Consider the following 57,671-nt stretch of genomic DNA (forward strand, 5'->3'; position numbering starts at 1 on the left):
TGTATCCCCAGCCAGACTTGACCTATTAGCTCAGTCGGCAGAGCACCTGACTTTTAATCAGGGTGTCCCGCGTTCGAGTCGCGGATGGGTCACCATGTTAGTAAAATTTTGTAATAACCAAAAAATCATTAAACTACCTTATACGATATGCGGGTGTGGCGGAATTGGCAGACGCGCTAGACTTAGGATCTAGTGTCTTGTACGTGGGGGTTCAAGTCCCTCCACCCGCACCATTTGCAAAGCCATATGTTAGGATTTAAACCTGCATATGGTTTTTCTATTGCTGTTATGATATAATACTTTAAGCTCTTATAATGAGTAAAATATTTTTCTGACATATAAATAAAGATGGCAACTCAAAATTATCAGACGCATGATTCAATAAATTGGTTGTGAAAAATGGAATCATTTCTTCAAAAAAGGGATGCTTCCATTTTTTAATAAAAGGGGGGATAATATTTGCCAACTTATTTGCTTATTGTAACAGCTATCATTATTGTGTGTATAATATTCAACAAAATTTCCAGCAAATTAGGTATTCCGGTGTTGCTTGCCTTTATTTTGCTTGGTATGTTCTTCGGCTCCGATGGTATTTTTAAAATTCAATTCGATAATTTTGTTTTTGCAGAGCAAATATGCTCCATTGCCCTTATTTTCATTATATTTTATGGTGGCTTTGGAACGAAATGGAGCGAGGCGAAACCTGTTGCTGCCATGTCAATTTTACTTTCAACCCTCGGAGTTATACTGACTGCTGGAATTACTGGTTTGTTTTGCTATTTCATTTTAAAAATTGAGTTTTTGGAAAGCATGCTAATTGGCTCTGTAATCAGCTCGACAGATGCGGCTTCTGTGTTTTCTATACTCCGGTCTAAGAGGCTGAATCTCAAATATAACACTGCTTCTTTACTTGAGTTAGAAAGTGGAAGTAATGACCCTTGTTCATATATGCTTACTGCCATTATGCTTTCCTTGATGGGACACTCTGCACATGGTGGTAGTTTTGCATATATGATATTTGCCCAGCTAATTTATGGCATTGTGTTTGGTGTTATTGTGGCAATTGTGGCCCTTTGGGTATTAAAACAGTTCCCCTTTGAAAGCAAAGGCTTTGACACGATATTTGTATTTGCTATAGCGCTTCTTGGTTATGCTGCTCCTGCTGCTTTAGGTGGCAACGGATATTTAAGCGTTTATATAGTGGGAATTATTCTTGGAAATCGACCTATCAAGAACAAGCAATCACTGGTGCATTTTTTTGATGGTGTAACTGGGCTCACCCAGATGTTAATTTTTTTCCTGCTTGGGCTTTTGGCCTTTCCCTCACAGATGCCTCAAGTGGTAAAGCTATCGATCCCGATATTTTTGTTTTTAACATTCATTGCACGGCCTATGTCTGTATTTTTGATTTTTTCACCTTTTAAATGTAAATTCAATCAGCAGATGCTTGTATCGTTTTCGGGGCTCCGTGGAGCAGCTTCAATAGTGTTTGCAGTAATGGTCACTGTTAGTCCTGCATATACCAATCATGATGTATTTCATATTGTATTTTGTATCGTGCTTTTTTCTATACTATTTCAAGGCTCACTGCTACCACTTGCTGCGAAAAAGCTTGATATGATTGATGAAAATGCAAACGTATTAAAAACCTTTAACGACTATACAGAAGAGGTGCCTGTACAATTTATTCAGTTTACAATGAAGGATAATCATCCATGGAAGGGAAAGAAAATTCGGGACATCTTACTTCCACCTGAGACTTTGCTTGTTTTTCTTCAGCGCGGTAGAGAAAGGATTACACCGAATGGTGATACACTTCTATATTCTGGAGACATTCTTGTGCTTAGTGCAAAAGCTCCCAATATTATGGATAGTCTTAGCCTTACGGAGCTATGTTTGTATAGTGGTAATAAATGGATTGGGAAAAGTGTATCTTCTATTCATCTGGATACCGATAAGTTAATAATCATGATTCAAAGAAATGGAATGATTGTTATTCCAAGCGGCGAAACCATACTGAAAGAAAACGATCTATTGGTTATCAATCAATCTGAACAGTAGCTGTATGAACTTGATAAACTAGTTCTATGAGTAATTTTACATAGTTGTGTCTTGCATATAAATTAATGAAATTATACAGAAAAGGACCTAAGATAGATTTTTGATCTTAGGCCTTTTGTTTGTTTGGTATTATTTTTCTAAAAATTTGATTTCGAATTACCTTTAAATATTTTGTATACCCCAATAGTTAATATTGGTAATAAGAAGATCAGTATCATACCGTAGGCCATAGCAGTATAGCCTTTTGCAATAAGATCAATAATACCTACCTTAGCAAGAACTGTGGCAAGGACAAGTACGATCACTGTAATTGTGGCATTTTGTTTTGGAGTAAGAGGAAATTTATTTTTTTCTTCTAAAACGGCGTCTACTCTTCCTAATAAACCGTGTATAATACCTGTTGATGTTTCGATTAGTGTCCAACCAACCACTATACCAAAAAGTCCTACAACCCATGGGGCAGCAATATTTTGCATCATAGCCAGCCATGGTACACTGGCTCCTAGGATCTTTTCAGATGGATAAAAGCCCATAACTGCAAAATATGTTAGGAACCAGGGAATAGTCATCATAATACCTGCAATAATACCTGCTAAAATTGTTTCATGACGCTTAGTTTGCCGTTTTAAAGTAAATAATGCTGCAGGATAAACTGCCAAGTTATATCCAACATATACCATACCTGTCCAAAGAATTGTTGGTATACTTGCTTTTTCAACAAAGCTTGTATTTCCATTTGCAAAGACTTCTTTTGCGTGTCCCCATGTTGCATTAATGACAATAGCACTAAAGATAATATAACCTATATATAGAGCAATGGTTCCATAGGTTTCAAAGCGTTCAATCAGTCTGGAACCATAAAACTGTAGAATACCTACTATAACGATTACACCTAAAACCCCTCCCCAATATGGAATGCCGATGGTATTTTCTACAATTTCACCTGTTGCGGAGGCCATAACGGCAATGATTAAAATAGCCAATAGAATATAAATTATGTCGTAAAAAATCCAACCCTTACCAATTAATTTTTCTACTAATGATTTATAATTATAAGTTCTAAATAGTCGGGCAAATTCAAAAGTAAGAATGCTAACAATGGTAAATCCTATAAAAATTCCTACACCACCTAACCAACCAAGTGCACCAAATTTACCACCAAATTCAACTATTTCTCTACCAGTGGCATAGCCGCCACCGATTAAAACAGATTGCAATATTATACCGGGAAGCATATATCGCCCAAAAGCGCCATCAAAAAAGCTTTTCTTTTCCTTCGACATGATAATCCTCCTTTATTTTATTTGAATTAGCTTTTTGTATCAATAATTTTTATTACCACCCTTTAACAATTTCAAGAATTTCATCTGGTATTTTATCATTTGTATATTCTTTTATAGATTCCTCGATTATATCTATTGCTGTTTTTAATTCATCTTTCGTAATAACAAGAGGAGGCTGAAATCTAAGGACTCCATCAGCTAAGAAAATTAAAATTACGCCTTTTTCAAAACATCTATAACAGATTTTAGAAGCGGCCTTACGATTGCCAAGCTTTGTTTTCCTATCCTTAACTAGGTCTATACCTATTGATAATCCCAGCCCTCTTACATCGCCAATAACTTCATATTTGTTTTTCATATCTTCAAATCTCTTTTTTGCATAGTTTCCTAAATCCCTAGATTTTTTTAATAAGCATTCATCTCTTATTATATTGATTGTCTCTATAGCTGCACTACACGAAAGAGAATTTCCACTCATGGTAAAAAGATGGGCTGGAGCTTCAAGGGAATCCATAATTTCTTTTCTTGCCACTACAGCACTTAGAGGAACACCGGAAGCTATTGATTTCCCCATAACTATCATGTCGGGAACAATATCAAAATGCTCAATGCAGAACCATTTTCCTGTCCTTCCAAATCCCTGCTGAACTTCTTCACTGACAAAAAGAATGTTATTTCTTTTACAAATATCATATATAGCTTTCATATATTTAATGGGAGGGACAATTAATCCGGCATCTCCAGCTATAGGTTCCATTACTACAGCTGCTATTTCTTCAGGAGGAAGGTATGTCGAGAGAGCATTTATAAAATCATTTAAGCATTCAATATTACATGTATCTTTGCTGCAGTTATAAGGACATCTATAGCAGTTGGGATATTTTATATGTTCGACTTCAGATAAAGTTGGGCCGATTTTTCTTCTCATATTTAGACTAAGGGTTGTAAGGGAAAGTGCTCCATATGTTGAGCCATGATATGCTCCTAAAAATGAAATGATCTTTTTTTTACCAGTAAAACCTCTAGCGAATTTAATCATTCCATCATTTGCATCTGAACCTGAAAGACCGAATACTACTTTTTTATCAAAATCACCTGGTGTTATTTTAATAATTTCTTCAGCTAATTTAACTAAAGGCTCAGAGTATGTGTATGCAGCAGTATAGCTTATGAAATTTTCCATTTGATCCTTTATGGCTTTAATTATTCTTGGATTACTATGACCTGTATTTAGTGAAGAAGCTGCTGAAAGAAGGTCAATAAACTTATTTCCATCATAGTCCTCGATTATTGCACCATATCCTCTTTTTATTACCAAAGGATAATAGGGAATTCTGGCAAATTTAGAGTAAACTTTGTTGTCCCTACTGATTATTTCTTTACTTTTCGTAAATTGCAAAGCCATAATACACCACCCTTTCAAAGAAATAAAATATAAAGCTTAAATTGAATTTTCTATTTTTATGAAAGCTTCCAGCAGAGGATTAATTTTGGCAGGAATTCTTAATCTTACAAAGCTTTTGTCAAGACCGATGAATTTTCTACCAGATATTGAAAGAATATTATGCTTTAGTAGTTCTTCTTCAAGGTCTATTTCTGGATTTGGATGTTTTATTGTCATAATTGGAACATTTAGATCTGTGTGGAGAACAATCATCTTGTTTAAGGATTCTATTAACTCACTTTTTAATTCCCTTATTTTTTTCTTACAATCTTCTATAAAAGATGTATTTTTTAGAGCCTTAGAAGCTAGATATCTTGCAATTGAATTCATTGAATAGGGATTGGATATTTTTCTATAATAATTTGATAATTTAATTGAAGTAATGAGATATCCACCTCTTAAACCTGCTAAACCCAAGCCTTTAGAAAGGGTCCTTAAAACAAATACATTATTGTATTTTTCTATTAAGGATACTGCTGAATTTCTTTTATTCATAAAATCACCATAGGCTTCATCAACAATTACGCATATTCCGAGGCTTTTAGCTTTTTTTACTATTTTTTCAATATATGAAATGGGAATAACTTGGCCTGTTGGATTATTGGGATTATCTAAATAAATGAGTTTGTAATCCTTTTTTAATTTTATAAGAAAAGGTTCTAGCATAAACTTATAGTTATTTTTTGATAACATTAATTGGTAATCATATATTCCGTCATAGCTTTTTACATCATCAATGTAATCAGGGAATTGTGGAGAGTAGCCTAAAACCTTTGAATTACTACTTAAGAATAATTTATTTATTTTATAAATAATATCTATCGAGCCATCTCCAAGTAAAATATTATCTTCCTTTAATTCAAACAAATCAATCCAGAAATTAATTATGTCTTTTTTAAAATAAGTAATGGATTCGGGATAATTATTAATCATTTCATCAGGAATATTTGCAAAGTTATTTCTTAATTCTTTAAAGAACCCAAATGGATTTATTCCTATACTACAGTCAATAATTTTTGATTGATATTTTGTTTCTTTTTCTTCTGCGTAACTATTTGTATTAAGATTAATAATATTAGCTTTTAAGCCATATTTCATATACTCACTCCCTTCTTAAAAGATTTGGTTTAAAATGTATAGAGCAATATATATGCCAAATAAAAAACTATTAAATATGTGTAATGATGAAAGGCTTGAAAAAGCTGTATTTTAATTTGTTTTTTAAAAAATAAAGCTTCAGTAAAAAAATAGAGGTTTACATATTTTAAAGAAATTTATAAAAATATGCTCCATAATGTATCAATAGATTTATGTTGAATATTATTTAATGATAGAATAGAGAATAAAAAGAAGGAGGTATGCTACAAAAAGTAACATGGTAGAATAAGTAACATTATTTTAAAAGTTAGGATGATGAATGTTAATGATTAAATTACTGAAAAATTTCTTAAATGAAAATACTAAATTAACAAAAAAGCATCATGAAGTGAATAAATCATTCAAAGAGATAATAAGTTTTTTTAATATAATTACATCAACCATATTGGAAGAAGATATGATGATTCTATTTATGGATAGTGAGATGATAATTAGAAGTGTTTTTTTATATGAAGGTAAAGGACTTAAGGTATTAGAAAATAAAACATTGAATATAGATGATAAATTAATAGAAGAGAAGGTATTTATAAAAACTTATAAAGGCAATAGCATTTATTGTTATATATCAAAGGAATTTACTGAGAAATATAATAATTGTAAATACAGATTTGCTATTATTTCTTTAAAGTCTGACAATAGAAAATATAAGAAGTTTATCGAAAAAATAAACTATTCTATTTTAAATTTATTAACCTATGATAATGAGAAATATTCTTCCTATGAAAATCTCTTGATGTATCTGGATGCTATTGATGATGGGATTTCTGCATGTGACAGTAATGGAATTTTAAGATATATTAATGAATCAGCTTGTAAAATTATAGGTGCAAAAAAGGAAGAAATGATTAATAAAAAACTGGATTTATTAACAAATAATGCAATATTAAGCCAAGTAATAAAAACTGGAAAGACCTATATGGACTTTGAATATTTTCTAGAATATAATAAAAAGACATTTCATCTTATGAATTCTGCATATCCGGTTTATGCTAAAAATAAAAATATTATTGGTGGTATTGATATATTTAGGAGAATAAAGAGGTCTATGAAGGTGGCTAGCGATTTGGCTGGATATGAAGCTGTTTATAGATTTGAAAATTTTATTGGCAAAAGTAAAGTATTTAATGATAGTAAGGAATTGGCTAAAAAATTTGCTAGGAATGATAAAAATATATTGATATTAGGGGAAAGCGGAACAGGAAAGGAGTTATTTGCTCAGGCTATACATAATTATAGTCATAGGAGTAATGGGCCATTTGTGGCTATTAATTGTGCAAGTTTTCCAAAGGATTTATTTGATAGTGAATTGTTTGGATATGATGAAGGGGCATTTACAGGAGCTAGAAAGGGAGGAAAATTGGGGAAATTTGAATTAGCAAGTGGAGGAACATTATTTTTAGATGAAATAGGTGAAATGCCTATCCATTTACAGGCAAAATTGTTAAGGGTCTTAGAAACCAAATCCATTAGCAGGATAGGAAGTAATAAAAAGATAGATGTTAATATAAGGATAATTGCAGCAACAAATAGAAATCTAGAAAAAATGGTGAATAATAATAATTTCAGAGGGGATTTATATTATAGATTAAAGGTTTTATACCTTATTCTACCTCCACTAGTTAAGAGGGGAAAGGACATTATTGAACTGACAAATTATTTTATTGATAAATATTCAAAGGATAGTGATAGGAAGGTAAAGGGAATGGATAAAGAAGCTGAGAAGCTTTTATTATCTTATGATTGGCCTGGAAATATTCGAGAACTAGAAAATATTATTGCATTGTCTTTGTTTATTTGTGATGGAGAATATATAAATAAAGAGCATTTAGTGAAGGCAGGACTAAAAGACAAGAATAAGTATTCTACTGAAACAATAAACCCTTCAAAGAAATTATCTGATATAAATAGAGAACTTATTATAAAGACTTTAGAAAAAACAAAGGGTAATAAAAAAAGAGCAGCAGAAATTCTAGGTGTTTCAAGGAATACCATATATAGAACTTTAAAGAAGAATAATAGTTAATTTTTTAATATATTTATTGTAGACACATATTGATACAATTCGAATTGTTTGAGAATTCAAGTTAATAAAATGGCATAAGAAATCAAAATCTGATTTTGCTATATCTAAAATTGCTATATAGATATCCTAATAATACTTAAACTAGTTTTAAATTAAATAAGTCCAATAAAATTACTTTAAAGAGGAAAACGTTATGTTTCAAAATAAGAGGTTTACTGTAATATTTGCTGCAATTATGGTTTTTGCGCTAGTTTTAGTTGTATGTGGTACAAAGCTCGCAGAGAATGATGGTAATGGGTGAGTATGATATGTTCATTCTCGGATGGGTTACTGTAACAGTAGACCTTGACTACTGACTTTATGCATTATATCATAGTTCACAGCATGGTTGAGCAGGTAATAGAACTTTCTATACTAATGAAGAAGTAAATAAATTATTAGAAGAAGGAAGAACAGCAATAGATCCTGAAAAGAGAAAAGAAGCCTATAAAAGGGATCAAGAGATTATAATGAATGATGCACCAGATGCTATATTATACTACAAAACTTAAAATGTGGGAGCTAAAAAAACTGTTAAAGGATTTGAACTTTATCCATCAGGACAACACAGTGTTTATGGTGTAAGCTTTGAATAGTATTGAAGTAGAATAATTTTAAAGATTATAATATATATTGTCTATGGATAAATGAAATTGCAAGAAAGAATTAAATAATGGAAGGGTTTGTCTCACATTTTATTGTGGACAGACCCTTTTTGTGTTATTGAGAATAACTTTTAAGATATTATTAAAAGTGGTTTTTATATAATATTAAATTACTTTTCATTAAAAATTTTATCATATTGCTGCATGATTTTAACCCCAGAGCTTGATCCAATTCTTGAAGCTCCTGCCTCAAGAAATTTTTGAACATTTTCCAATGTTCTTATACCGCCAGCTGCCTTTATTTTAATTTCAGATGATGAATGTTTTTTCATTAGTAAAACGTCTTCAAGAACAGCTCCACCTGTACCAAAACCTGTAGATGTTTTTATAAAATCAGGTCTTACTTCATTAGCAATTTTACAAAGCTTTATTTTTTCTTTATTTGTTAAATAGCAGTTTTCAAAAATAACCTTACTAGTTACTCCAGCTTTTTTGCATATATTCACTATTCCTTCCATTTCTTTTTTTATATAATCATAGTTACCATTTTTAAGTTCAGCTATATTAATAACATAATCTAATTCGCCTGCACCCTTGGTTATTGCATCTTTGGTTTCAAACAATTTAGTTTCTAATGTGCATTGTCCTAATGGAAAGCTTACTGCAGCATCTATTAAAATATCAGTGTCTTTTAAATATGTCTTACATTTTTCTATATTAGCATTATTAATAGCTACGGTTTTAAAATTATATTTTTTAGCTTCATCACACAATTTTTTTATATCATCATCAGAAGCATAAGGCTTAAGCTGTGTGTGGTCAAATAATTTAGAAAATTCTTTTTTATCCATTTTTATACCTTCCTACCTAGTTAAATTTTTTATTAAGCATTTTAGTTAAAAATTTCATACTATTTATTGTATCTTCTTTACTTACCTCAGGCTCCAAGCTTAAATACTTTGAGTACCTGAGTTTTTTTAATTCATCTAGTAATAATTCAAAATTAATAGATCCCTGTCCAAATACTGTATGCTCAAACTCTCTTAAATTTTTTGAAAGAGTAGTTTGATGTTTATCTTTACTGATCTTTAAATAATCTTTTAGATGTATATGTTCAATATTATGGTATATTATCCTCAGTTCATCAATGAGAGAAATATTTTTATGCTCTTGAGGTATAATATTTATAGGTGCTCTAAAGCTATTTCCTGGATCCCAAAGTAATTTTAAATTTGGACTATTTATATTATCAAAAACCTTTTTAGTCATAATCCCCTTTGGTAAATAGGAGTGGGGGCAATTTTCTAGAACCAATATAACATCATGATTTTTAGCTATTTCAACTGCTTTATTCAATTTTAATGTAATGTTTTCAATGTCCTCAGTATTGCCAATTAGACTCTTATCATTAGGAGCTCTAAATGGGAAAATTCTTATGCAGCTTGCATTTAATGCTTTTGAAATTTCTGCTGATCTTTTCAATTTTTCTAAGTGAGATTTATAATCACCTGTACTAACAAGGAATTTTGGATTAAAGTTTTCGATACTATATGTTTCATATAATGGACATATAAAGAACAAGGTTGTGCTTAAACAAGATAGATTCATATTATATTTATCTAAAAGCTCCTTTGCTCTACCAACTTCTTCATTAGTTAATTCCTCGATAGTTTTACCCCAAAGAGAATGAATTTCTACAGCATTATATGATAAGTATTTTGCTTTTTTTAAGGCTTCTTCTAAATCCATACTGATTTGATCTGTTATGACGGATTTAATCAAAGCTATCTCCTCCCTTCATCTCAATATAATATTCATATCTATTTGCTATATAATATCCAATAGTAAATTCAACTATTGAACCATTAATATCAAATGACTGACGCTTAACTACTAGTAAAGGATCTCCTATGTTAATATCCAAATAATCACTTAAAGCTTCTACTGCAGCTGTTGCACCTATACGTTGAATTATCCTATTAATTTTAATTCCTTTCTTACATTCTAAATATTTATATAATGAATCATAATAAATTCTGTTGTCTAGATCCAAATCCATATCTCTTTTTATATAGGTGTTAAATAGTACAATAGGCTCATTATTTGCACAGCGTACTCTTCTTATCCTGTAAACCTCATCCCCATCATTTAAACCGAGCATTTTTGAGACTTCATTAAAGGCTTTAGTTATACTTATTTCTGCTAATTTAGTTGAGGGCTTGATACCTCTTTCCTTCATTTCATTAGTAAAGCTCTTAATTCTAATCAGAGGCTCTTCTATTTTAGGTGGTTGTACAATAGTTCCTTTGCCTCTTTTTCTTTTTAAGTATCCTTCTTGAACAAGGCTATTTATGGATTGTCTAACAGTAATTCTGCTTATATTATATTTTTTCTGATATTCAAGCTCCGTAGGAATTATATCTCCTGTTTTATACATTCCGCTATGTATTTCGTTTTTAATAATATCCTTTAATTGTAGATATAGTGGGTGTGCATTTTTTTCTCTTTTCAACTCCATAAATATCCCTCCATAATATATTATCTAACATATGCTTTAATTGTTGCTATTTCCTTTCCTTTTGATTTACCGTAAGGTTTTATTATGTATTCATTTACACTAGCTGGAATAATAAAAGTTTCAGCGTAATGCACAACAAAGGGTTCAAATGATCCTGTAGGACTTTCTACTACGGCTTCATCTCCTTCAACTAAATTTAACACATTTACACTCCCCTTTGTATTGTGTAAAACAGGTTTTGAAAACCAATGACGTCTGGTTTCTAAAAATTCTCTTTCATGTAACCCTGTTCTTTCTTCTCTCCAACCATCGCCTTCTGATATTAATTCTATTTTATTAATAAGATTATTCTCAACCCACTCTGTTGTTCTATCCCATTGAATAACTTTACTGCCGTGATCGATATGTATCGGTCTAGGTTTTCCATCAATATCCACTCTGTCCCAATCCCATAATTTAAATGTAAAAATATATGGTGTAGCACTTATTTCAAGCACCATGCTGTTCTTTCCTGAACAGTGTATAGTCCCAGCTGGAATTAAAAAATGATCATGTTTTTTTGCATTGAATTTATTAATATATTTTTCATCTGGGAATGATATTTCTCCTTTTTCAGCTTTTTTTAAGTCTTTTATCATATCATTTCTATTTATTTTTTCCTTTACTCCTAAGTAAACACACCCATCCTTTCCTGCATCAAGCAAATAGTAGCTTTCATCTTGAGTATAATGCATTCCAAAAGTTTCTTGAATATATTCTGTAATAGGATGAACCTGTAAAGATAAGTTTTGACCTCCCATAGTATCTAAAAGATCAAACCGAATAGGAAATTCTGTTCCAAAACGAGCATGTACTCTTTCACCTAAAAGATTTCTAGGTTGATAAAATACAAGGTTAATGGAAGGTATTTCTATTCTTATATTTCCATATCTTAAATATAAGCTGTTCTCTTCAGGTATTCCATCAAAGCTCCAAGCAAAGTTGTTTTCATTTTTATCTAAATCACAAACTTCTTTCATCCATCGACCTCCCCATATACCAGGATCAAAGTATGGAACAACTCTAAAGGGTCTTAATGCAGTTTGCTTTAATCCTTCCCTAAAGGCATGTCCTGTTACTATTTTAGGTTTGTTTTTGATATTAGTATCTAATAAATAATCCATTTTATCATATAGAGCTTTTTTATGACGGTCTGCTAATCTCCATTCAACAAAAAATCCTCTTTTATATTTTCTTTTATTATCTTCATCATAGTTAGTTTGTTTCCAATTGGGCATACCTTTTCTATAACGTTTTTGTATTTCCCAACGAGCTAAATCTGCGTAAATGAAAATGTCTCCGAGGCTAATTAGTGCAGCACCCACTCCATAAATTAAAACAACACCCTCTTTTATTTCTTCAACTTTTTTTCTTGCTTCTTCTAATTTATCTTTTATAAAATAATCTTGAAGCTTTTTAGTTGTAAGGACACCAAAAACTCTGTCATCAGTTAAATTGTCTTTTATCATATCTGTCAAAGTATTGCCATCATAGGCACAATCATCACTTCGTATAGTCATAACTGGATTTAAGGGACTAAAACCTTTTAAAATCTCATTTTCGTTTATGCCTGGATAAAAGTCAATAACTATAACTGATTTTATTTTATCTTTTATTTCTTTTTGTATTTCTTTAATTATACTTTCATATCCCATCCAAGCACATTTTTCATAACCCTTTACATTTACTTCTGGATATTTATTATAATTTCCCATACAACATATTCATTCCTTTCTATTTATGATTTATTTATAAAATATTATTTTATACATTCATATGATATATCATTTTATAAAACTATATTAAATTATAGAGAATTTTTTGTGAAGGAATATATATTTACTGTTTTTTTAACGAATATACTCTTATAGTACAATATGTTATATCATTTGTAAATAGTTTTTTGGAAATGTTATATGCATGTAATATTAATAAATTCATAAATTTATAAATTGCATATTACAAATTTATTGTTGACAACGTTTTCTGTTTAGGTTTATAATTATGTTGTAATAAGATTTTGGCATTAAATTCAATTGTTTTAAGTTTTAAGCAAATTATTATCAATAAAATTATATGTATTTACATTTTTACATTAGCTAACATTGCTGTATAACAATATTTTGAAAGGGAGGTATTATGAAGTGATTGGATTAGTCATTGCAACTCACGGAGAACTATCAAATGGACTAATGGATGCTGTAGGTGTAATAATGGGTTCATCAGAGGCTGTATCTACTGTATCATTGAAAAATGAAATAGGTATTGAAGTATTCAAAGCAGATTTAGAGAAAGCTGTAGAAAAAGTTGGTTCAAAAGATGGTGTTCTTATACTCACAGATTTACAAGGAGGCACACCATATAATTCCAGCATTTTCATATCAAATTCTGAAATATTTAATTTTAATATTAAAGTTGTAAGTGGAGTTAATCTTCCAATGCTTTTAGAGACATTAGCTCTGAGAGAAAACTGTAATCTTCAAGAACTTGCAAGTATTTCTATGGAGTCAGGAATAAAAGGTATAAATATAGCAGTAGTTAGTAATGATTATGATGAAGATGATGATTTGTAAGCATAAGTTTAATATTTAAGGGGGAATATTTATGACAATTTCACTAGTAAGAATTGATGACAGAGTTATTCATGGGCAGGTACTAACTCAATGGACTCGTATATATCCTTGTAATGGTATTATTGTTGTTAATGATAAATTAGCTGTTAATAAAGCTTTAGGCCAAGTTTATAAAAGTGCTGCTCCTGAAGGCATCAAGGTTTTTATATTTACTGTAGAAAAGACTTTAGCAAAGCTTGAAGAAGCAAAAAGAAGTGCCAAAAATTATTTTCTTATTTCTAAATCACCTATAGAACTAAGTCAGCTTACAGAAAATAATGCTGATTTTGGTAAGTATATTGTATATGGACCTTCAAGCTATAGAAAAAAAACAATAACTATTGGTCCAAATCAATCTTTATTAAAAGAAGAAATGGATGCCTGTGAAGCTTTACATAACTGTGGCATCGATATAGATTTTAAACTTACTCCAGACAAAAAGGGTTTTAAATGGAGTGATGTGAGGAAAAAATATTATTAAAAAGGAGGAAATATCATGTTGATGAAAGCAATTTTGCTGGGGATTTTTTGCTACTTGGCTAGTCTTGGCGTTCCATGGTTTTTGGGAACTACTGGTGGATTCTACTATTTAAGTAGACCATTAGTATCTGGGATGTTTGTTGGATTAATTTTAGGGGATGTCCATACTGGCATAATTATAGGTGCAGCTGTACAGGCTTTATATTTATCTTTAATAGTACCAGGAGGCGTTGCTTCGGCAGATATTACTTTTGTTGCCTACCCTGCTATTGCCCTAGGAATGTTGTCAGGAGCAGATCCAGAAGTTGCAGTTGCCTTAGCAGCAACCATAGGATTACTTGGAGTTATTTTATTTAATTCAATAGAAACAATCAATACTTTTTGGAATCATGTTGCAGATAAATATGCTGAAAAGAATGATTTGAAGGGGTTCTGGAGAGCAAATGCAATATATCCTCAGATTACTACATTTATTTTGAGATTTGTTCCAACCTTTTTAGCAGTATATTTTGGAGCACAATATGCAGAGAACTTCTTAAATTCAATTCCCGAGGTATTAATGCATATTATGACTGTATTAGGTGGTGTGCTACCTGCTGTAGGAATTGGATTGCTTTTAAGTCAAATCATGAAGGATAAAACGTTAGTTGTTTACTTCCTTGTAGGCTTTATTTGTATTGTATCATTAAATTTAAATATGATTTCTTTAACTATAGTAGGAGCTGCAATAGCTGTAATGCACTATAAATACTCAGGTAATAAATTGGTTTCTACTTCAGCATCAGATATAGCTTTAGAAGAAGATGAAGAGGAGGTGCTATAGTGGCTGAAAAAAATGCTGATTTCACTAAAAAACTGACAAAACAAGATTTACGTAAAAGCTGGTTTTCATGGATTATGTTCAATTTAGCTGCAATAAGCTTTGAAAGACTTGAAGGTACATCCTTTGGCCAATCAATGCTTCCAATAATCAAAAAATTATATAAGACAGATGAAGAACGTGGTGAAGCATTAAGAAGACATATAGTTTTTTATAATACTGAACCTCAATTAGGTTCAGTTGTTAATGGTATTGTTGCAGGTCTTGAAGAAGCCAAGGCTAATCAACAGCCAGTTGAAGATGAATTAATTGATGGTGTAAAAGTTGGCTTGATGGGTCCAATTGCAGGAGTAGGAGATGTTATTATACAGGGTATAACAGTTCCTTTGCTTTTAAGTATTGGTATGGGGCTTGCTGCTAACGGAAGTGTTGCAGGGCCACTATTTTATACTTTGACTTGGCTTCCATTATGTTTATGTATATCTTATTTCTTATATATGAAGGGTTACACATTAGGAGTAGATGCCGTAAATATTATAATAGGTGAAAAGGCTAAAAGAATTACAGAAGCCTTTACTATATTAGGTATTACAGTTATGGGGGGGATTGCTGCAAGCTTTGTAAATCTTAATATAGCTGCAGTTTTTGATAATGGTCAAACTGTTATAAAATTTCAAGAAATGATAGATGGAGTTTTTCCAAAATTACTTCCATTAATTATAGTATTACTTTCTTGGAGAGCACTTCAAAAGAAAAAAATGACACCATTAAAATTAATGGGAATATATTTAATTGTTTGTATCATTGGTGTACTAATTGGTTTATTTTAATTAATAGATAAACAAAAACTTTAAATCCTCCAATGTTTTTGTATACGTTGGAGGTGTTTACTTTAGAAATAATATACTAAGGGGGGATTATTAATGTATCCATTAAAATTTAAACCAATATATACAGAAAAAATCTGGGCAGGAAATAAATTGAGAAAAGTTAAACCTTCTTTGGCTGAGGATCAAATAGGAATTAGTTGGGAATTAAGTGCTCATCCCAATGCTGATAATGTAATTTCTAATGGAGTTTATAAAGGTATAAAATTTAGTGATATCATACAAAAAGAAGGTCGTAAGCTTATTGGCACAAAGTTAGAATGCAATCAAATACTAAGAATAGCGTATTTAGATGCTTCACAAGACCTTTCTATTCAGGTGCATCCTTATGAAAAATATGCTAGGGAATATGAAAAAGACGGAGAAAAAAATGAAAGCTGGTATATTTTAGAGGCCGAAGAAGGTGCTTATGTAGTAGCAGGAACTACAACTACAGACAAAGAATTATTAAAACAGGCGGTTAAGAATGGAACTCTTGAGAATTATATAATTAAAGTGCCAGTAAAGAAAGGAGATTTTGTTATAATAAAAGCAGGACTTCTACATGCATTAGGAAAGGGAATACTAGCTATAGAAGTGGGACAAAATGGTGATACAACCTATAGATTATATGATTATAATAGAGGAAGAAAATTAGACATAGAAAAATCCTTTGATGTGTTAAACACTAATTTAAGGTGTAAGAAACCTGTTTATCTTTCTGCTAACTTTAGTGATTATACAAAGCATTATTGCTTCTTTGACAAAGAATATGCATTAGAACTAATAGATATTAATAAAGAATATAAAAATATTAGTGATCCAGAACGATATTTTGTTTACACCTGTGTGGAAGGAAATTGCAAAATTGAATATGATTTAGGGATTGAAGAAGTGTTTCTAGGTGAAACTGTATTTATACCTGCTTGTTTAGGTTCATATATTTTCAAAGGGAATTGTAGACTTATCAGAAGCTATATTCCTGACGTAGATAAATTAGAATCTGAAATACTATCATATGTAAAATATAAGTAATTGTGATATAATACTATTAGATTATATCCTGGAATTAAATAAACCTATATATTATTAGATTATATTACTCTTGATTAAGGAGAATGCTATGACTTTTCAAAACCAAACATTAGATAAAAATAACCCTGTTCCATTATATTATCAATTACAAAACATAATAATAAATGCAATTAAATCAAATGAGCTTAAAGAAGGCGATTGCCTTCCTACAGAAATTGAATTAAGCAGTATTTTTAGTATAAGTCGTCCTACTGTTCGTCAGGCATTAAATAATCTGGTAAATAAAGGCTATTTATTGAGGATTAAGGGAAAAGGTACATTTGTTACAAAACCTAAAATTACACAAGAATATACACGTATGATTGGAAGCTACAATCAGGAAATGATAAAAAAAGGGTTAATACCAAAAACAAAAGTTTTAGAAAAGAAAATAACTAAAGCAGATGATTTTATAGCTTCAAAACTTCAAATACAGCTTCAAGAAGAAGTAGTAAAAATTATTAGGCTTCGTTTTGCTTCTCATATGAATAAAGATGAAAGTGTTTTTGATAATAATAAGCCTGTCCTTATTACTACACTTTATACGCCCTATAAATTATTACCTCAATTAGCAAATTATGATTTTGAAGTTTTCTCATTTTATGAAGTTCTTGAAAAAAATAATCTTCCAGTAAGAAAAGTTATAAGGGAAATTGAAGCTAAAAATGCCGATAAAGAAATTTCTGATATATTAGAAATTGAACAAGGTTCAGCAGTTCAATTAATTACATCTACTGGTTTTCTTGAAAGTGGTATTCCTATTGAATACTCAAGAAGCTTTTATCCAGGAGAAAGGAATAAATTTATTATTGAAATTTCAAGATAAATAGCTATGTTCTAAAATTTCATAGCTATTTTTTTATATTTTAGATGTATAGGTAACAATTATCTAAATGTATATAGTGAATTCTATAAATATATGGAAGAAAAAGAGGATAAAGTAATTTAACAAAAGCGTTATATAACGTATTTGTCCATAACATCCATTGATTAATTTAAATAAATATGTTAATATATTTTATGTTAAACTAAATATTTTGCACCCATAGCTCAATGGATAGAGTGCCAGACTTCGAATCTGGGCGTTGGGGGTTCGAATCCCTCTGGGTGTGCCAACTCTATGAAAAGATTAAGACATAATAGATTGTCTTAATCTTTTTTGTATCTAATTATTTGAGGAAATTTCATAATTCTAACTTGGTAGAATTGTATAATATATGTAGAATGTTTTCGGAGATTCTAAATCTATATATATTAGATAGCTTTTTTCTGAAGGTAATTATGCAATTTGCTCATTTGAATAAAATTCAGTTAAATTTATTTGTAGTGCTTTAGCTATATAACGAAGCTCATACCATGTATTTCAAAAGCCTAAAATATCTCCAAGAGCTACTGAGAATAAGATTATTAAGGAACATATATACTTTTAAAGATGGTTGAGCTACTTAAATTCAATAATTGACCTGCATAGTAAAAAGGAAGAAGTATTCTTTTGAAATTAAAAAAACTCTATATTAAATAATAAATATATATTGACATTTTTAAATTACAAGTGTAAACTTAAATTAAAATTACAATTGTAAATTTAAAATTCTAAAAACTACATATGTAGAGTAAATGTTTGCATAAGATGTATTTTAATATTTCTTATGCAATTATAGGAGAAATGTATAAAAAGTAATTGCAAAATATCAGAATTTGAGTGAGAGGTTATGTGAGACTTATTGGCAACAGCTCAGCAACATCTGAAGATATAATTAATAGACTAAGGGTTAAGGTTAATTGGGGTGAGGCTACAATTAAGACTTTTTTTAATAGGTTCGCTAAATAAAGAAATAATAGGTTTTAAAAAGAAAGGGAGATTTTATCATTGCTATCCTTTAGTATGTAAAGATAAGTGTATTAAGAAAGAAATAAGTCTTTTTTAGAAGGAGTATTTGATAGAGTAACAGACATGATATTATCAGATTTTTTAAAGGATGCACGCTTACTCAAAATGAAATTAGAAAATTGAAAAAATTCTTAAAAATAAAGAAAAGGAATATAAAGATTAAATTTAGAGGGGGATAGTGATGATAACAGGGATATTTATTGAGGTATTAAAGTTAACCATTGGAGCTAGTATCGTAGCGCTATTTGTATACCTGATAAAAGTTATTATGGGTAAAAAGATAAGTGCTAGAATTCATCATGCCATATGGCTTTTGGTATTAATTCGATTATTAGTACCTTTTTTACCAGAAAGTAATGTAAGTATGCTAAATATAGTGAAGCCTACTGTAGTTTATAATATTCCAGATATCATTGTAGAGCAGACTAATACTAGTAATGTAATAGATGATAAACGAAGAAACAAAGATAATAGTGAAATTATAGTGAATGAAACTAATACTAATTATGCTTTAGAAGTATCAAAAAAAGATAAAGTAAGTAAATTACCTATATTAGATATAATTTCTTTGGTTTGGCTAACAGGTGCTATAGGAATTGGGTTAACTATATTTTTATTTACCTATGCTGCAAGGCGAAAGGTATTAAGGTCACATAAGGTAGATGACAAGAAAATACAATCATTATTAGATACATGTAAATCGGCTATTGGCATAAAAAAGGATATAAAAATTTATAGTGGAGATTATTTTAAAAGTCCTTGTGTTATAGGATTAGTTAATCCTTCTATATATTGTCCGAGTGATATACTAAATATGTATGAACAAAAGGATATATATCATATTTTATTACATGAGTTGGCACATATTAAAAGAAAAGATTTACTAATTAATTTAATAAGTGTAATTGCTATATCTATTCATTGGTTTAATCCTGTGGTATGGATGGTAACTAAAGCAATGAAGATAGATAGAGAATTGGCTTGTGATGCATATGTACTTGAGGCTATAGGTGATGAATATTCAGTACCATATGGAATGACTATTATAAATTTTCTACAAAAATTATCGTCAGAGAGAAAAGAACCTTATCTTCTTTACTTTTATGAACCTAACTGTCAATTAGAAAGGAGAATAATGATGTTGAAGAATTTCAAAAAAGGCTCATACAGACTATCTGTGTTGACACTTACAGTAGCATTAGTTTTATCTGCTATAACTTTAACAAATGCTAATACTATTAGTGAGAATGTAGTAAATAAGATGACAAACAATACAAATATTGAAAAATTATTGTCATTTGAAGAAAATAAAATACTGTTTGACCGCAATGTAAGAGAATATAATGATATTAATAAAATAGTAGGTAAATCAAAGTTTAAACCTAAAGTGTTAAATTACATTCCAGAAGATTTTTATTTTGATAAAGTAGTCCTTGTTGGCTTTAAAAAAGGAGATCCTTCAATTCGAATATATTATAGAAATAAGCATAAGCCTAGTCAAGAATTATTTGAATTTTCAGCATATTCAGCCAATAAACCCTTAAATGAATTTAAAACAGGACTTCAAAAGTCTCAACCAGATGCTGTAAAGGTTACTAAGAAATTAGTAGACTTTAATGATACAGAGATAGTGATTGCAGAATCAGATGATAATAGTGGTATAATACATACACATTATGTTTGGCAGCATGAAGGTGTTGAATATTATATATTAACAGATAGGAAATTTGACGAACAAGTAATTAAGAATATGATGAACTCTTTAGTATATCCCGAAGAAGCTAAAAGCATTGAATATTCTAATGCATATAGAGATTATAATCATATATATGAAACTGTAGAACTTAAAGAAGCAATTAAGGAATTTAGTGCTGTACCTAATGTTGTATTAGAGTTACCAGGGAATTTAAAACTTACCTCTCTTGCAACAACTAGAGAAAATACTATTATGTATGAACCAGTTTATTATATAATTAACGGAGTAGAAACACCAGCACTTACAAATTCACCAAGAAATATTCTACAAGCCAAGTATCCAACAGGAGCTACTGATGACTATAGAACTAGAGTTGTATATGAACAGATTTATGGAACAGATGATTATAAAGATATGAAAGAAACAATGAAGTTTCCAATTCTCTCAGGTCATGAAAAGGTTTATATACCTATGACTGAAATTAATATTAATGGCATTTCTGTATTAAAAACTGATAAATATAATTTATATGGGGATGTAGAAGCTATTGAAAAAGAAGTAGCATATGTATGGAAAAAAGATGGGTTATTGTGTATATTAGCAGTAGGTGATATTGTACCTAACCAAGAAGAGATAATTAAAACTCTTATGAAGTCACAATAAGCACTATTATATGTTTATTAATATATACAAGTATACTGTAATAATATCTTAACCTCTGAATATAAGATTGGATAATTTAAAATATATATTTGCTACTAAAGCATTAGAAAATGCATTTAGAGTTTAATGTGAACAAATAAAATGACTACTTCTGTATTGTAGTCGTTTTATTTTTATTTTAAGGTAAAATTTACAGCTTAAAAGTAATAGAGAATTATTTATGTAAATATATAATTGGTGAATAATTTAAGTGTTCAATTATATGACAGATAATTGACAGATTAACGATTAAATTTATATAATAAAGAATAATGAAAAATAAGAAAACAACTCTGAAATACGTTGAAAAATAAAGCTTTCTAAAAGCATATAAAATTATATAGAAAACAAGTACACTATCTTCGAATCTGGGCGTTGGGGGTTCGAATCCCTCTGGGTGTGCCAACTGTTTAAAAAGATTAAGACATTATAGAATGTTCTAATCTTTTTTTAAATAATTGAGAAACTTGCATAATTAAAATTACTAATTTTAAAATACAATATGTAGATAGTTCAACTGACTCTCTCTATTACATTTTATATTTTAAAATTCTTTACATGTATTATGCAATTTCCTCAATTGTAAAATATCATATAGTTTATAGAAAAAGTATATAATCTATTATTGTTTTCTATAAATTTATATAGATATCCATAAAAGGAGAATAAAAATGTTAGAACTAAAGGGAAAATATAATTCGGCAAAGGTATTTACTAATAAGATAGATGAAAGTGCTAGGATTCAAATAATTGAATTATGTAATCAAGAGTTTATAAAGGAAAGTAAAATAAGAATAATGCCTGATGTCCATGCTGGAGTAGGATGTACAATAGGTACAACAATGACAATAAAGGATAAAATTGTTCCCAATCTAGTGGGTGTTGATATTGGGTGTGGAATGCTAACTGTTGAACTTGAAAATATTAATTTGGACTTTAAAAAAATTGATGAATATATAAGAAAAAATATTCCCAGTGGATTCAATATAAATCAAAACCCAAAAACAGATTACAAAGAAGAAATTGAAGAGTTAATTTGCTTTAGAGACATACCTAAATCATCAAGGGAATTTAATAGGGCACTAGGTTCTCTAGGATCTGGAAACCATTTTATAGAAATAAATAAAGATAACCTGGGAAAGAAATATTTAGTTATACATAGTGGGAGCAGAAATCTGGGAAAACAGGTGGCCAAATATTATCAAAACAGAGCATATGACTATCATAGAGGCTTAAACGATGACTTTGAAAAAGAAAAGAATAATTTGATAGTTTCATATAAAAAGCAGGGTAGAAGAAAGGAAATTAAAGATGCATTAAAGAAGCTTAAGAAAGTCCATAAGAAAGAATGTAATATACCAAAGGATTTATGTTATTTAGAAGGTAGACTTATGGAGGATTATTTACATGATATGAATATTGTTCAAAACTATTCATATATGAATAGAAGGGTTATGGCGATGAGAATTGTAGAGGAATGTTTGGAAATGGATTATAATAGTCTAAATAAGTTCCAAACTATCCATAACTATATAGATATAAAGGATAAGATACTTAGAAAGGGTGCTATATCAGCTAAAAAAGGAGAAAAAGTACTAATACCTATAAATATGAAGGATGGGTCAATAATAGCAATTGGCAAAGGTAACGCCGATTGGAATTATTCAGCACCTCATGGAGCTGGTAGACTTATGAGTAGAGGCGAAGCAAGGAAAAAATTAAATCTGGACGAATATAAAAAATCAATGGAAGGTATATATACAACTTCAGTCAATAAGTCTACTGTGGATGAAGCGCCTATGGCATATAAACCCTTGGAAGAAATTATAGAAAATGTCAAAGAAGCAGTTGATATTGTAGATATTATTAGACCTTTATATAATTTTAAAGCATAGCCTATTTACTCAGGAATGATTACTATAAATCTATACTTGACTAGATTAATATATTTGGTTTAATATTTTGATATAATAAAATTACATTCACGAAAGGAAGAGATTAATGGATACATTAAATCAATTTGTAAAATACGTAAAATTAGATGATGAAAAAAGAATCATAGTTTCTGTGCAAAATCAATTTGAATCCTATATGCAGGATAAAAATACAAGAACTATGTTGAAAAAAAGCGCTGAAAATATATTAAAAGATGATTTCAAATTAATGGAAGTTGGAAAAAATACATGCAGGATTACGGTGAAAAAAGGTACTGAAGAAAAAAATTTAGAATTAATAAAGACTGAGCTTGTAAAGGGGCTTGAAATGGCTATAGCATTTTTGAGCCAAATGGGAGATATGAATAATAGATAATAAATTTATTTTATAGCTAAGGACAGTTGTTTAAGAATAATAGAAAAAGTACGATAAAAACTTATGAAGTTAAAAGCTCCTAAGTTTTTATTTCTTTATAGAATTTTTTTATAGATAAGATTATATCAGTACAACTAAAAAAATATCGAAAAATTTAAAACCAGATGAACCACTTTTTTCTTAGTCTGAATTATTTATATAAAATTCATCTTAAGTTTTAGTGTTATTTATCTATAGAAAAGAGAAATCAGAATTTGAAATTTCTATAGATTTATTATACGATATTTAAAAATATATTAATTTGAGGAGAGGGGTTATGAAAAAGGTTGATCAGGTTTATGAGGCTTTAGTCAAGCTTGAAGAAAGACAGCAAAATGGGATCTCGGCTATTGAAATAAGTAAAGTCCTAGACACTGATAGAGCCAATATTAGCAGATATTTAAATAAGCTTTATAAAAATAAAAGAGTAGAAAAATTAGAAGGAAGACCTGTGCTTTACAAATCTATCAAGGAAAAGTCAATTAACGATAAATCCTTGGATACAGGTAATAGTTTAAATAAAATCATTGGAGGACAGTTAAGTCTTCAAGTTCCTATCCAACAAGCTAGAGCTTCTATTTTATATCCTCCCAATGGATTGCATACACTGATTTTAGGAGAAACTGGTGTAGGTAAGTCGATGTTTGCAGAACTAATGCATCAATTTGCAAAGGAATCAAAAGTGATTAATAAAGAGGCTCCATTTATTCCATTTAATTGTGCTGATTATGCTGAAAATCCACAACTAATTATGGCACAAATTTTTGGAGTGAAAAAAGGTGCTTATACTGGCGCAGATAGAGATAAGGAAGGATTACTAAAAAAGGCTGACTCAGGGATATTATTTCTTGATGAAGTTCACCGGTTGTCACCACAAGGTCAAGAAATGCTGTTTACATATATCGATAAAGGATATTTCAGACCTCTGGGAGAAACCGAAAATGTTATTAGTGTAAATGTACGTATCATTGCTGCAACAACTGAAGATCCACAATCTTATCTACTTAAAACATTTACTAGAAGAATACCTATGACTATTCTATTACCTCCACTAAGGGACAAAGGGTTGATGGAAAGATACAGCCTAATAGAATCCTTTATAAAAAAAGAATCAAAACGAATTGGTAAAAGTATTTATATAAATAAAAATTCTCTTATTTCATTACTTTTATATGATTGTCCAAATAATATCGGGCAGCTTAAAAGTGATATTCAATTAGCTTGTGCTAAAGCATTTGTTAACTATAAGTCAAAAGAAGAAGATTACATACTAATAAAACAATCAGATCTTCCACAGCATGTTAAAAAAGGACTAATGAAGATACAAAAGTACAGAGAAGAAATAGATCGCATATTTAAAAGTAAAGGAGATATTTTGAGATTTTATCATAAGGATGAAAAACCCTATGATATAAAAGATCAATATAGGGATAATGAAGGCTTCTATGATGTAATCGAAAGAAAACTTGAATCTTTAAAGAATACAGGTATAAAGGATGAAGAAATTGATCACATAATAAATATAACTATAGAAAGTCATTTCAAAAAATATATTGGTGACCTTCCAAAGGGAATTAGAAAGAAAGAGATATCAAAACTAGTTAACATAGAAATTTTAGAAGTTGTAGAAGAAATATTAAATTTAGCTGGGGAGAAGCTGGGTAGAGAGTATGATGAAAAAATTAGTTTTGGATTAGCCCTTCATCTTCATGGATGTATTGAAAGAATTCAGAAGGGAAATAAGATATATAATCCAAAATTGAATACCATTAGAGTAGAGTATTCTGATGAATTTGTAGTTGCAATGGAAATAGCTAAAATCATTGATTATAGATTTGATATTGAAACTCCACTTGATGAAATTGGCTATTTAACCATGTTTCTAGCATCAAATCCTTTAGAAATTGATAGCGAAGAAAAAGCTAATGTTGGAATTTTGGTAATTATGCATGGGAATTCTACAGCAAGTAGTATGGTTGAAGTTTCAAATACTTTAGTTGGAGTAGACCATGCGGTAGCTTTGGATATGCCCCTTAATATGAAACCACAAGATATGTATAAAATTGCAAAGCAGCATGTAATACAAATAGATAAGGGTAAAGGAGTCCTTTTAATGGTTGATATGGGATCCCTTACAAACTTTGGAGACATGATTTATGAGGAAACTGGAATAATTGTAAAAACTATTGATATGGTTAGCACTCCCATTGTTATTGATACTTCAAGGAAAGCTGTATTAGGACGAGAGCTTCATGAAATTTATGAAACTTGTAAAGAATTAAATTCCTATAATAAGCCTATTACAAGAAGAGAGAATGTAAATAAAAGAAATATTATTATTACGGCTTGTTTTACAGGAGAAGGGGCTTCAGAAAGATTAAAGAGAATTATAGAGGAGAAACTATATGAAAAATATAATGTAGATATAATACCATTAAATATTTTAGATCGTAGAGAGTTTTTGTGCAGAATAGACCAATACAAAGAAGAACATAAGGTTTTGGCCGTTGTAAGTACCATTGATATTCATTTAAATGATATTAAATTTATTCCGGCAACAGAGGTTCTGAGCGGAGAAGGAATACAAAGAATAAAAGATATAGTAAAAGAAGAAGAAGCATATGTTAATATTTGCAATTCTCTAAAGGAACATATGACTTGTGTGGATAGCAAAATAGTTATTAATGATGTTAGATTTGTAATTGAAAAAATACAGGAAAGATTAGATATTTTAATAGTAGAAGAAGTTAAAATAGGGATTATTTTGCATCTGAGTTTTTTAGTTGACAAACTATGCAGTGGAGGTACAGAAACAACTTTTGATGACTTAAAGGAATACAAAAATCAATATAGTAGAGAGCTTATTCTTATCAAGAATTGTTTAAAAACCTTAGAGGAAAATTATAATATTGAAATCGGTGAAAATGAATTAGCCTACATATGCAAAATGTTTTTATTGAATAAAGAGAATATATAATTATATACTGTGTAAAAAAATACACAATATATAAAGTGTGTAAAATAGTGTGTGATATAATCACACACTATTTTTTCTATAAAATAAAATAAAAAAAGATGTTTTCTATTTGTGTTTTTTAGAAAAAGCTTGTTAAATGCAGCTTTATAGCTAAGAAAAAATAAATATAGAAAAATTTATTTAAATATATAATTTTGGCAGTATTATTGCTTATATAAGATAGTGTAGTTAATATGAAGGGAGTGTACATATTAAAAATGAAGAAGCTAACTGTAGTTGTTAATAGCAAATCAGGGTTACATGCAAGACCGGCAGGAATGTTTGTTAAGACAGCTAATAAGTTTAAATCAAATATAATAGTAAAAAAAGAAGATAAAGCAATAAATGGTAAAAGTATTATATGTGTATTAGGTATAGCTGCATCAAATGGAGAAGAATTAGAAATAATTGCAGATGGCCATGATGAAATAGAAGCCATAGATGAAATAAAAGTGCTGTTTAATGAAAAACTTATTCATGAATGATTGAAGATTTATGTGAAAGGGGGTTGACATGAAATACTATATAGGAATTGATGGAGGTGGAACCAAAACCTTAGCTTATTTAGGTAATGAGAAAAAGGAAGTGCTTTCATCGATCAAGGTAGGGTCAACAAATTACCATAGTGTTGGAACTATAAGTACAAAAAAAGAATTTAAAGAAATATTTGATTTTTTTAAAGTTAATATAGGGATAACACTAGATAAGATAAAAGGAGTTTGTATTGGAGGTGCAGGAATAGACTCTCCAAAAGATGAAAAAGTTATAGAGAAAATCTTTAGAGATATTGGATATGAAAACGATCTACTAATTTATAATGATTCTGTTACAGCACTTGTTGGAGCAAATGGTGAAAAAAAAGGTGCTATGGTTATTAGCGGTACAGGCTCTATCGTTTTAGGTATTGATAAATCTGGAAAAAGTCATCGAGTTGGTGGCTGGGGTCATATAATTGATGATGCAGGAAGCGGCTATGCAATTGCAAGAGATGGATTGAAAAAGATAGTGGAGAGTTATGATGGAAGAGAAGATAATACTGAAATATGGGAAGTTATAAGTAAAAAGCTGAATATATCCCATGTTGGTGAACTTATTTCATTTATATATAATACCGATATAAAAAAGCATGATATTGCAAATCTTGCACCCTGCATTATTGACTTATATAAGATTGATGCAGTTGCAAAAAAAGTAATTGATAATGCAGTAAGAGATTTATGTAAGATGATAGATGCTTTGGCTAATAAAATGAATGAAGAAGATTTTTCATTGGGTTTAAGTGGTAGTATACTTCTAAAATCAGATGTAATTAGGAAGCTTTTTAGTAAGGAGATAGAGAAAAAATATCCAGATATACATATACATTTACCGAAGGAAAACGCTGCCACTGGAGCATTAATATTGGCGGTAGAATCATAAAACAGATTCTAAAGGAGGATTTTTTATGAAAAAAATTATGCTTGTTTGCTGTGCAGGTATGTCAACTAGTCTATTGGTTACCAAAATGAAAAAAGCTGCACAAGAACAAAATATTGAAGCTGAGATTTTTGCTGTAGCAGAAGCTGATGCTAAAAAACATGAGGATGTAGATATTGTTCTTCTAGGGCCTCAAGTTAGGTACTTGCTTAGTAAGATGAAAGCATATATGGAACCTAAAGGAATACCTGTTGTTGTTATTGATACTATTAAATATGGAACAATGAATGGCAAGGCAGTTCTTGAAGATGCATTGAAATTAATGGATTAATCCATTAATTAAACAATTAATTTTTAGCTATTAATCCCTGCAGGGTTAATATATAGCATTAATATTTTTATATAAGGGGGATTTTTGATGAAAAGTTTTATTAGTTTTCTTGAGAAGTATTTTGTTCCTTTTGCTGCTAAAATAGGAGCACAGAGACATTTAGTAGCAATTCGTGACGGATTTGTAGCTATTATGCCGCTTATTATTGTTGGATCACTAGGAACACTTGTAAATAATTTAGGAATTCCAGCTTATCAGAGTTTTATGAAAAATATTTTTGGTCCAAGGTGGACATTATTTGGAGGAAATATTTGGTGGGGAACATTTGCTATTATGTCAGTATTTGTAGCTTTTACTGTAGCCTATAATTTAGCAAAATCCTATGACGCAAATCCAATAGCTGCTGGTACAATTTCTCTTTGTAATTACTTTATGTTTATTCCACAGAGTATAAATGTAGCTATAGGAGAAAAGGTTGGAGATATAGCAGTTCCTGCAGAGTTTGTTGGAAAAGAAATAGAAGCTTGGGGAAATATTAATTGGGGATTTTTAAATGCAACATCGTTATTTGCAGCTCTATTAATAGCAATAGTTTCTACTGAGATATTTGTAAGGTTATCGAGGTCTAAGAAGCTTACAATAAATATGGGTGAAAATGTACCTCCGGCAGTAGCGAAGTCCTTTGCTTCATTATTACCAGTAATAATTGTTGTAACTATTGGATCATTTGCATCAGTATTTATTACACTTGCTGGTTCTAACTTATTTACATTTATTAATGGACTTATTCAGAAACCGCTTCTTAATCTTGGAAGTTCGTTGCTAGGGGCAATATTGATTCCGTTCTTTAATCAGTTATTATGGTTCTTCGGATTGCATGGTGGAAACATTCTAGAACCAGTTCAACAAATGTTAAATACCCCTGCAATAACTGCAAATGTTGAAGCACTTGCAGCTGGTAAAGCAGCACCGTATGTTTACTGTAAACCTTTCTATGATGCATTTGTAGCTATGGGAGGATCAGGAACAACAATTTCCTTGGTCGCGGCAATATTTGTTGCAAGTAAAAGAAAGCATTACAGAACTTTGGCTGGGTTATCAGCTGGACCGGGATTATTCAATATCAATGAGTCTATGATATTTGGTATGCCAATAGTTCTAAACCCTATATTCTTTATTCCATTTTTACTTGTTCCAGTCGTAGTATCTGTAGTAGCTTATATAGCCATAGCTATTGGTTTAGTTCCAGCTGTTACAGTTGCTATACCATGGACAACACCTCCAATTTTAGGTGGATATCTTGCAACAAGTGGTAGTTTTGCTGGGGCAATACTTTCTACAGTGAATTTGGCATTGGCTTTCTTAATATATGTTCCATTTATTATATTAGCCGAAAAATTTGAAGACAAAGTGGAAGAAGCAAAATAATTCTTTAACTGAATAGGGGGAATTCCCCTATTCAGTATATTATATGGATATATCAATAAAGCAAACAATAAAGACAACGGAGGGTTAATTATGGACAATTTAAAAGTTGCTGTAATTGGTGGAGGAAGCAGTTATACCCCAGAATTGATAGAAGGACTTATTAAAAGATCCAAAGAATTACCTGTAAGAGAAATATATTTAGTAGATACACAAGAAGGTAAAGCCAAGCTAGATATTATATATGGATTAACTAAAAGAATGATTAATAAGGCAAAGTTAAATGTGAAGGTTTATAAAACTTTAAATAGAAAAGAAGCAATTAAAGATGCAGACTTTGTAATTACTCAGTTAAGGGTAGGAGGATTAAAGGCAAGAGCTAGTGATGAAAGAATTCCATTAATGCATAATACCATTGGGCAAGAAACTACAGGAGCTGGAGGCTTTGCCAAGGCACTTCGTACAATACCAGTTATTTTAGATATATGCAGAGATATTGAAAAGTTATCTCCTAAGGCTTGGCTTATAAATTTTACAAATCCAGCTGGAATCATTACTGAAATGGTATTGAAGCATACCAATGTAAAGACTATAGGGCTGTGCAATGTACCTATTAATATGGTAAAAAACATCGCAAAGATACTTGATGTAGATTGTAACAGAGTAAAAATTGACTTTGCAGGTCTTAATCATATGGTTTATGGAAAGAAGATATATTTAGATGGAGAAGATGCAACTACTTTTGTTTTGGAAAAAATGGGCGATGGTAGTGAGATAAATATGAAAAATATACCAGATCTTAAGTGGGATACAGATTTTATCAATGCTTTAAAAATGCTTCCATGCCCTTACCATAGATATTTTTATATGTCTGACGAAATTTTAAATGAAGAAATTCAAGGACTTAAAGAAAATAAAGGAACTAGAGCTCAGCAGGTTATGGAAATTGAAAAAAATCTTTTTGAAAGATTTAAGGATTTGAATTTAAATGAAAAACCAAAAGAACTCGAAAAAAGAGGAGGAGCATACTATTCTGATGCAGCAATTTCTCTAATTAGTGCTATTTATAACGATAAGGAAGAAATTCATACAGTTAATGTGATGAATAATGGAGCAATTTCATCAATGCCTGATAATGTAGTTGTAGAGGTTAATGCAGTAGTTAGTAAATTAGGGGCTAAACCTATTGCAATAGGAGAGTTACCAGTAAAAATTAATGGGTTGGTTCAACAGGTTAAATCATATGAAATTTTAACAATAGAAGCTGGTTTAACAGGAGATTATTATACTGCACTAATGGCATTAAGTACAAATCCTTTAGTACCTTCAGTTACCACAGCTAAAAAAATATTAGATGATATACTTTTGGAAAATCAGGATTATTTACCTCAATTTAATATAGAAAAATAAGGAGCGATAGGTTATGGATGTTGAAATGACTATATTTACAATAATAACTCATAGTGGAGATGCTAGAAGTTCAAGTATGGAAGCAATTACACATGCAAAAGAAGGAGAATTTGAACAGGCGCAGAGGTGTATTGAAGAAGCAGAAAACAAGCTTTCAATGGCACATAAGGAGCAAACAAAGCTTATCCAAGCTGAAGCTCAAGGAGAAAAGCACGATATATCACTATTGCTAATTCATGCACAAGATCATTTAATGAATGCAATGACTATTAAGGATATGGCTAATGAATTTGTTGAGCTATATATAAGCATTAATGCTTAGTGAAAATTGTTGTTTTGGAGGAGAAAATATGAGAGGATTAGGAGTATCCATTTACCCAGAAAATGCAAGCATAGAAGAAAATAGGAAATATTTATCCTTGGCAGCCCAATATGGATTTACAAGAGTTTTTACCTGTCTTATATCAGCCAAGGGAGATATGGATAGAATTATTAAGGAATTCAAAGATGTAGTTACACATGCCAGAAGCTTAGGTATGAAGGTTATAGCTGATGTAAGTCCAGCTGTATTTAAGAATTTTAATATTGAATTTGATGATTTGGGATTTTTTGCCAAGTTGAATCTAACAGGAATAAGGCTAGATCTTGGTTTTTCTGGAAGCGAAGAGAGCTTTATGACTTTCAACCCATATAACTTAAAAATTGAAATAAATATGAGCAATGGAACTAAATATCTTGAGAATATCCTAACATATATTCCAAATAGGGAAAATATAATTGGTTGTCACAATTTTTATCCCCATAGATACACAGGGCTTTCAAGAGAGCATTTTATAAAATGCTCTAAGCAGTTTAAAGAACATAATATAAGAACTGCTGCTTTTGTTTCTTCAAAAAATGCAAGCTTTGGGCCTTGGCCAGTAAATGAGGGCTTATGCACCCTTGAAGAACATAGAAATAAGTCTATTGAAGTTCAAACAAAGGATTTGTTCAATACAGGTCTAATAGATGATGTTATAATTGCTAACTGTTTTGCGTCGGAGCAGGAGCTTAAGATACTTGGTGAACTTAATAGAAATGTCCTTGAATTGGGAGTTGAATTAGTAGAAGATATTCCAGAGGTAGAAAAGAAAATTATTTTGGATGAATTTCATTTCAATAGAGGTGATGTCTCAGATTATATGATTCGTTCTACGCAAAGTAGGGTGAAATATAAAGGGAACCACTTTAAACTATTCAATTCAAAACCAATTAAAAAAGGTGATATCTTAATTGAAAGCTCTCTTTATGATAGATATGCTGGAGAGCTACAAATTGCACTTAAGGATATGGATAATAGTGAAAAAACTAATGTTGTTGGAAAAATTTCAGATGAAGAACTGTTTTTGATTGATAATATTAAGCCATGGCAAAAGTTTAGATTTAAACTAAAAAGATAAAAAATGGGAGAAGAAAGGTAATTTATAGTTGATGAAGAGGCTGAGAGGCTTTAAAAAAATAATTAATAATAGCAAAAACATGAGATAAATTATATTAAAATTGTATAATTTATCTTTTTTGCTAAATAAATAACAAGTTTAGACATTAGCTCTTTTTAAATACAAAGTTAATGATAGAATATATATAAGCGATTTACGGATTAGTTTCAGTTAAAGAGATTCAATTTAAATTACTGAATTAGATACACCTAATTTAAGGGAGTGGGAATAATGCTTTTACATTCAGAAAAAATCTTGGCACAGGATGTTATGTCTAAGGAGTTTATTACATTTAATGACAATGTCAAAGCTATACAAGCTATTGAAATTATGGTGCAGAAAGATACGGAAGAAATTTTTATTTTGGACAATAAAAACCAATTAATAGGATTTGTTACACTGACTAATATATTTAAAGTATTAAAAGATAATTTGTATCAAGATGTATCTTTAAAAAAAGTTATAATAGATGTCGGAATAAGTATTGATAAAAAAACATCTTTGTTAACTTGTAAAAATATAATGTCAAAAAATAAAATTAATACATTACCTGTATTAAAAGATGGACAATTGATAGGTGTAATAAAGAAAGAGAAGATACTAAATTATTTATATAGAAATTTAGAAAAATCACAGGTAAGATTAAATCATATTATTAATAGCATCCATGAGGCTCTATGTGTTATAGATAAAAAAGGAAAGGTTGTCATTTGGAATGAAAAAAGTGAAATATTATATGATGTTTCTTCAAAGGAAATTTTAGGAAATTATATTCAAGATTTTTTCCCAAATGCCATGATTGCAAAGGTGCTTAAAAGTAGGCAAACTGTTAAGAATGTTTATCATATGCCAAAGAAGGATTATCATATTATGATTAATGTTGAACCTATATGGTTGGACGGAGAGTTTGTCGGAGCAGTAAGTACCGATCGGGATATATCGGAAGTGAAAAAAATGTCCAATGAACTTCAAAAAGCAAATGAAACTTTGCAGTATTTAGAAGGTGAAATGAGGAGGGTTATTGGAGAACATTTAGGTAGTATTATTGGAAGAAGTGAAAAAATAAGGAAAAGAATTGAAATAGCATCCCATGTTGCAAGAACAGAAGCAACAATACTTATTACAGGGGAAAGTGGCACAGGAAAAGAAGTTTTTGCAAGATATATACATGATCGCAGTGGTAAAAAGGGTCTATTTGTTCCTATTAATTGTAGTGCAATTCCAAATGAGTTATTTGAAAGTGAATTTTTTGGATACGAAAAAGGAGCATTTACAGGAGCTAGTGATAAGGGGAAAATAGGATTGTTTGAATTAGCTGAAGATGGAACAATTTTTTTGGATGAAATTGGGGATTTGCCTTTACCTATGCAGGCAAAGCTTTTAAGGGTACTACAGGAAAAACAAATAAAGCGTGTGGGTGGACAAAAATATATTCCTATTAATGCAAGAGTTCTTTCTGCAACTAATTTAGATTTAAAAGAAATGGCTGAAAAGGGAGAGTTTAGAGAGGATTTGTATTATCGAATTAATGTAGTAGAAATAGATTTACCTCCTTTGAGAGAAAGAGAAGGAGATATTCCACTATTAATCCATGCTTTTTTAAGGGAATTATGCGAGAAAAATAAAAAAGATATACTTGGCATAGAGTCAGATGTTTTAAAAGTATTAAATAATTATTATTGGAAGGGAAATATAAGAGAACTTAAAAATACTATTGAAAATTTAGTTGTATTGTGTAGAAATGAAACTATAACTATGGATTTAATTCCTGAATACATAATAAAAGAAAGTAAGAAAAAAAAGTATAAGATAGAAAAAAGCTTTGATTTAAATAAATCTGTAGAAAAATTTGAAATAGATATGATAATGGAAGCTTTAAAATTATCCAATGGAAATAAGGTAAAGGCTGCAAAATTATTAAGTATACCCAGAACTACATTGTATTATAAACTGGAGAATTATAATTTAGAATGTCGGTAATCCGACATATGTCGGATTACCGACATTCTAAATTTATAGAAAATATTGTCTATAAAATCACAAAAGATAGAGCTTTTACATAGGAAATTATCTAAAAACAAAATGAAAAATGTCGGAAAACAGACAAAATCTATATTCATAAAAGAAATCTATAATCTTTTCATGGAGTATAGATTTTTTTTATATGCTGTAAAGAGCTTATCTTAGAAGAGAAATAAGATATTAATATAAATTATGGCATAGTTATTGCTTAATATAATTATGTGAAAAAAAACACAAAGCAAAGGGGGGAGAAAATGAATATAACTATAAACTTAAATCAGCATATAGGTAAGCCTTCAAAGCCTATAGTAAGAATTGGTGAAGAAGTAAAAAAGGGACAGCTAATAGCAGCTCCAGAGGGATTAGGTGCAAATATTCATTCCAGTGTATTTGGGAAAATAATAGAAATAAGTGAATCAAAGATAATTCTAGAAGCTAATGATGATCAAACTGGAGAATATGTAAAAATAAAAAATACCAAGGATTATCTTGAAACAATAAAGGAAGCCGGAATAGTTGGAGCTGGTGGGGCAGGTTTTCCATCCCATATAAAATTCAAAGCCGATTTAAATGGAGGCTATGTAATTGCCAATGCAGCAGAATGTGAACCTACATTAAAGCATAATACTTTCTTACTTGAAGAAAATCCCCATATTGTTATTAGAGGACTTAAATTAGTTATGGAAATCACAAATGCTTCCAAGGGATATATTGCTATTAAACCGATTCATAAAAAAGCTTTAATTTCAATTGCAAAAGCCTGTAAGGATGAAGAAAATATTAAGGTTAAACTTTTGCCTAATATGTATCCGGCAGGAGATGAAAGGGTTATTGTTAGGGAGCTATTGGGAGTTGTTTTAGAGCCTGGAGAGTTACCTATTGAGGCAAATGCCATTATATCAAATGTTGAGACCTTAAAAAATGTAGCCTTGGCAATTGATGAAAGAAGACCTGTTATTACAAAGGATATTACTGTAGGAGGAAGATTAAAAAATGCTTCTAATGGAAAAGTATTTTTAAATGTACCAATAGGTATGCCAGTTAGCCACTATGTTAAGAAGTGTGGAGGATATATTAAGCCCTATGGTGAGATTGTAATAGGAGGACCCTTTACAGGAAAGCATGGAGAAAAATGGACTCCCATCACAAAAACAACAGGAGGAATATTGGTAAGTATGCCTTTTCCAAAGGAGAAAAGAAAGGTTGGAGTTATTGCCTGTGAATGTGGCGCCCAGGAAAATAGATTAGAGGAAATAGCCAATTATATGGGCTGTGAAATTGTGGCATCTACAAAATGCAAGAGAATGGTTGAAGTAAATGGAAGATACAGATGTGATAAGCCTGGTACTTGCCCGGGACAAGCAGAAAAGGTTATTTATTTGAAAAAACAAGGAGCCCAGGTATTAATTACAGGAACATGTGAAGATTGAACTAATACAGTTATGAATGTAGCTCCTAGGTTAGGAGTTCCGGTATATCATAGCACAGACCATGTTCTAAGGGCCTTTGGACATAAACTTTATAGAAGTATAAAAAATAATTGAAAAGGGAGGAGATAATATGTCTATTACATTAGAAACTGCCCAGGAACATGCAAATGATAAAGCTGTTACATGTTGTAGGTTCGAAGCAGGTACTGTTATTGAGCCCTCTAATTTGGAAGATCCTAATATTATTCCAGACTTAGAGGCTTCAGGTTTATTGGAAATTTCAGAGGAATGTTTAACGATTGGTGAAGTGTTAGGAGCTAAATTAAAGGAAACAGTTGATGCATTGACTCCACTGACATCTAATTTATTGGATGGAGTAAAAGTGATAGAAAAATCACAGAATATTGAGGATTCCAATCAAGAAGATGAAATAGAAAAAGAAAATATAAAACCAGCAGCTTCTACATTGCCAGTTGAAAATTATACTTCAAGCAGTGTTAAAATTCACATTGGAGAGGGAAAGGATATTAATTTAGAAATTCCCTTGACTATTGCTGGAGGTTTGTCAGAAAGTCAAATAAATAGAAAACAAGTGAATGAATCTCCAGATGATACAAATAAAAATCCTATTTCAGAAGAAAGAGAAGAGAAATATAAAGAAAAAGTAGTAAGAAGTTTAAAGAGAAAACATTTCAAGATAGATACTGTTGAATTAGGAGAAGAAACAAAAATAGAAGGAACAAAGCTGTTTATCAGAAAGGATATTTTAAAGGATGCAATTAGTTCTCAGGATTTAGTAGTAGATATGAAGCTGGATATTATTACACCAGAAAGATATAAGGAATACAGTGAAACTATTATGGATATACAACCAATTGCTGTTAAAGAAGAAGGAGAGCTTGGTGAGGGAATTACTAGAGTTATAGATGGGGCTATTGTTATGGTCACTGGCATAGATGAAAACGGTGTTCAAATTGGAGAATTTGGGTCTTCAGAGGGAATTTTAGATAGAAATATAATGTGGGGAAGACCGGGATCACCAGAGAAAGGTGAAATATTTATAAAAACAGAAGTTAAGATAAAGGCTGGCACAAATATGGAAAGACCAGGACCTATGGCAGCCCATGAAGCTACTGATATTATTACACAGGAAATAAGGGAAGCCCTTAAAAAAGTAGATGATAGTTTAGTTATAAAGGAAGAAGAATTTAATCAAATACGAAGGCCAGGTAAAAAGAAGGTAGTATTAGTCAAGGAGATTATGGGGCAAGGAGCAATGCATGATAATTTTATATTGCCAGTTGAGCCTGCAGGAACCCTAGGAGCAAAACCAAATGTTGATTTAGGTAATGTACCAGTGGTTGTATCCCCACTTCAAGTATTAGATGGATGTATACATGCATTAACTTGTATAGGGCCAGCTTCTAAAGAAACTACTAGGCACTATTGGAGGGAGCCCTTAGTAAAGGAATTAATGAATGATGATGAAATAGATCTAGCTGGTGTAATTTTTATTGGTTCTCCACAAGTAAACTCTGAAAAATTCTATGTATCAAAAATTTTAGGAATGACGGTAGAAGCAATGGATGTTGATGGAGCTATAGTAACTACAGAAGGTTTTGGAAACAACCATGTTGATTTTGCAAGTCATATTGAACAAATAGGTATGAGGGGTATACCGGTGGTAGGCGTTACTTTCTCAGCAGTTCAAGGACAATTGGTTGTGGGAAATCCCTATATGAATACATTAGTTGATTGTAATAAATCTGATCAGGGGATTGAAAATGAAATTCTTGAAAACAATTGTCTAGCTCCAGAGGATGCGATTAGGGCTTTATATATGCTAAAGGCAAGAATGGCAGGAGAAGAAATAAAGGAAGCTGAAAGAAAATGGAATCCAAATGTTAAATTAAACAATATTGAAGTTATAGAAAAAGCAATAGGAAGAAAAATAGAGCTTGAATCAAATGAACAATCATTGGAAAAAAGTAAAAAGAGAAGAGAAATTTATGAAGCAGAATAAAGTAAAAGGGTGATAATAATGGATAGGTTAAAATACATATCATCTGAAAGATTTTTTGAAGGAATTGTTGTAGGCGTAGATGATTGTTCTGTAACCATAGACCTTAAGGGAAGAATGGGTAGGCTTAAGGTCCCTAGAAGATTAGTTATAACAGAGTATGAAATGCTGATAGGTCAGGAAGTTGGATTTATGATGACTTATCCGGAAATATTAGGGCCCGATGTAAATGAAGAATATGCAAAGCTTGCTATAAGGGAGCAAGAGATAAAAAATAGAAATAGTAAATAAGGAGGCGGGAAATCATGAGTTTAACTGTAATAAAAGGATTACAATCAGAAATATTTGTTCCTAATACGCCACCGGTAGTATGGACTCCCGTAACAAAACCATTAAATGAAATGGTTGTGGCATTAGTTACTGCAGCTGGTGTACATTTAAAATCCGATAAAAGATTTAACTTAGCTGGTGATACAAGTTTTAGAATTATCCCAGGAGATACAAAAAGTGATGAGTTGATGGTGTCCCATGGAGGATATGACAATGCAGATGTAAATAAGGATATTAATTGTATGTTTCCAATTGACAGGATGAGAGAATTGGCAGAAGAAAAAGTTATCAAGGCCCTAGCTCCTGTAAACTTTGGATTTATGGGTGGCGGTGGAGATGTTAAAGTCTTTACTGAAGAAACTGGACCTGAGATAGCTAAAAAATTGGTTGAGGAAGGTGTAGATGCAGCATTGCTTACAGCCGGCTGAGGTACATGCCACCGCTCTGCCGTGATTGTGCAGAGAGCAATCGAGGAAGCTGGAATACCTACTATCATTATAGCAGCTTTACCTCCTGTAGTAAGACAAAATGGAGCTCCAAGGGTATCAGCACCATTGGTTCCAATGGGTGCAAATGCTGGAGAGCCCAATAATCCAGAGATGCAAAGACTAATTACAAAGGAAAGCTTAGAAGCGCTGGTTTCAATTGAAACACCAGGAAGAATCAACAGCCTTCCCTATGAATATACAGCAGAAGTATAGAAATTACCCGCCTTTTAAAAGGCGGGTAGAAAATAAATATATTCTATGGGAGGGTTAATAAATGGAAGATATTATTTTGAGAAGACTTGTCATAAAATCCTTTCACATAAAAGAAGTTGTGTTCGGTAGAAGAAATGCTATTAAGGATAATGTACTTATTATCAATGAAAAAGAAATTTCAGAAATAAGAAAAGAGCAATCTTTAATAGAAGATATTAAAATAGATATTTTAAGGCCAGGTAAATATCATAAATATACTAATACAATTATGGATGTTATTCCTATTTCAACAAAGGTTTTAGGAGAAATTGGAGAAGGTATCACCCATACTCTTACAGGGGTTTACATAATTTTAACAGGTAAGGATGAAGATGGTAAACAAATGGGAGAATTTGGTTCTTCTGAAGGCTTCCTTGATGAGCAAATGATGTTTAATAGGGCAGGGACCCCTTCAGATAAGGATTATATTATTCATTTTGATCTTAGATTAAAGGGAGGATTACCCTTTAGCAGAGAGCTTATATTTGCAGCCCATAGGGCCTGTGATAGATTTATTCAAGGTATAAGGAATGAGATGAAAAAATTAGATGGAAGAAAGTCCAGTGAATCCCATGAATATTATGACAAAATTAATTATAATAAGAAAAATGTTTTGATTATTAAACAAATCGCAGGGCAAGGAGCAAATTATGATAATCAAATACTTCCAAAGGAACCTAGTGGTATTGATGGGGGGAGATCAATTATAGATATGGGAAATCTACCAATTATTTTATCTCCAAATGAATATAGGGATGGAGCAATAAGGGCTATGACATAAGAAAGAGGTGGTTTTTAATGGGAATCGGGCCTTCTACTAAGGAAACGACTCTACACCATTTTAGGGATCCCCTTTTAGATGTGATTTCTAAGGATAGGGATTTGAATTTATTAGGAATAGTCGTTGTAGGAACACCTCAAATCAATAGAGAGAAATATTATGTAGGAAAAAGAGCGGCGGTATTAGCTGAGGCTTTAAGAGCCGACGGAGTGATTATTTCTGCTGACGGATGGGGAAATTCTAATGTTGACTATGCCAATACAATAGAAGAAATCGGAAAAAGAAAAATTCCCATTGTAGGCTTGAGCTTTATTGGAACCCAAGCTAAATTTGTAGTAGAAAATAAATATATGGATACTATTGTTGATTTTAATAAATCCAAGGATGGTATTGAAACTGAAGTGGTGGGTGAAAATAATGTAAATTACATAGATGGCAAAAAAGCTTTAGCCCTATTAAAGTTAAAAATGAAGAAAAATTATAAATAAATATGTGAAAATATAAACAATTTCAAGTTTATCCTAAAAACAAAAAAGGAGTGGAAAAAATGTTAAAGATTATTTTGTCCTTATTGGGGTTGTTGGGTTTATGGTTTGCAATTGTATTTGTTAAGGATTTTATTAAAAATAAAGATAAATTGGAAAACAACTCATGGCTGGCCGTATCAATTATTGGATTTGTTACAAATTTTTTCGATGCCTTGGGAATTGGTTCCTTTGCTACCGGTGCCGCATTATTAAAAACCTTTAAACAATCAAAGGATAGGGTAATTCCTGGAACATTAAATGTTGGATACTGTATTCCTGTAATATTAGAAGGGTTTATATTCATGACGGTTATAGAGGTTGAGACTATTACCTTAATTAGTATGTTGGTCTCTGCAACAGTTGGAGCTTATTTAGGTGCAGGAATTGTTTCTAAGCTTTCAGAAAAGAAGATACAGGGAATTATGGGAATTGCACTATTTGTTACTGCTTTTTTAATGTTTGCAGGTAAAGTTGGCTGGATGCCTAGTGGAGGTGAAGCAATAGGATTACATGGATGGAAATTGATTGTTGCAGTAATTGCAAACTTTATATTAGGGGCTTTAATGACCGCTGGAATAGGTTTATATGCACCTTGTATGGCACTGGTGTTTTTCCTAGGAATGTCACCTAAGGTTGCATTTCCTCTTATGTTTGGATCTTGTGCATTTTTAATGCCAGTGGCTTCTGTTAAATTTGTAAAAGAAGGAGCTTATAATAGGAAAGCTTCAATGGCATTTTCTACTATTGGTGCCATAGGAGTTTTTATAGCTGTATATTTAGTTAAAACCTTACCTATAGATATATTGACTTGGATTGTTATAGGAGTTGTATTATATACATCTGTTTCTATGTTAAGATCTGCTTTAAAAAATAGAGAGGGATCCAAAAATATTGCTGCCCAAATCAATGAGTAATTTCATAGAAATTGTTCCACTAAAAGAAAGTATGGAGAGTTTTATAATACTTTAGAGTTGATTATCTATATAGGGATTTAAGTAAAGACTTTAGTTTATACATGTCCAAAACTCCAAAACGAGTTGAGTATTTGTACATGTATAAACTAAGTTTTACTATGTAAACCCTATATAGATATGTACTTAAGAAATTTAACTTGTACTCTAGTAGATGCTAAGAAACCTTGGACGCCTTATAGAAGCGTCCATATTTTTTTGAAATCTTAAAGATTTTGATTAATTCTTGTTGGATTGAACATTATTTTTATTAATTTTTAGAGCATATACCTATATAATTGAGGAAATTGCATAATTCTAACTTGGCAGAATTGCATAATATATATGGTATGTCTTTGGAGATTTCTAAACTATATGTAGTAGGTAGTTTTTACAAAAGGTAATTATGCAATTCGCTCAATTAGTTTTGAATGCTTAGAATTATCCTAAAATCTTACTTAATATGCCAGTAGAGTTTAATAGAACTATTAATATGGCAGCAGGAGCTAAAAATTTAATAATAAAGCTGTAAAGGCCTTTTCTCTTGAATGTATACAAGCCATTACTAGTAATTTCAGAAATGGCGTTTTTAGCACCCCAAACCCATCCTACAAATATACATACCAGTATTCCACCTAAAGCAAGGAAAACATTAGAGGTTAAAAAATCAAACAAATCAAAGAAAGTTTTTCCAAATATGGTTACATTACTCCATAATCCAAAGGATAACACGCTAGGAATAGCCAATAAAAATATTGCAGTGGCCACTAATATAGTAGATTTTTTTCTATTCATATTAAATTCTTCTATGACAAAGGCAACAATTACCTCCATTAATGACATAGTAGAAGTTATAGCCGCAATGCCTATAAGGGTAAAGAATAGTGCAGCAAAAAATGAACCAAGGGGCATTTCACTAAATACAGCCGGTAGGGTAATAAATATTAAACCTGCGCCTTGATCGGGCTGAAGGTTATAGGCAAAAACTGCCGGAAAAATTACTAAACCTGCCATAAGCGCTATTAAAGTATCGGCTATGGTTACCTGTACAGCTAAAGTCATTATATTTTCCTTTTTATCAATATAGCTTCCATAGGTTAGTATTATTCCCATCCCTAAACTTAAAGTAAAAAATGAGTGACCAAGGGCTTCAAGAACACCTTTAGCTGTAAGGTTTGAAAAATCAGGTTTAAATAAAAATTCTACACCCTTTGAGGCACCCTCTAATGTCAGTGACCTAATCATTAACAAAATTAGAAGACCTAATAAAATTGGCATCAATATTTTACTATATTTTTCTACTCCGTTTTTAATTCCTGATATAACAATTATAGCTGTTAAAACAACTATTACCAATGTGCAAAATAAGGGTTCATAGGTACTTCCAATTACCCCTTCAAAATAGGATGCTAAATTTCCAGGTTCTACAGAAGTTAGTTTTCCAGTCACAGCTCTACCTATGTATGATAAAAGCCAACCAGCAATCATTGCATAGTAGGATAATATTATAAAGGCTGTCAATGTTGCTAAATAACCTGATAAAAACCAAGGCTTTTTAGGTTCTATTTTTTTGTAGGCTCCAACTGCGTTGGCCTGTGTTTTTCTACCTAATACAAATTCAGATATCATAACAGGTAAACCAATTAAAGCAATACAAATTAAATAAACTAAAATAAATGCTGCTCCTCCATTTTCTCCAGTTATATAGGGGAATTTCCAAATATTACCCAAACCTATAGCGGAGCCTGCTGCTGCTGCCAATATACCTAATTTTGATCCAAAAGTATCTCTTTGCATATTTTGTCATCCTTTCAAGTCATATTTACATAAAAAATTTATAGTTTTATTAGAATGCGCATTCTTTAAAACAAAAAAATCTTTCATCTCTATAAATACTAAATTGGTATTTATAGGGACGAAAGATTATAATCTTCGTGGTACCACCCTATTTTGCAATAAATAAAATTGCATCTTCATTCAAGTCGAAATAAAGTTAAAAAAATAACTCTATTTGAACCATAGCCATATATTGGTGGCAACCAGCCTTATTTACTAGGAAATCCTTTCAATGAGGCAGCTCAGGAGTGATCATTATATACCAGCCTAAACACTAACTCCCACCAAATGTTAGCTCTCTGAAGTTAAAGCATTAGTATTTTTCTCTCCATCTTTGCTTTTAGAGATATGAATTTTCTAAATCAAATATTATTATACAATATTATTACAATATGTCAATAAAGAATTCTTAATTTTTTAAAAATATCTACTAAAACTGTTAATAAAATATCTATTATTGAAATTTTCTGAAAAACCTTGTAATATAAATATTGAATAACTATCTAATATTTGGGTATATATTAGTCAAGTTTTAGTAAAGTTGATTTTTAATTATTTTATATAAAAATATAACTTTGTAAGGATTACAGTATTTAGCTTATAGATATTCCAGTAAAATAGTTAATTTATACATCTCAAAAATCCTTAGAAACACTGGATATTTTGATACGTATAAATTAAGTTTTACTATGGGAAATCTATATATATAAATTAAATATAAAACTTAACATATTCCAAATGAGAATAGTGTGAGATATCTTCTAAAAAGATAGCCGAAGAAGCAATATAGGAAAAACCATATTTCTATAGAAACTTTCAGGCAAAAGGAGCGCTATTTGATGGACCTCTGGAAAGTTCGCTAATGCGATACCGAAGGTGAAAGCAATTATTAAATTGCAAAGCTCTCAGGTCAAGAGACAGAGAATAAAATGGTATAGAAATTTTTTCTTGCATTTTATTCTTTTTTTATATTTATATCTGAGAAATTTGCATAATTAAAATTATTAATTTTAAAATACAATATGTAGATAGCTTACCTGACTCTTTTTACTACATTTTGTATTTTGAAATTCTTTACATGTATTACGAAATTTTCTCAAGCAATATACAAAAAGTTAAATTGGATAATTTGGATCAATTTACACAAAATATATTATAGACCATCATAAGGAATAAATGATGATAAATTATTAACATGAGTTTCATATTATATTTTCTGTATCAATGGCTTTAAAATACTGCTTGTTCAAAAGATTAGTATTTATACTTATTACTTTTTTACATATAAAAATATTTAGAGGAGATGAAATTATGACATTAATTTAACAATTATAATAATGCAAACTAAGATTAGCTGTGATACTTTATGGTATAATGGAATTAGCTACTATAAATCCCATATATTGCTAAAGTGATAGAGTCATAGGGTGAAATATAAGGGTTAGTTTTTATATAGTGAAATATATTTGCATCCCTTATATTGTGTGGCTGGAGAATATTGAGTGAATTAGATATATTTATAAATATTCTTACATATTACTATAGTTGGATTTTATTATTCTAAAATACTATATACTTTATTTAAGCGTCAGTAGTTGTGTATGAAAGCTTTAAGTTATACTAATGTATTAGAAATATAATTTTCTTTAATCACTCAACAATCTCACTGCTTTAGCTGTGGGAGATAAGTTTGAAGAAACTAAAAAAGAATAGGAGGGAAGATTTTTATTATGGGTAAACTAAGGGAAACATCTCTTTACAAGGCACATGAAAGGCATGGTGGGAAAATTATAGATTTTTCAGGATGGGCTTTACCTGTGCAGTATGAGGGGATAAAGGCGGAACATCAAACAGTGAGGAACTTTGCAGGGTTGTTCGATGTATCCCATATGGGTGAAGTAGAAGTAAAAGGAAATGAGGCCTTTGATTTTGTTCAAAATCTGGTTACAAATGATGTTTCAACACTTAAAGATAATCAAGTCCTCTATACTTTTATGTGTTATCCTGATGGTGGAATTGTAGATGATTTACTTGTGTATAAGTTCAACAGAAATGATTTTTTACTAGTAATTAATGCTAGCAATGTGGAAAAGGATTTTAAATGGATGATGGAAAATATAGGATCATATGATATTGAGCTTGCTAATATATCTGATGTTACTTCTCAAATTGCTATACAAGGACCAAATGCACAAAAAATATTACAAAAATTAACCGATGAAAAGCTTGGTGAAATAGGATTTTTCTATTGTAAAAGGAATGTTGATATTTCAGGGGCTAATTGTTTAATTTCAAGAACTGGATATACAGGAGAAGATGGATTTGAAATTTATTTATCCCATGAAGATGCTGAAAAGGTATGGAATGATCTTATGGAAGCTGGTAAGGAGCTTGGACTAAAACCTGCAGGGCTTGGTGCAAGGGATACTTTAAGATTTGAAGCTTCATTACCTCTTTATGGAAATGAGATTTCAAAAGATATAACACCCTTGGAAGCAGGATTTGGTTTTTTTGTAAAGCTTGACAAAGAAAATTTTATTGGAAAAGAAGCCCTTATGAAACAAAAAAGAGAAGGACTAAAAAGAAAGTTAGTAGGCTTTGAAATGATAGATAAGGGTATACCAAGACATGGATATGATGTAATGGCTGATGGAAAGAAAATTGGTTTTGTAACGACAGGATATGCAGCTCCAACTTTAAACAAAAATATTGGTCTTGCAATGGTGGATATTGGATATACTAAAATTGATACTCCAATTGAAATAAAAATAAGAAAAAGGATTTTAAAGGCTAAAGTAATAAACAAAAGATTTTATACTAAAAATTATAAAAAATAATAATAAGGGAGGAAATTATAATGAAAACATTGGAAGGACTTTATTATTCAAAGGACCACGAGTGGGTTAAGGTTGAAGGAAATAAGGCATATATAGGTATTACAGATTATGCACAAAATGCCCTTGGAGAAATTGTTTATGTTGAAATGCCTGAAGTTGATGATGAAATAGAGGCAGGAGATGTTTTTGGAGTTATAGAGTCAGTAAAGGCTGCTTCTGATTCATTTTTACCTGTATCTGGAAAGGTTATAGAAATAAATGAAGAATTAGAGGATTCTCCAGAGCTTTTAAATGAAAAGCCTTATGAAAGCTGGGTATTAGCAGTAGAAATGTCAGATCAATCTGAACTTGAAGATTTGATGGATTCTAAAAAATATGAAGAATTTTGTGAAACTGAAGAACATTAGGTTTTAATGTTAATTATCTATAATAAGGAGGGGTAGGTATGCATAGATATATTCCTAACACGGAAGAAGATAAAAGACAGATGCTAAAGGCTATTAAAGCAGACTCTATAGAAGATTTATTTGCAGATGTGCCACAGGAGCTTAGATTAAATCGTGATCTTAACTTAGGAGAGCCTTTATCGGAAATTGAGCTTTCAAAACATATGAATAACCTTGCTAAAAATAATAAAAGCATCTCAGATTTAGTTTGTTTCTTAGGGGCCGGTGCCTATGATCATTACATACCATCATTGGTAAGACATTTAGCTACTAGATCAGAGTATTATACTTCATATACACCATATCAGGCAGAAATAAGTCAGGGAACCCTTCAAACAATATTTGAGTATCAAACCATGATAAGTAATTTAACTGGTATGGATGTATCCAATGCTTCACTATATGATGGTCCAACTGCAACAACAGAAGCGGCAATAATGGCCGCTGCAAGCACTAGAAGAAAGTCTATAGTTGTTTCTAAGACCGTTCATCCAGAGGTAAGAAAGGTTCTTCATACTTATATGCAGTTTAGGAATATTGAAGTTATTGAAATTGATATGAACGAAGGGGTTACAGATGTAGATAAATTAAAGGCAGCTGTCAATAAAGAGACTGCTGGAGTTATTGTTCAAAATCCTAATTTCTTTGGAATTATAGAAGATTTAGAGGAAGTAGAAAAAATAACCCATGAAAATAAAGCAATGTTAATTACAAATGTTGACCCTATTTCCCTTGGAATACTTAAAAGTCCTGGTCAGTTAGGTGCAGATATTGTAGTAGGTGAAGGACAATCACTAGGAAATTCTTTGAATTTTGGAGGTCCGTATTTAGGATTTCTTGCTACAACAAAAAAACTTGCTAGAAAAATGCCAGGAAGAGTAGTTGGTCAGTCAGTAGATGTGGATGGTAAAAGAGCCTTTGTATTAACATTACAAGCAAGGGAACAGCATATTAGAAGATATAAAGCCACTTCAAATATTTGCTCAAATCAGGGACTAAATGCATTAATGGCTGCAATTTATTTAGTTACAATGGGTAAAAAGGGAATTAAAGAGGTAGCCTCTCATTCTGCCCATAAAGCCCATTATGCTTTTAAAGAAATTACAAAGAGGGGTAAATTTAAACCTCTATTCAACAAACCATTTTTCAAAGAATTTGCAGTGACTAGTGAATTCGATAGTGGAATGGTTAATAAATCCTTGCTTAAACGTGGAATTCTTGGGGGATATAAATTAGGCAAAGATTATCCAGAGCTTAAAAATGGATTATTGCTTTGTGTTACAGAAAAGAGGACTAAGAATGAAATAGATGAGCTTGCCAGGGTTATGGAGGTGATATAATGAAAAAATATGATAAATTAATATTTGAGGTTTCTAAAGAAGGTAGGAAAGCCTATTCTCTACCAGAATGTGATTTATGTAAGGAAGAAATAAGTGAAATAATTCCCTCTAAATTTTTGAGAGAAGATGATGTGGATTTACCTGAAGTAAGCGAAGTGGATGTTGTAAGACACTATACAAATCTTTCAAGTAAAAACTATGCAGTAGATGTTGGATTTTATCCTTTGGGCTCCTGTACGATGAAGTATAACCCTAAAATCAATGAAGATATGGCAGCCATAGAAAAGCTATCTAATATACATCCCTACCAGCCCCAAGAAACGGTTCAGGGAAGCCTAGAGTTAATTTACAAATTTGGTGAAATGCTATCTGAAATATCCGGTATGGATAAAACCACACTTCAACCAGCGGCTGGAGCCCATGGTGAACTTACGGGAATGATGATAATAAAGGCCTACCATCGAAGTAGGGGAGATTTTAAGAGAAATAAGATCATAGTTCCTGATTCTGCCCATGGAACTAATCCAGCAACTGCTGCTGTGGCTGGATTTGAAATAGTTGAGGTTAAATCAAATGAAATGGGAGCTGTAGATATAGATGAGTTAAAGTCTGTCTTAAATGATGAGATTGCAGGGCTTATGCTAACTAATCCTAGTACATTGGGACTTTTTGAAACAAATATAAAAATGATTGCTGATCTTGTTCATGAAGCCGGAGGACTTTTATATTATGATGGTGCTAATATGAATGCTATTTTAGGAATTACAAGACCGGGAGACATGGGGTTTGACGTAATGCACTATAATGTTCACAAGACATTTTCTACACCTCATGGGGGAGGCGGCCCAGGTAGTGGACCAGTAGGAGTAAAAGAGCATTTGGCTAAGTTCCTTCCAGCTCCTGTAGTTGAGAAAAAGGATGATAAATATATATTAGATTACAATAGACCAGATTCTATAGGAAAGGTTAAGGGCTTTTATGGTAATTATGGTGTGATGATAAGGGGTTATTCATATATTCTCACAATGGGAGCAAAGGGCCTAAAGGAAGCAAGTGAAATGGCTGTTTTAAATGCCAATTATATTATGAACAAATTAAAAGATCATTATAATTTAGCTGTAGATCAAATATGCAAGCATGAATTTGTTTTAGCAGGACTTAAAGAATTATCTTTAGAAGTTTCTACCTTGGATGTGGCAAAGAGATTAATTGATTATGGATATCATCCACCTACTGTATATTTTCCACTGATAGTTAATGAAGCTCTTATGATCGAACCAACTGAAACAGAAAGCTTGGAAACTATAGATGGTTTTATTGACTCTATGATAAAAATAGCTGAGGAAGCAAAGGAAGATCCTAGCATACTTAAAAACGCGCCTTATAATACACCTGTTAGAAGAATTGATGAAGTTAGAGCTGCAAGAAAGCCTGTATTAAAATGGGAGAAGTAAACTCCTTAAAAAGGATGTAAAATATTCAAAGCACTTGGAGGGATTAAATGCTATTTGCACATGATGGAAACATAGATAAAGCTTTTAAAGACAGTATTATTAACTCAATAAAAGAAAGAGAAGCAAAGATTTGTGAAACTTGAGACTATGACAAGGTAATGTCACTTCCGTGGGGAGTGAAGGAAAGTGTAGATCCAGAGCATGCCGATATGGTTGGTGAATATATTTCTAAGATAGAAGATACAGAAATAAGTTTAGACTCTGGTGATGTAGCAAAGTTTTTAAAAGCCGGGATTAAAGAAAGAAAAGGCAAGTATATGCTCATATATAGGTATCAATTAATTAAATAAAATATTGAAATTGTTTAAAATATAAATCCTCCCTGGTATATGGGGGGATTTTAATATTATTTTTATTTTGTAATAATTAATTCTATTATCCAAATACTAATTTTAAAATATAATTAAAGGAGTAATTTATGAACAAAGAAGTGATTTCTGATAAGCAAGGTATTTCCATTATAATATTATATATGTCAGGGACTTCTTCAATATTAGTATTTGGTATTATAGCAAAGCAGGATATTTGGCTTGCCACTATTATATCTATACTCATGGCTTTATTTACAGCATGTATTTTTGGTCGTCTACATTATATTTTCCCGGGAAAGAATTTGTTTGATATATTTGAAAGTTGTTGTGGTAAAATTATTGGACGAGGAATAACTGTGTTGTATATTTGGTTTGCTATACATGAAGGAACATTGGTTGGAATGAACATATATCAATTTATTACTGATACCATTCTCAGCGAAACCCCTAATATAGCAGTATTCATACTCTTACTGTTGATATGTACTTATTTTGTAAAGAAAGGAATAGAAGTAATAGGGAGATGGGCCGAGTTAATGTTTATTCCAACTGTTGTTTTTGTCACTATTATAGCATTGTTATTAATTCCTAATATGAAGATTAATAATATTCGACCGGTATTAAAGGATGGAATAATGCCTGCATTAAAAGGAGCTTTTGTAATTTTTTCTTTTCCATTTGGAGAAATTGTGACATTTAGTATGGTGTTTTCGATTTTCAGAACAAAAAAATCTCCATATAGAATATATATTATAGGTTTATTAATAGGTGGTGTTATTGTATTTATTACCTCTTTAACTACTGTTTTAGTTATAGGTGTAAATTCAGCTTCTGAGGCCTATTATCCAGTTTATAAAGCCTTTACAAGGATAAAAATAGCAGGTTTTATACAAAATTTTGAAGTGATTGGAGCTTCATCATTTATTGTAGGAGGATTTTTAAAGGTAAGTATATATATATTAGCCGTCAGTAAGGGAATTAGCAGCTTATTTAATCTTAAAGATTATAGATTTATAGTAATTCCAATTGTTGTACAGATGCTTAATATGTCATACTTTTTACACTATAGTAGAATAGAATATAATAAATGGAATTTTGAAATATTTCCCTACTATGCTTTTCCGTTTGAAATGATTATACCTGTTATTATATGGTTTATTGCTGAAATAAGATTTAATAGATTAGGATATAAGCAATTGAGAAAATTATAAATATATCTTTGCAAAGTTTAATATTTTCTATTGATTATATTGAGTGTATATTTATATAATATAAATAGAAAAGATAAAGGCTTAGGGGAGATTTAATTGTTATATGAAAAAAATACAATTTATATTTTGGGAACTGCAAAGATAGGCAAAAACGATCCTATTTCAGCTAGATACAATATTTTTTTTGTAGGAATTATAATAGAAAGAGATAGTGGTATAATAATAGACTCCACATGTAATATGGTAAGGGATGTAACTACGGATTTTATTAGATCAATTATTATTGGATACAATCTTATAGACGATATAGACCAAATAGTAGAGGAGATATTGGATAGATTTTATGGTATGGCTCAAAAGGCAGTGATAGCTGCTATAAAGGATGCCAGAAACAAGTATATTATGATTAAAAATGATTGAATTAGATTTAAAATAGAAGTATAATTAAAGTATAGAGATATGTATTTTGAAATTGCATATAAAGTTTTGTTTACAAGTATATAGATTAGCCTCTATATACAATTGTAGATAAGACCCAGTTAACTTACTGTTAATCTGGGTTTTTTGTGTTTTTGTCAAGTTTTAAAGCCAATTATCTTTAGAAAGGAGTTGAAATAGTATGAATAATAATTATTTTAAAGAAATTGAAGATGTTATAAAAAGGAACCTTGCTCAAAGAGGAATGGATAAAATTAATTTAGTAGGAGAATTAGAAAAAGCTTCAAGAAGTCTTTTAACAAGTAAAACAATTTTAATAGTAACAGGTTTTGTCGTTAAAGACAAGCTCATAGGGGAGACAGATGGACCTATAGGAGCTATATCTTTAGCCAGTTCCCTGGAGAAATTGGGAAAAAAAGTTATACTTATAACTGATAAATACTCTGAGGATATGCTTTATAATTGCCGCATAACAAAGGGGATTAAAGCCCCAATAGAGATTATTCCATATAAAGAGTCTAAAGGGTTTTGTGAAAATCTATTACAAAAATATAAACCAACCCATGTAATAGCCATAGAAAGACCAGGTCGAGCAAAGGATGGAAGATGTTATTCAATGAGGGGAGAAGATCTTAGTGACATGGTTCCAGATACAGATATTTTGTTTAAAAGGGCAAAGGAACTTGGTTTTGTTACTATAGCAATTGGTGATGGGGGAAATGAGATAGGTATGGGAAAAGTTTCTTCCTTCGTCAGGGATTCAGTAGATAAAGGTGAAAAAATTTGTGCAGTTACTTCTACTGACTATTTAATAGTGGCAGGTGTATCTAACTGGGGAGGTCATGGGTTATCGGCAGCGCTTTCCATAATGACTAATAGTATGTTATTACATGATAAAAAAACAGAAACACAAATATTAAAATGTATGGTTGAATCAGGAGCAGTTGATGGATGTTCTAAAGCAAATACCATGACAGTAGATGGTTTAAGCTTATATGAAAATCTTGATGTTGTTAAAAAATTAAGATCTATAGTTGAGTTAGAATTAAATATAATAGAAGAGAATAAAATCCATATAATGTAAGTAAGCCATTAGTGTTTTGAATTGCTGAATATTCCCTTATTTCTATATAAATATCTAAATAGATTCATATATGGTTTGATATAAACCCATTTAACCTTATTGTTAATTTGGGTTTTAATTTTATACAAATTCACTATATAAAAATATTCTATTTGCAATATCTGCAATTTGTGAATTTGAAAAATGAATACCTATTACTGCATTAAATGCTAAAGAAGGTATTAAAAGATTTAAAGAGAATTTTCTGGACTTAGTATTAGTACATTGGAAACAGTTGAAGATTATATGAAAAAATTAGATGACTATACAAGTATAATGAATATTTCTAAAAATACTGGTTTAGCTTATCAGACTGTATATCGTTATTTACAGCATTTAATCGAACATAATAAGGTTGATGTTAATCAAGTTTATGGAAAAGTAGGACGGCCAAAGCAATCTTATAAATGGATAAAATGAAAGTGCTAATGAATTTGATAATTTGTATTTTTGTAATGGTTATAAGATAGCATTTCAAAAATCATATCATTTGTTAAATAAATTTTTAAATCATTAGCATAGGTTCTTATTAATATTCTTTGAGAAGTAATTGGTATATCTTCTCTTTTAAGTTTATCGATATAGTTTAATATTAGGGCTAATTTGTTTTTAAAAATATTTAAAGTCACTGTAAAACCTCCTTAATTTAAACATGTCTACTTTTTTTATTCTATTATAAATATAGTTCGAAAATATGTACAAATTTAGGGGGCTATTTTAATTTGTAAATTATAGGTATATTGTAATATTGTGTAATATAATATTTTAAAAAAGTTTCTTACTATTACAAAGTCTCAGATATGCTTTTTATAAAAACATTGACTAATTCTGGATCAAACTGAGTTCCAGAACATTTTCTTAGCTCTTCAATTGCTTCTATGTAAGAAATAGCTTTTCGATAGGATCGGTTATGGGTCATAACATCATAAGCATCAATAATTGATATGATTCTAGATAGTTTTGGTATTTTTTCTCCTTTAATACCTCGGGGATAACCATTTCCGTCCCATCTTTCATGATGAGAAAGAATTGTATCTGCAATAAATCCAAGTTCAGGAGATGATTTTACTATGTGATAGCCTATCTCACAGTGCTTTTTCATTATTTCCCATTCTTCCTCCGTCAATGGACCATTTTTAGTAAGAATATAATCAGGAATTCCAATTTTCCCTATATCATGTAAGATTGCTATAAGAGACAGCTCGTCCATTTCCCTATCAGTTAATTTTAGCTGTTTTCCTAAATGCAAAGCAAGTTCCTTCATACGTTTTCCATGTTCTTCTGTTTCGTTAGACCTTTCTCTTAGCATTTTTTGAATAGACAATATTATTGAATTGCGAATACTTTTTCCTTCATTTAATTTATTTCTATACATTATATTTTCAGCTTTTTTTAGTATTTCATCTATATTTTCATGGATTTTTATTTTAGTGTCAGCTCCTATTGCTATACTAAGGTTTACAGGTTCAATACTATACTCTCTACAATTTTTCTTAATCTTAAGACAAAGCTTTGTTGCTTCTATTTTGTTTGTTTTTGGTAATAATATTGTAAATTCGTCACCTCCTATCCGTGCAATTGACTTATTTTCCTTACAAGAATTTTTAAGAACATTTGCTAATGTTTTTAATAGCTTATCACCTTCCTTATGACCAAAGGCATCATTAGTAAGTTTTAATCCGTTAACATCTATGATTATTATACTCAAAGGCAAATTGTCAAATGTATTTAGTCTCCTTAACTCTTCTTCAAAAAAAGCTCGGTTATACAGACCGGTTAATTTATCGTGATAGCTCAAATACTTTAAGTTTTCTAATGTATTTCTAAGTTCTGTCTCTACTTTTTTAAGATGGGAAATATCTCTTAAAATATGTATGTTTGATATATTTCCATTGGCATGAAAAAGAGGTGAAGTTAAAAGATGAAAAGTTGTTCCATCATATATGGTTATTTCATTTGAAATACACTGTGTACTATTATTAGTGTTTTCATTGAAAATAACTTTATTACCTATAATAATTTCAAGAGGATTTTTACCAATTATATCTTTGCCAAACCTATGTATCATTGCAGGATTCGCATATTCTATAGTGAAGTCGCAGGAAGAAATAAAAACTAAATCTTCAAGAGCTTCCATCATTGAGCGATATTTAGCTTCACTTTCTTTTAAGGATTCTTCTATGACTTTTTTATCCGATATATCACGTATAATAGCTAAAATTTGATCATCTTTATTTAGTATAAGCCGTGCCTCATAATATTCTATATTATTAGTATTGGAAAGCTGATATTCAAAGACTTGTATTTCATGGGTATTAATTATTTCTTGCATATAATGATTGATTATTTTTGCAGTATCTTCAGGTAAAACCTCATTAATCTTCTTACCAATGAAATTTGTAGAAGGAGTATATAAATTATTATCGTCTTTGACTTGATAATCTAAAAAAATGTTATCTTTGTTTAATATAAATAGCAAGTCAGGAATTGAAGATAATATATTATGTAGCTTTTTTTTACTATTCTTTAGATCATTTTCTATTTCACCAAAATATACTATTAATATACCTATAGCAGCAGCCAAGGATAAAACAGCACTTATTATATATCCCCAGTGGGTAAACCAATTAGCTTTTATAAGGAAAGGATAATCCAATTTGTGAAGACCCCAAATAATAAAGATATAACCTATGAAATTGTAATAGTCGTGATTGTTAGAAATTTTTAAAAAAACAATTCCTACCCTCAAGTAAATCAATCCCATAAATGCAAATAAAGGAATGGTTAATAGGAGTTGAGGAAAATCATATATAACACCTAAAATAATCCAAATATTAATAATTCCAGAGGCTCTTAAATAAATTGAAGGTATTTTTTGCTTTAGAAAAATAAAAAGACCTATTATCAGTAATAAACCACTAAATAATGTGAAAACATAATATCCTATAACAAATATTTTTAATTTATAACCTAAACTAAAAAGTAACATGAAAAAAAATCTTAAGAAATATAAAATCCAGCTAAGTGACCATATAAGTAGATAAGTATTTTTTTGTTTTTTATAAAGATACGTATATATTAATATGAGTACAGAAGTTCCATAAAGTGATGAAATAATTGAAGGTATAAGCCATTCCATATTTTCAGCTCCAATAAAATTTTTATATTTTTTTATTATAGATAATTCTATGTTAACTTACAAAATCCTCTATAAAGTGACAAATTTTGCGTGATTATAGGTACATAAACTTTTATAAAATTATTTTAATTTATCTATCTTCTTAATATATCTATATATCCGTTGAAATATAGTAAAAAAAAATGTATAATTATATGAAATCGATAACATGTTTCAAATTGACTTAATTTGAAGTACAATGTTATATGGGTTTTTGTACATAGTGAAACAAATTAAAGTTTTGTAGTGTTTCCCTATATTTAGGAGGATTTGGAATGGCAGTTACAATAAATGATATTGCAAAGGCTGCAGGAGTATCAAGGACTACTGTTTCTAGAGTTTTAAATGATTCTGGATATGTAAAAAAAGAAACAAGGGAGAAAATTTTAAAATCAATACAGCAACTGAATTATACTCCAAGTGCTATAGCAAGAAGTTTATCCACAAATAAGACCAATACTATTGGGGTTATAATACCAGAAATAAATAACTCCTTTTTTGGTGAAATAATAAAAGGAATCAGCCAAGTGGCTGATGAGCATAACTTAAATCTAATACTTTTTAATACTGATGACAGTAAAGCAAAGGAACTTAAAGCCCTTAAGCTTCTTAAGGAACAAAGAATACAGGGGATTATGATTACACTAACATATCCTGAAGATGGGGTTAATAGTGAATATTTAAATACCCTTAAGAATTTAGATATTCCGGTTGTTTTAATAGATGGGCATGTAGAATGTTCAAATTTTAGTGGAGTATTTATTGATCATAGTAAAGGCGCATATGATGGAACTATAGCCCTAATAAAGGAGGGGCATAAGAAAATAGCAATAATTACTGGATCTATAAATTCCAGACCTGCAAAAAACAGATTAAATGGTTATAAAAAAGCATTAGCTGCGAATAATATTCCCATCAATGAAGAGTATATATTCTATGGTGATTATAAACATGAAAATGCATATGAGATCACAAAGAAAATATTAGATATGAAGGATAGACCTACTGCTATATTTGCAATGAGCAATATGATGGTTTTAGGATGCATGAAGGCTCTTTATGAAGAAAATATTGTTGTTCCCGATGACATGGCCATTATAGGCTTTGATAAAATAGAAGCATTAAATATAATAGGTATGAATATTAGTTTTATAAATGGACCCACAATAGAAATGGGAAGAACTGGAATGAAGTTGCTTATAGATAATTTAAAAAATAAAAAGGAAACTAGAGAATTGAAAAGGATCACCCTTTTACCTGAGCTTGTTTTAAAGGGGTCAGAGAAATATATAGGAAAAAATAAAGTGTGATTAATAAATTTTAAATATCGATGCTATTTAATGTGAATTTGAATATTCACTTTTATGTTTTAACTATATGGAACCGATCACATTATAAAACAATAGATAGAGGAGAGGATAGTTATGAAAATACAAAATTATATCGACCATACCTTATTAAAGCCTGAGGCAACAGAGGAGCAAGTAAAGAAAATATGTGATGAGGCTAAAGAATATGGTTTTGCTTCGGTATGTGTAAATTCTTATTATGCTTCATTAGTAAGAAAGGAGCTTAGAGGAACTGATGTAAAGACTTGCGTAGTTGTAGGATTTCCTCTAGGGGCTTCAGTAAAGGAAGCAAAAGCATTTGAGGCAAAAGAAGCCATTGAAAATGGTGCCCAGGAAATAGATATGGTAATAAATATTGGAGCTTTAAAAAGTAAGAAATATGACTATGTAAAGGAAGATATTAAAGCTGTAGTCGATGCAGCTAATAAAAAGGCATTAGTCAAAGTAATAATAGAAACTTGTCTTTTAACCCAGGAAGAAAAAATAAAGGCATGTGAAATTTCCAAGGAAGCAGGGGCTGATTTTGTTAAGACTTCAACAGGCTTTTCAACT

General features: G+C 30.5%; 47 protein-coding genes, 3 tRNA genes, 1 pseudogene, 1 riboswitch and 1 other annotated feature (1 of these 53 only partly in view). Of the genes and pseudogenes, 41 read left to right on the top strand and 10 right to left on the bottom strand.

All coding sequences use genetic code 11. From position 1 onward, the window contains the following. Positions 1 to 19: 19 nt before the first annotated feature. The 3 genes from B5X81_RS01225 (at position 20) to B5X81_RS01235 (ending at position 2,061) form a co-directional block, all read left to right on the top strand. Positions 20 to 95, top strand: a tRNA-Lys gene (locus B5X81_RS01225). Positions 96 to 149: 54 nt separating this feature from the next. Then, positions 150 to 233, top strand: a tRNA-Leu gene (locus B5X81_RS01230). A 226-nt stretch (positions 234 to 459) separates the two neighbouring features. After that, positions 460 to 2,061, top strand: a complete 1,602-nt coding sequence (locus B5X81_RS01235) for a potassium/proton antiporter (protein ID WP_079488730.1) — start codon at positions 460 to 462, stop codon at positions 2,059 to 2,061. 137 nt (positions 2,062 to 2,198) lie between these two features. Here B5X81_RS01235 and B5X81_RS01240 read toward each other — a convergent pair whose 3' ends face one another. The 3 genes from B5X81_RS01240 to B5X81_RS01250 are packed head-to-tail and all read right to left on the bottom strand — an operon-like array spanning position 2,199 to position 5,886. Beyond that, positions 2,199 to 3,344 (bottom strand): YkvI family membrane protein, encoded by a 1,146-nt coding sequence (locus B5X81_RS01240; RefSeq protein ID WP_079488731.1) that lies wholly within the window; start codon positions 3,342 to 3,344, stop codon positions 2,199 to 2,201. 52 nt (positions 3,345 to 3,396) lie between these two features. Continuing rightward, the gene (locus B5X81_RS01245; RefSeq protein ID WP_079488733.1) at positions 3,397 to 4,749 is read right to left on the bottom strand and encodes an aspartate aminotransferase family protein; all 1,353 of its coding nucleotides are present in this window, start codon (positions 4,747 to 4,749) and stop codon (positions 3,397 to 3,399) included. Between the two features lie 36 nt (positions 4,750 to 4,785). Beyond that, positions 4,786 to 5,886, bottom strand: a complete 1,101-nt coding sequence (locus tag B5X81_RS01250; RefSeq protein WP_079488734.1) for an aminotransferase class I/II-fold pyridoxal phosphate-dependent enzyme — start codon at positions 5,884 to 5,886, stop codon at positions 4,786 to 4,788. 325 nt (positions 5,887 to 6,211) lie between these two features. Between B5X81_RS01250 and B5X81_RS01255 the strand changes: the two genes are divergently transcribed. Beyond that, positions 6,212 to 7,969: a sigma-54 interaction domain-containing protein gene (locus B5X81_RS01255; protein WP_170917228.1), complete on the top strand. Its 1,758-nt coding sequence runs from the start codon at positions 6,212 to 6,214 to the stop codon at positions 7,967 to 7,969. An 814-nt stretch (positions 7,970 to 8,783) separates the two neighbouring features. Here B5X81_RS01255 and deoC (B5X81_RS01260) read toward each other — a convergent pair. Genes deoC (B5X81_RS01260) through B5X81_RS01275 form a run of 4 tightly spaced genes read right to left on the bottom strand, consistent with a single transcriptional unit; the run spans position 8,784 to position 12,885 of the window. Then, complete coding sequence (deoC, locus tag B5X81_RS01260; protein WP_079488737.1) at positions 8,784 to 9,464, bottom strand: deoxyribose-phosphate aldolase; 681 nt, start codon at positions 9,462 to 9,464, stop codon at positions 8,784 to 8,786. Between the two features lie 16 nt (positions 9,465 to 9,480). Further along, complete coding sequence (locus tag B5X81_RS01265; protein WP_079488739.1) at positions 9,481 to 10,395, bottom strand: sugar phosphate isomerase/epimerase family protein; 915 nt, start codon at positions 10,393 to 10,395, stop codon at positions 9,481 to 9,483. Beyond that, the gene (locus tag B5X81_RS01270) at positions 10,388 to 11,131 is read right to left on the bottom strand and encodes a GntR family transcriptional regulator (protein WP_079488740.1); all 744 of its coding nucleotides are present in this window, start codon (positions 11,129 to 11,131) and stop codon (positions 10,388 to 10,390) included. Before B5X81_RS01270 ends, B5X81_RS01265 begins: the two co-directional genes overlap by 8 nt. A gap of 20 nt (positions 11,132 to 11,151) precedes the next feature. Then, the gene (locus B5X81_RS01275) at positions 11,152 to 12,885 is read right to left on the bottom strand and encodes a class I mannose-6-phosphate isomerase (protein WP_079488742.1); all 1,734 of its coding nucleotides are present in this window, start codon (positions 12,883 to 12,885) and stop codon (positions 11,152 to 11,154) included. A gap of 429 nt (positions 12,886 to 13,314) precedes the next feature. Here B5X81_RS01275 and B5X81_RS01280 point away from each other — a divergent pair, with 429 nt between their 5' ends. The 26 genes and pseudogenes from B5X81_RS01280 (at position 13,315) to B5X81_RS01405 (ending at position 41,500) form a co-directional block, all read left to right on the top strand. Continuing rightward, complete coding sequence (locus B5X81_RS01280; RefSeq protein WP_079488743.1) at positions 13,315 to 13,743, top strand: PTS sugar transporter subunit IIA; 429 nt, start codon at positions 13,315 to 13,317, stop codon at positions 13,741 to 13,743. A gap of 31 nt (positions 13,744 to 13,774) precedes the next feature. Next, a complete protein-coding gene (locus B5X81_RS01285; protein ID WP_079488745.1) occupies positions 13,775 to 14,263 on the top strand; it encodes a PTS system mannose/fructose/N-acetylgalactosamine-transporter subunit IIB in 489 nt (162 codons plus the stop codon). A 15-nt stretch (positions 14,264 to 14,278) separates the two neighbouring features. Then, positions 14,279 to 15,085: a PTS mannose/fructose/sorbose/N-acetylgalactosamine transporter subunit IIC gene (locus B5X81_RS01290; RefSeq protein WP_079488746.1), complete on the top strand. Its 807-nt coding sequence runs from the start codon at positions 14,279 to 14,281 to the stop codon at positions 15,083 to 15,085. Further along, positions 15,085 to 15,912, top strand: a complete 828-nt coding sequence (locus B5X81_RS01295; RefSeq protein ID WP_244281971.1) for a PTS system mannose/fructose/sorbose family transporter subunit IID — start codon at positions 15,085 to 15,087, stop codon at positions 15,910 to 15,912. Before B5X81_RS01290 ends, B5X81_RS01295 begins: the two co-directional genes overlap by 1 nt. 93 nt (positions 15,913 to 16,005) lie before the next feature. Beyond that, positions 16,006 to 16,983, top strand: a complete 978-nt coding sequence (locus tag B5X81_RS01300) for a type I phosphomannose isomerase catalytic subunit (RefSeq protein ID WP_079488748.1) — start codon at positions 16,006 to 16,008, stop codon at positions 16,981 to 16,983. A gap of 88 nt (positions 16,984 to 17,071) precedes the next feature. Further along, the gene (locus tag B5X81_RS01305) at positions 17,072 to 17,848 is read left to right on the top strand and encodes a GntR family transcriptional regulator (RefSeq protein ID WP_079488749.1); all 777 of its coding nucleotides are present in this window, start codon (positions 17,072 to 17,074) and stop codon (positions 17,846 to 17,848) included. A 213-nt stretch (positions 17,849 to 18,061) separates the two neighbouring features. Then, positions 18,062 to 18,137: transfer RNA gene (locus B5X81_RS01310), tRNA-Arg, on the top strand. A 957-nt stretch (positions 18,138 to 19,094) separates the two neighbouring features. Beyond that, a complete protein-coding gene (locus B5X81_RS01315; RefSeq protein WP_079488751.1) occupies positions 19,095 to 21,272 on the top strand; it encodes a M56 family metallopeptidase in 2,178 nt (725 codons plus the stop codon). A 710-nt stretch (positions 21,273 to 21,982) separates the two neighbouring features. Then, positions 21,983 to 23,206: an RtcB family protein gene (locus B5X81_RS01320; RefSeq protein WP_079488752.1), complete on the top strand. Its 1,224-nt coding sequence runs from the start codon at positions 21,983 to 21,985 to the stop codon at positions 23,204 to 23,206. 106 nt (positions 23,207 to 23,312) lie between these two features. Continuing rightward, positions 23,313 to 23,621 (top strand): hypothetical protein, encoded by a 309-nt coding sequence (locus tag B5X81_RS01325; protein WP_079488754.1) that lies wholly within the window; start codon positions 23,313 to 23,315, stop codon positions 23,619 to 23,621. Positions 23,622 to 23,937: 316 nt separating this feature from the next. Further along, positions 23,938 to 26,637 (top strand): sigma 54-interacting transcriptional regulator, encoded by a 2,700-nt coding sequence (locus tag B5X81_RS01330; protein ID WP_079488756.1) that lies wholly within the window; start codon positions 23,938 to 23,940, stop codon positions 26,635 to 26,637. A gap of 257 nt (positions 26,638 to 26,894) precedes the next feature. Next, positions 26,895 to 27,161 (top strand): HPr family phosphocarrier protein, encoded by a 267-nt coding sequence (locus tag B5X81_RS01335; protein ID WP_079488757.1) that lies wholly within the window; start codon positions 26,895 to 26,897, stop codon positions 27,159 to 27,161. Between the two features lie 28 nt (positions 27,162 to 27,189). Beyond that, positions 27,190 to 28,095, top strand: coding sequence for an N-acetylglucosamine kinase (locus B5X81_RS01340; RefSeq protein WP_079488759.1), 906 nt, complete (start codon positions 27,190 to 27,192; stop codon positions 28,093 to 28,095). Between the two features lie 19 nt (positions 28,096 to 28,114). Further along, positions 28,115 to 28,423 (top strand): annotated as a pseudogene (locus B5X81_RS01345) (PTS sugar transporter subunit IIB); the annotation flags it as partial. Between the two features lie 87 nt (positions 28,424 to 28,510). Beyond that, on the top strand, positions 28,511 to 29,851 hold the full coding sequence (locus B5X81_RS01350; protein ID WP_079488762.1) for a PTS sugar transporter subunit IIC: 1,341 nt from the start codon (positions 28,511 to 28,513) through the stop codon (positions 29,849 to 29,851). Positions 29,852 to 29,941: 90 nt separating this feature from the next. Further along, on the top strand, positions 29,942 to 31,258 hold the full coding sequence (locus tag B5X81_RS01355; RefSeq protein WP_079488763.1) for a 6-phospho-beta-glucosidase: 1,317 nt from the start codon (positions 29,942 to 29,944) through the stop codon (positions 31,256 to 31,258). A 13-nt stretch (positions 31,259 to 31,271) separates the two neighbouring features. After that, positions 31,272 to 31,580 (top strand): PTS lactose/cellobiose transporter subunit IIA, encoded by a 309-nt coding sequence (locus tag B5X81_RS01360; RefSeq protein WP_079488765.1) that lies wholly within the window; start codon positions 31,272 to 31,274, stop codon positions 31,578 to 31,580. Positions 31,581 to 31,608: 28 nt separating this feature from the next. Continuing rightward, entirely contained in the window at positions 31,609 to 32,697 is a 1,089-nt protein-coding gene (locus B5X81_RS01365) for a DUF871 domain-containing protein (protein ID WP_079488766.1), read from the top strand. A 270-nt stretch (positions 32,698 to 32,967) separates the two neighbouring features. Next, complete coding sequence (prdR, locus tag B5X81_RS01370) at positions 32,968 to 34,716, top strand: sigma-54 dependent transcriptional regulator PrdR (protein ID WP_079488768.1); 1,749 nt, start codon at positions 32,968 to 32,970, stop codon at positions 34,714 to 34,716. Positions 34,717 to 35,012: 296 nt separating this feature from the next. Beyond that, positions 35,013 to 36,302, top strand: a complete 1,290-nt coding sequence (prdC, locus tag B5X81_RS01375; RefSeq protein ID WP_170917229.1) for a proline reductase-associated electron transfer protein PrdC — start codon at positions 35,013 to 35,015, stop codon at positions 36,300 to 36,302. A 16-nt stretch (positions 36,303 to 36,318) separates the two neighbouring features. After that, positions 36,319 to 38,211 carry a D-proline reductase (dithiol) proprotein PrdA gene (prdA, locus tag B5X81_RS01380; RefSeq protein WP_079488771.1) on the top strand — a complete coding sequence of 631 codons (1,893 nt, stop codon included), beginning with the start codon at positions 36,319 to 36,321 and terminating at the stop codon, positions 38,209 to 38,211. Positions 38,212 to 38,229: 18 nt separating this feature from the next. Beyond that, the gene (locus B5X81_RS01385) at positions 38,230 to 38,499 is read left to right on the top strand and encodes a CBO2463/CBO2479 domain-containing protein (protein WP_079488772.1); all 270 of its coding nucleotides are present in this window, start codon (positions 38,230 to 38,232) and stop codon (positions 38,497 to 38,499) included. 14 nt (positions 38,500 to 38,513) lie between these two features. Continuing rightward, complete coding sequence (prdB, locus tag B5X81_RS01390) at positions 38,514 to 39,239, top strand: D-proline reductase (dithiol) protein PrdB (protein WP_079488774.1); 726 nt, start codon at positions 38,514 to 38,516, stop codon at positions 39,237 to 39,239. A gap of 61 nt (positions 39,240 to 39,300) precedes the next feature. Continuing rightward, positions 39,301 to 40,059: a proline reductase cluster protein PrdD gene (gene prdD / locus B5X81_RS01395; RefSeq protein WP_079488775.1), complete on the top strand. Its 759-nt coding sequence runs from the start codon at positions 39,301 to 39,303 to the stop codon at positions 40,057 to 40,059. A 17-nt stretch (positions 40,060 to 40,076) separates the two neighbouring features. Next, positions 40,077 to 40,547 carry a glycine/sarcosine/betaine reductase component B subunit gene (locus B5X81_RS01400; RefSeq protein ID WP_079488777.1) on the top strand — a complete coding sequence of 157 codons (471 nt, stop codon included), beginning with the start codon at positions 40,077 to 40,079 and terminating at the stop codon, positions 40,545 to 40,547. 59 nt (positions 40,548 to 40,606) lie between these two features. Continuing rightward, positions 40,607 to 41,500 (top strand): sulfite exporter TauE/SafE family protein, encoded by an 894-nt coding sequence (locus B5X81_RS01405; protein WP_079488778.1) that lies wholly within the window; start codon positions 40,607 to 40,609, stop codon positions 41,498 to 41,500. A 477-nt stretch (positions 41,501 to 41,977) separates the two neighbouring features. Here B5X81_RS01405 and B5X81_RS01410 read toward each other — a convergent pair whose 3' ends face one another. Next, positions 41,978 to 43,333 (bottom strand): sodium-dependent transporter, encoded by a 1,356-nt coding sequence (locus tag B5X81_RS01410; RefSeq protein WP_079488780.1) that lies wholly within the window; start codon positions 43,331 to 43,333, stop codon positions 41,978 to 41,980. A gap of 111 nt (positions 43,334 to 43,444) precedes the next feature. Next, positions 43,445 to 43,716: a binding site (T-box leader), on the bottom strand. Positions 43,717 to 44,110: 394 nt separating this feature from the next. Further along, positions 44,111 to 44,214, top strand: a riboswitch (glycine riboswitch). Between the two features lie 888 nt (positions 44,215 to 45,102). Here B5X81_RS01410 and gcvT point away from each other — a divergent pair. The 9 genes from gcvT (at position 45,103) to B5X81_RS01450 (ending at position 53,012) form a co-directional block, all read left to right on the top strand. After that, the gene (gene gcvT, locus B5X81_RS01415; RefSeq protein ID WP_079488781.1) at positions 45,103 to 46,209 is read left to right on the top strand and encodes a glycine cleavage system aminomethyltransferase GcvT; all 1,107 of its coding nucleotides are present in this window, start codon (positions 45,103 to 45,105) and stop codon (positions 46,207 to 46,209) included. A gap of 20 nt (positions 46,210 to 46,229) precedes the next feature. Next, positions 46,230 to 46,616 carry a glycine cleavage system protein GcvH gene (gene gcvH / locus B5X81_RS01420; protein WP_079488783.1) on the top strand — a complete coding sequence of 129 codons (387 nt, stop codon included), beginning with the start codon at positions 46,230 to 46,232 and terminating at the stop codon, positions 46,614 to 46,616. Between the two features lie 38 nt (positions 46,617 to 46,654). Next, the gene (gene gcvPA / locus B5X81_RS01425) at positions 46,655 to 47,995 is read left to right on the top strand and encodes an aminomethyl-transferring glycine dehydrogenase subunit GcvPA (RefSeq protein WP_079488784.1); all 1,341 of its coding nucleotides are present in this window, start codon (positions 46,655 to 46,657) and stop codon (positions 47,993 to 47,995) included. Beyond that, complete coding sequence (gene gcvPB, locus B5X81_RS01430) at positions 47,995 to 49,449, top strand: aminomethyl-transferring glycine dehydrogenase subunit GcvPB (RefSeq protein WP_079488786.1); 1,455 nt, start codon at positions 47,995 to 47,997, stop codon at positions 49,447 to 49,449. Before gcvPA ends, gcvPB begins: the two co-directional genes overlap by 1 nt. Positions 49,450 to 49,625: 176 nt before the next feature. Continuing rightward, positions 49,626 to 49,799, top strand: a complete 174-nt coding sequence (locus B5X81_RS27230; protein ID WP_170917230.1) for a hypothetical protein — start codon at positions 49,626 to 49,628, stop codon at positions 49,797 to 49,799. A gap of 128 nt (positions 49,800 to 49,927) precedes the next feature. Continuing rightward, a complete protein-coding gene (locus tag B5X81_RS01435) occupies positions 49,928 to 51,031 on the top strand; it encodes a GerAB/ArcD/ProY family transporter (protein ID WP_079488787.1) in 1,104 nt (367 codons plus the stop codon). 96 nt (positions 51,032 to 51,127) lie between these two features. Beyond that, entirely contained in the window at positions 51,128 to 51,451 is a 324-nt protein-coding gene (locus tag B5X81_RS01440; protein WP_079488789.1) for a DUF3870 domain-containing protein, read from the top strand. A 199-nt stretch (positions 51,452 to 51,650) separates the two neighbouring features. Beyond that, positions 51,651 to 52,553 carry a DUF4392 domain-containing protein gene (locus tag B5X81_RS01445; protein ID WP_079488790.1) on the top strand — a complete coding sequence of 301 codons (903 nt, stop codon included), beginning with the start codon at positions 51,651 to 51,653 and terminating at the stop codon, positions 52,551 to 52,553. A 264-nt stretch (positions 52,554 to 52,817) separates the two neighbouring features. Next, positions 52,818 to 53,012 carry a hypothetical protein gene (locus B5X81_RS01450; RefSeq protein ID WP_079488792.1) on the top strand — a complete coding sequence of 65 codons (195 nt, stop codon included), beginning with the start codon at positions 52,818 to 52,820 and terminating at the stop codon, positions 53,010 to 53,012. Between the two features lie 5 nt (positions 53,013 to 53,017). Here the strand turns inward: B5X81_RS01450 and B5X81_RS01455 are convergent, their stop codons facing one another. Both B5X81_RS01455 and B5X81_RS01460 read right to left on the bottom strand, forming a co-directional pair. Then, entirely contained in the window at positions 53,018 to 53,221 is a 204-nt protein-coding gene (locus B5X81_RS01455) for a hypothetical protein (RefSeq protein WP_079488794.1), read from the bottom strand. 155 nt (positions 53,222 to 53,376) lie between these two features. After that, positions 53,377 to 55,248, bottom strand: a complete 1,872-nt coding sequence (locus tag B5X81_RS01460) for a sensor domain-containing diguanylate cyclase/phosphohydrolase (RefSeq protein WP_170917231.1) — start codon at positions 55,246 to 55,248, stop codon at positions 53,377 to 53,379. Between the two features lie 797 nt (positions 55,249 to 56,045). Here B5X81_RS01460 and B5X81_RS01465 point away from each other — a divergent pair. After that, the gene (locus tag B5X81_RS01465; RefSeq protein ID WP_079488797.1) at positions 56,046 to 57,080 is read left to right on the top strand and encodes a LacI family DNA-binding transcriptional regulator; all 1,035 of its coding nucleotides are present in this window, start codon (positions 56,046 to 56,048) and stop codon (positions 57,078 to 57,080) included. Between the two features lie 114 nt (positions 57,081 to 57,194). Beyond that, on the top strand, positions 57,195 to 57,671 hold the 5' portion of the coding sequence (gene deoC / locus B5X81_RS01470; RefSeq protein WP_079488798.1) for a deoxyribose-phosphate aldolase. The gene runs 192 nt beyond the window's last position; only the first 477 of its 669 coding nucleotides appear in the window; the start codon lies at positions 57,195 to 57,197; the stop codon falls past the right edge of the window.

The organism is Maledivibacter halophilus, from assembly GCF_900167445.1.
Taxonomy (GTDB): domain Bacteria; phylum Bacillota; class Clostridia; order Peptostreptococcales; family Caminicellaceae; genus Maledivibacter; species Maledivibacter halophilus.

Excerpts from the sequence above, each read along its gene's own strand:
- B5X81_RS01335 (WP_079488757.1), top strand. The coding sequence starts at position 26,895 with ATGAAGAAGCTAACTGTAGTTGTTAATAGCAAATCAGGGTTACATGCA.
- prdA (WP_079488771.1), top strand. The coding sequence starts at position 36,319 with ATGTCTATTACATTAGAAACTGCCCAGGAACATGCAAATGATAAAGCT.
- B5X81_RS01465 (WP_079488797.1), top strand. The coding sequence starts at position 56,046 with ATGGCAGTTACAATAAATGATATTGCAAAGGCTGCAGGAGTATCAAGG.
- B5X81_RS01245 (WP_079488733.1), bottom strand. The coding sequence starts at position 4,749 with ATGGCTTTGCAATTTACGAAAAGTAAAGAAATAATCAGTAGGGACAAC.
- B5X81_RS01240 (WP_079488731.1), bottom strand. The coding sequence starts at position 3,344 with ATGTCGAAGGAAAAGAAAAGCTTTTTTGATGGCGCTTTTGGGCGATAT.
- B5X81_RS01360 (WP_079488765.1), top strand. The coding sequence starts at position 31,272 with ATGGATGTTGAAATGACTATATTTACAATAATAACTCATAGTGGAGAT.
- B5X81_RS01290 (WP_079488746.1), top strand. The coding sequence starts at position 14,279 with ATGTTGATGAAAGCAATTTTGCTGGGGATTTTTTGCTACTTGGCTAGT.
- B5X81_RS01405 (WP_079488778.1), top strand. The coding sequence starts at position 40,607 with ATGTTAAAGATTATTTTGTCCTTATTGGGGTTGTTGGGTTTATGGTTT.
- B5X81_RS01385 (WP_079488772.1), top strand. The coding sequence starts at position 38,230 with ATGGATAGGTTAAAATACATATCATCTGAAAGATTTTTTGAAGGAATT.
- gcvH (WP_079488783.1), top strand. The coding sequence starts at position 46,230 with ATGAAAACATTGGAAGGACTTTATTATTCAAAGGACCACGAGTGGGTT.
- B5X81_RS01330 (WP_079488756.1), top strand. The coding sequence starts at position 23,938 with ATGAAAAAGGTTGATCAGGTTTATGAGGCTTTAGTCAAGCTTGAAGAA.
- B5X81_RS01340 (WP_079488759.1), top strand. The coding sequence starts at position 27,190 with ATGAAATACTATATAGGAATTGATGGAGGTGGAACCAAAACCTTAGCT.
- B5X81_RS01435 (WP_079488787.1), top strand. The coding sequence starts at position 49,928 with ATGAACAAAGAAGTGATTTCTGATAAGCAAGGTATTTCCATTATAATA.
- B5X81_RS01445 (WP_079488790.1), top strand. The coding sequence starts at position 51,651 with ATGAATAATAATTATTTTAAAGAAATTGAAGATGTTATAAAAAGGAAC.
- B5X81_RS01325 (WP_079488754.1), top strand. The coding sequence starts at position 23,313 with ATGGATACATTAAATCAATTTGTAAAATACGTAAAATTAGATGATGAA.
- B5X81_RS01300 (WP_079488748.1), top strand. The coding sequence starts at position 16,006 with ATGTATCCATTAAAATTTAAACCAATATATACAGAAAAAATCTGGGCA.
- B5X81_RS01320 (WP_079488752.1), top strand. The coding sequence starts at position 21,983 with ATGTTAGAACTAAAGGGAAAATATAATTCGGCAAAGGTATTTACTAAT.
- B5X81_RS01365 (WP_079488766.1), top strand. The coding sequence starts at position 31,609 with ATGAGAGGATTAGGAGTATCCATTTACCCAGAAAATGCAAGCATAGAA.
- B5X81_RS01285 (WP_079488745.1), top strand. The coding sequence starts at position 13,775 with ATGACAATTTCACTAGTAAGAATTGATGACAGAGTTATTCATGGGCAG.
- B5X81_RS01400 (WP_079488777.1), top strand. The coding sequence starts at position 40,077 with ATGGGAATCGGGCCTTCTACTAAGGAAACGACTCTACACCATTTTAGG.
- B5X81_RS01350 (WP_079488762.1), top strand. The coding sequence starts at position 28,511 with ATGAAAAGTTTTATTAGTTTTCTTGAGAAGTATTTTGTTCCTTTTGCT.
- prdD (WP_079488775.1), top strand. The coding sequence starts at position 39,301 with ATGGAAGATATTATTTTGAGAAGACTTGTCATAAAATCCTTTCACATA.
- B5X81_RS01270 (WP_079488740.1), bottom strand. The coding sequence starts at position 11,131 with ATGGAGTTGAAAAGAGAAAAAAATGCACACCCACTATATCTACAATTA.
- B5X81_RS01305 (WP_079488749.1), top strand. The coding sequence starts at position 17,072 with ATGACTTTTCAAAACCAAACATTAGATAAAAATAACCCTGTTCCATTA.
- B5X81_RS01315 (WP_079488751.1), top strand. The coding sequence starts at position 19,095 with ATGATAACAGGGATATTTATTGAGGTATTAAAGTTAACCATTGGAGCT.
- prdR (WP_079488768.1), top strand. The coding sequence starts at position 32,968 with ATGCTTTTACATTCAGAAAAAATCTTGGCACAGGATGTTATGTCTAAG.
- B5X81_RS01255 (WP_170917228.1), top strand. The coding sequence starts at position 6,212 with ATGATTAAATTACTGAAAAATTTCTTAAATGAAAATACTAAATTAACA.
- deoC (WP_079488737.1), bottom strand. The coding sequence starts at position 9,464 with ATGGATAAAAAAGAATTTTCTAAATTATTTGACCACACACAGCTTAAG.
- B5X81_RS01250 (WP_079488734.1), bottom strand. The coding sequence starts at position 5,886 with ATGAAATATGGCTTAAAAGCTAATATTATTAATCTTAATACAAATAGT.
- B5X81_RS01355 (WP_079488763.1), top strand. The coding sequence starts at position 29,942 with ATGGACAATTTAAAAGTTGCTGTAATTGGTGGAGGAAGCAGTTATACC.
- gcvPA (WP_079488784.1), top strand. The coding sequence starts at position 46,655 with ATGCATAGATATATTCCTAACACGGAAGAAGATAAAAGACAGATGCTA.
- B5X81_RS01275 (WP_079488742.1), bottom strand. The coding sequence starts at position 12,885 with ATGGGAAATTATAATAAATATCCAGAAGTAAATGTAAAGGGTTATGAA.
- gcvT (WP_079488781.1), top strand. The coding sequence starts at position 45,103 with ATGGGTAAACTAAGGGAAACATCTCTTTACAAGGCACATGAAAGGCAT.
- B5X81_RS01410 (WP_079488780.1), bottom strand. The coding sequence starts at position 43,333 with ATGCAAAGAGATACTTTTGGATCAAAATTAGGTATATTGGCAGCAGCA.
- gcvPB (WP_079488786.1), top strand. The coding sequence starts at position 47,995 with ATGAAAAAATATGATAAATTAATATTTGAGGTTTCTAAAGAAGGTAGG.